The sequence below is a fragment of the Pseudomonas entomophila genome (assembly GCF_029478665.1).
Classification (GTDB): domain Bacteria; phylum Pseudomonadota; class Gammaproteobacteria; order Pseudomonadales; family Pseudomonadaceae; genus Aquipseudomonas; species Aquipseudomonas entomophila_F.
On the sequence record NZ_JARPQB010000003.1, the window covers coordinates 1 to 57,671 of the forward strand.

The 57,671-nt window shown below is 64.9% G+C and carries 45 protein-coding genes (1 of these 45 running past the window's edge); 23 read left to right on the forward strand and 22 right to left on the reverse strand.

The features are described from left to right. Window positions 1-240: 240 nt before the first annotated feature. From P5705_RS02175 to P5705_RS02200, 6 genes are all read left to right on the forward strand, one after another. The gene (locus P5705_RS02175; protein WP_277459373.1) at window positions 241-972 is read left to right on the forward strand and encodes a GntR family transcriptional regulator; all 732 of its coding nucleotides are present in this window, start codon (window positions 241-243) and stop codon (window positions 970-972) included. A gap of 11 nt (window positions 973-983) precedes the next feature. Beyond that, window positions 984-2,072: an N-acetylglucosamine-6-phosphate deacetylase gene (gene nagA, locus P5705_RS02180; protein WP_277459374.1), complete on the forward strand. Its 1,089-nt coding sequence runs from the start codon at window positions 984-986 to the stop codon at window positions 2,070-2,072. Then, on the forward strand, window positions 2,069-3,091 hold the full coding sequence (locus tag P5705_RS02185; RefSeq protein WP_277459375.1) for an SIS domain-containing protein: 1,023 nt from the start codon (window positions 2,069-2,071) through the stop codon (window positions 3,089-3,091). Before nagA ends, P5705_RS02185 begins: the two co-directional genes overlap by 4 nt. Before the next feature lie 18 nt (window positions 3,092-3,109). Further along, on the forward strand, window positions 3,110-5,650 hold the full coding sequence (ptsP, locus tag P5705_RS02190; RefSeq protein WP_277459376.1) for a phosphoenolpyruvate--protein phosphotransferase: 2,541 nt from the start codon (window positions 3,110-3,112) through the stop codon (window positions 5,648-5,650). 12 nt (window positions 5,651-5,662) lie between these two features. Then, window positions 5,663-7,327, forward strand: coding sequence for an N-acetylglucosamine-specific PTS transporter subunit IIBC (gene nagE, locus P5705_RS02195; RefSeq protein WP_277459377.1), 1,665 nt, complete (start codon window positions 5,663-5,665; stop codon window positions 7,325-7,327). 196 nt (window positions 7,328-7,523) lie between these two features. Then, on the forward strand, window positions 7,524-9,563 hold the full coding sequence (locus P5705_RS02200; RefSeq protein WP_277459378.1) for an HET-C-related protein: 2,040 nt from the start codon (window positions 7,524-7,526) through the stop codon (window positions 9,561-9,563). 241 nt (window positions 9,564-9,804) lie between these two features. Here the strand turns inward: P5705_RS02200 and P5705_RS02205 are convergent, their stop codons facing one another. Together P5705_RS02205 and purL are read right to left on the reverse strand one after the other, a co-directional pair. Further along, window positions 9,805-10,116 (reverse strand): NGG1p interacting factor NIF3, encoded by a 312-nt coding sequence (locus P5705_RS02205; protein ID WP_277459379.1) that lies wholly within the window; start codon window positions 10,114-10,116, stop codon window positions 9,805-9,807. Window positions 10,117-10,119: 3 nt separating this feature from the next. Continuing rightward, window positions 10,120-14,019 (reverse strand): phosphoribosylformylglycinamidine synthase, encoded by a 3,900-nt coding sequence (purL, locus tag P5705_RS02210; protein ID WP_277459380.1) that lies wholly within the window; start codon window positions 14,017-14,019, stop codon window positions 10,120-10,122. 267 nt (window positions 14,020-14,286) lie between these two features. On the opposite strand from purL, the gene mltF reads away from it, so the two are divergent. Then, window positions 14,287-15,744, forward strand: coding sequence for a membrane-bound lytic murein transglycosylase MltF (mltF, locus tag P5705_RS02215; protein WP_277459460.1), 1,458 nt, complete (start codon window positions 14,287-14,289; stop codon window positions 15,742-15,744). 94 nt (window positions 15,745-15,838) lie between these two features. Here the strand turns inward: mltF and tadA are convergent, their stop codons facing one another. Then, the gene (tadA, locus tag P5705_RS02220) at window positions 15,839-16,318 is read right to left on the reverse strand and encodes a tRNA adenosine(34) deaminase TadA (protein ID WP_277459381.1); all 480 of its coding nucleotides are present in this window, start codon (window positions 16,316-16,318) and stop codon (window positions 15,839-15,841) included. Next, entirely contained in the window at window positions 16,318-17,700 is a 1,383-nt protein-coding gene (locus P5705_RS02225; protein ID WP_277459382.1) for a multicopper oxidase family protein, read from the reverse strand. Before P5705_RS02225 ends, tadA begins: the two co-directional genes overlap by 1 nt. 294 nt (window positions 17,701-17,994) lie before the next feature. Here P5705_RS02225 and P5705_RS02230 point away from each other — a divergent pair, with 294 nt between their 5' ends. Beyond that, entirely contained in the window at window positions 17,995-18,468 is a 474-nt protein-coding gene (locus tag P5705_RS02230; protein ID WP_277459383.1) for an OsmC family protein, read from the forward strand. Between the two features lie 49 nt (window positions 18,469-18,517). Here P5705_RS02230 and guaA read toward each other — a convergent pair whose 3' ends face one another. The 4 genes from guaA to P5705_RS02250 form a co-directional block, all read right to left on the reverse strand. Then, window positions 18,518-20,095, reverse strand: a complete 1,578-nt coding sequence (gene guaA / locus P5705_RS02235; RefSeq protein WP_240065548.1) for a glutamine-hydrolyzing GMP synthase — start codon at window positions 20,093-20,095, stop codon at window positions 18,518-18,520. Window positions 20,096-20,170: 75 nt separating this feature from the next. Beyond that, entirely contained in the window at window positions 20,171-21,640 is a 1,470-nt protein-coding gene (guaB, locus tag P5705_RS02240; RefSeq protein ID WP_213658146.1) for an IMP dehydrogenase, read from the reverse strand. 86 nt (window positions 21,641-21,726) lie between these two features. Next, the gene (locus P5705_RS02245; protein WP_277459384.1) at window positions 21,727-22,284 is read right to left on the reverse strand and encodes a sugar ABC transporter ATPase; all 558 of its coding nucleotides are present in this window, start codon (window positions 22,282-22,284) and stop codon (window positions 21,727-21,729) included. A 50-nt stretch (window positions 22,285-22,334) separates the two neighbouring features. Beyond that, window positions 22,335-23,090, reverse strand: a complete 756-nt coding sequence (locus P5705_RS02250) for a sulfite exporter TauE/SafE family protein (protein WP_277459385.1) — start codon at window positions 23,088-23,090, stop codon at window positions 22,335-22,337. 97 nt (window positions 23,091-23,187) lie between these two features. Here P5705_RS02250 and P5705_RS02255 point away from each other — a divergent pair, with 97 nt between their 5' ends. The 10 genes from P5705_RS02255 (at window position 23,188) to P5705_RS02300 (ending at window position 35,073) form a co-directional block, all read left to right on the forward strand. Continuing rightward, a complete protein-coding gene (locus tag P5705_RS02255; RefSeq protein WP_277459386.1) occupies window positions 23,188-24,066 on the forward strand; it encodes a LysR family transcriptional regulator in 879 nt (292 codons plus the stop codon). Between the two features lie 103 nt (window positions 24,067-24,169). Then, window positions 24,170-25,549 (forward strand): exodeoxyribonuclease VII large subunit, encoded by a 1,380-nt coding sequence (xseA, locus tag P5705_RS02260; RefSeq protein ID WP_277459387.1) that lies wholly within the window; start codon window positions 24,170-24,172, stop codon window positions 25,547-25,549. Between the two features lie 3 nt (window positions 25,550-25,552). Continuing rightward, window positions 25,553-26,380 carry a M23 family metallopeptidase gene (locus P5705_RS02265; protein WP_277459388.1) on the forward strand — a complete coding sequence of 276 codons (828 nt, stop codon included), beginning with the start codon at window positions 25,553-25,555 and terminating at the stop codon, window positions 26,378-26,380. 406 nt (window positions 26,381-26,786) lie between these two features. Beyond that, entirely contained in the window at window positions 26,787-28,460 is a 1,674-nt protein-coding gene (leuA, locus tag P5705_RS02270; protein ID WP_277459389.1) for a 2-isopropylmalate synthase, read from the forward strand. A 30-nt stretch (window positions 28,461-28,490) separates the two neighbouring features. Then, a complete protein-coding gene (locus P5705_RS02275; protein WP_277459390.1) occupies window positions 28,491-29,894 on the forward strand; it encodes a DUF6384 family protein in 1,404 nt (467 codons plus the stop codon). 4 nt (window positions 29,895-29,898) lie between these two features. Beyond that, window positions 29,899-31,254, forward strand: coding sequence for a hypothetical protein (locus tag P5705_RS02280; protein ID WP_277459391.1), 1,356 nt, complete (start codon window positions 29,899-29,901; stop codon window positions 31,252-31,254). A 44-nt stretch (window positions 31,255-31,298) separates the two neighbouring features. Continuing rightward, window positions 31,299-32,441 carry a merozoite surface protein 3b gene (locus tag P5705_RS02285; protein ID WP_277459392.1) on the forward strand — a complete coding sequence of 381 codons (1,143 nt, stop codon included), beginning with the start codon at window positions 31,299-31,301 and terminating at the stop codon, window positions 32,439-32,441. Then, window positions 32,438-33,472, forward strand: coding sequence for a DUF6384 family protein (locus tag P5705_RS02290; RefSeq protein WP_277459393.1), 1,035 nt, complete (start codon window positions 32,438-32,440; stop codon window positions 33,470-33,472). Before P5705_RS02285 ends, P5705_RS02290 begins: the two co-directional genes overlap by 4 nt. 10 nt (window positions 33,473-33,482) lie before the next feature. After that, entirely contained in the window at window positions 33,483-33,833 is a 351-nt protein-coding gene (locus P5705_RS02295) for a DUF6384 family protein (RefSeq protein ID WP_277459394.1), read from the forward strand. A 22-nt stretch (window positions 33,834-33,855) separates the two neighbouring features. Then, the gene (locus P5705_RS02300) at window positions 33,856-35,073 is read left to right on the forward strand and encodes a hypothetical protein (protein ID WP_277459395.1); all 1,218 of its coding nucleotides are present in this window, start codon (window positions 33,856-33,858) and stop codon (window positions 35,071-35,073) included. A gap of 84 nt (window positions 35,074-35,157) precedes the next feature. On the opposite strand, the gene P5705_RS02305 is transcribed toward P5705_RS02300, so the two are convergent. Genes P5705_RS02305 through zwf form a run of 3 tightly spaced genes read right to left on the reverse strand, consistent with a single transcriptional unit; the run spans window position 35,158 to window position 38,019 of the window. Continuing rightward, window positions 35,158-35,832, reverse strand: a complete 675-nt coding sequence (locus tag P5705_RS02305) for a bifunctional 4-hydroxy-2-oxoglutarate aldolase/2-dehydro-3-deoxy-phosphogluconate aldolase (protein WP_011535458.1) — start codon at window positions 35,830-35,832, stop codon at window positions 35,158-35,160. A 17-nt stretch (window positions 35,833-35,849) separates the two neighbouring features. Continuing rightward, window positions 35,850-36,563, reverse strand: coding sequence for a 6-phosphogluconolactonase (gene pgl, locus P5705_RS02310; protein WP_277459396.1), 714 nt, complete (start codon window positions 36,561-36,563; stop codon window positions 35,850-35,852). After that, a complete protein-coding gene (gene zwf, locus P5705_RS02315; protein WP_277459397.1) occupies window positions 36,550-38,019 on the reverse strand; it encodes a glucose-6-phosphate dehydrogenase in 1,470 nt (489 codons plus the stop codon). Before zwf ends, pgl begins: the two co-directional genes overlap by 14 nt. A gap of 211 nt (window positions 38,020-38,230) precedes the next feature. Between zwf and hexR the strand changes: the two genes are divergently transcribed. Then, entirely contained in the window at window positions 38,231-39,094 is an 864-nt protein-coding gene (gene hexR / locus P5705_RS02320) for a DNA-binding transcriptional regulator HexR (RefSeq protein WP_181427842.1), read from the forward strand. On the opposite strand, the gene P5705_RS02325 is transcribed toward hexR, so the two are convergent. From P5705_RS02325 to edd, 11 genes are all read right to left on the reverse strand, one after another. After that, the gene (locus P5705_RS02325; RefSeq protein WP_277459398.1) at window positions 39,087-39,941 is read right to left on the reverse strand and encodes a D-hexose-6-phosphate mutarotase; all 855 of its coding nucleotides are present in this window, start codon (window positions 39,939-39,941) and stop codon (window positions 39,087-39,089) included. The two genes, hexR and P5705_RS02325, sit on opposite strands and share 8 nt — an antisense overlap. A 119-nt stretch (window positions 39,942-40,060) precedes the next feature. Continuing rightward, the gene (locus tag P5705_RS02330; RefSeq protein ID WP_277459399.1) at window positions 40,061-41,404 is read right to left on the reverse strand and encodes a carbohydrate porin; all 1,344 of its coding nucleotides are present in this window, start codon (window positions 41,402-41,404) and stop codon (window positions 40,061-40,063) included. A 171-nt stretch (window positions 41,405-41,575) separates the two neighbouring features. Then, complete coding sequence (locus P5705_RS02335) at window positions 41,576-42,724, reverse strand: ABC transporter ATP-binding protein (protein ID WP_277459400.1); 1,149 nt, start codon at window positions 42,722-42,724, stop codon at window positions 41,576-41,578. A 3-nt stretch (window positions 42,725-42,727) separates the two neighbouring features. Next, window positions 42,728-43,573, reverse strand: a complete 846-nt coding sequence (locus tag P5705_RS02340; protein ID WP_277459401.1) for a carbohydrate ABC transporter permease — start codon at window positions 43,571-43,573, stop codon at window positions 42,728-42,730. Then, the gene (locus tag P5705_RS02345) at window positions 43,566-44,474 is read right to left on the reverse strand and encodes a carbohydrate ABC transporter permease (protein WP_240065534.1); all 909 of its coding nucleotides are present in this window, start codon (window positions 44,472-44,474) and stop codon (window positions 43,566-43,568) included. Before P5705_RS02345 ends, P5705_RS02340 begins: the two co-directional genes overlap by 8 nt. Before the next feature lie 115 nt (window positions 44,475-44,589). Beyond that, the gene (locus tag P5705_RS02350) at window positions 44,590-45,876 is read right to left on the reverse strand and encodes an ABC transporter substrate-binding protein (RefSeq protein ID WP_277459402.1); all 1,287 of its coding nucleotides are present in this window, start codon (window positions 45,874-45,876) and stop codon (window positions 44,590-44,592) included. 115 nt (window positions 45,877-45,991) lie between these two features. Beyond that, window positions 45,992-47,209 carry an AGE family epimerase/isomerase gene (locus tag P5705_RS02355; RefSeq protein ID WP_277459403.1) on the reverse strand — a complete coding sequence of 406 codons (1,218 nt, stop codon included), beginning with the start codon at window positions 47,207-47,209 and terminating at the stop codon, window positions 45,992-45,994. A 200-nt stretch (window positions 47,210-47,409) separates the two neighbouring features. After that, window positions 47,410-48,864: an ATP-binding protein gene (locus tag P5705_RS02360; RefSeq protein ID WP_277459404.1), complete on the reverse strand. Its 1,455-nt coding sequence runs from the start codon at window positions 48,862-48,864 to the stop codon at window positions 47,410-47,412. Further along, entirely contained in the window at window positions 48,848-49,543 is a 696-nt protein-coding gene (locus P5705_RS02365) for a response regulator (protein ID WP_431196916.1), read from the reverse strand. The genes P5705_RS02360 and P5705_RS02365 overlap by 17 nt, the downstream gene beginning before the upstream one ends. 181 nt (window positions 49,544-49,724) lie before the next feature. Then, window positions 49,725-50,681: a glucokinase gene (locus P5705_RS02370; RefSeq protein ID WP_277459406.1), complete on the reverse strand. Its 957-nt coding sequence runs from the start codon at window positions 50,679-50,681 to the stop codon at window positions 49,725-49,727. Then, complete coding sequence (gene edd / locus P5705_RS02375; protein WP_277459407.1) at window positions 50,678-52,504, reverse strand: phosphogluconate dehydratase; 1,827 nt, start codon at window positions 52,502-52,504, stop codon at window positions 50,678-50,680. Before edd ends, P5705_RS02370 begins: the two co-directional genes overlap by 4 nt. Before the next feature lie 266 nt (window positions 52,505-52,770). Here edd and gap point away from each other — a divergent pair, with 266 nt between their 5' ends. From gap to P5705_RS02395, 4 genes are all read left to right on the forward strand, one after another. Continuing rightward, entirely contained in the window at window positions 52,771-53,772 is a 1,002-nt protein-coding gene (gene gap, locus P5705_RS02380; RefSeq protein WP_277459408.1) for a type I glyceraldehyde-3-phosphate dehydrogenase, read from the forward strand. Window positions 53,773-53,994: 222 nt separating this feature from the next. Then, entirely contained in the window at window positions 53,995-54,507 is a 513-nt protein-coding gene (locus P5705_RS02385; protein WP_277459409.1) for an RNA polymerase sigma factor, read from the forward strand. 93 nt (window positions 54,508-54,600) lie between these two features. Beyond that, window positions 54,601-55,563 carry a FecR family protein gene (locus tag P5705_RS02390; RefSeq protein ID WP_277459410.1) on the forward strand — a complete coding sequence of 321 codons (963 nt, stop codon included), beginning with the start codon at window positions 54,601-54,603 and terminating at the stop codon, window positions 55,561-55,563. Between the two features lie 125 nt (window positions 55,564-55,688). Beyond that, window positions 55,689-57,671 carry the 5' portion of a TonB-dependent receptor gene (locus P5705_RS02395; protein WP_277459411.1) on the forward strand. 606 nt of this gene lie beyond the right edge of the window, so the window shows 1,983 of its 2,589 coding nt (coding positions 1-1,983); its start codon is at window positions 55,689-55,691; its stop codon lies beyond the right edge, outside the window.

A 57,671-nucleotide genomic window follows, 5' to 3' on the forward strand; every position in this document is an offset into this window, starting at 1 on the left:
GCGCCGCCTGCGCGGCGCATCGCGGATGAATCCGCTCCTACCGGGCCATGGTTGCCTGCCTGACGCATGGCCCGAAACAAACCTGTGTAGGAGCGGATTCATCCGCGATGCGCCGCGCAGGCGGCGCCCGGTCTCATGGACGCCACCTCTGCGCCGACGTCCACCAGCAGACCAGTGGTATTGACCTGGTATTGAAGTGGTATTAACTTTCACCCCACAACAATACCGGACACCTCCGTCATGCGCCCTCTCACCGCCCTGCGCCCCGACGACAGCGCCGCCACCCCGCTCTACCTGCAGCTGGCGCGCAACCTCGAACAGGCCATCCACGCCGGCCAGTGGAGCGCCGACCAGGCCCTGCCCTCCGAGCGCACCCTCAGCGAAACCCTCGATATTTCCCGCGTCACCGCGCGCAAGGCCCTCGAAGTGCTGCTCGAACAAGGCCTGATCCGCCGCATCCAGGGCTCCGGCACCTTCATCACTCCGCGCCTGGAACAACCCCTGTCGCGCCTGTCGAGCTTCAGCGAGATGCTGCGCATGAAAGGCTTCGCGCCCAGCTCCCTGTGGCTGGAACGCAGCATCGGCAGCCCAAGCAGCGACGAACTGATCCGCCTGAGCCTGTCGCCCACCGACCAAGTCGCGCGCCTCAAGCGCCTGCGCAAGGCCGACGATATCGTCATGGCGGTGGAGGTCAGCACCTTGCCCGCCCGCTTGCTGGGCGACCCCCAGGCCATCGGCGACTCGCTTTACCAGCATCTCGACCGACTCGGCCGCCCGGTGGTCCGGGCCCTGCAGCACATCCGCGCGATCAACGCCAGCGACGAGCTGGCCGCCCAGGTCGGCATCGCGCCCGGTACCGCCATGTTGCTGATGACCCGTATCGGTTACCTCGACGACAACACCCCCATCGAGCTGACCGACACCTACTGCCGCAACGACTACTACGACTTCGTCGCCGAACTGCGGCGCTGACCGGAGCCCCCATGGACATTGCCAATATCCTCACCCCCGACGGCTGGGTGCGTGGCCACCTGCACCTGCGCGACGGGCGCATCCAGGCCATCGAAGGCACCCCGTGCGACCCGCGGGACAACGACCTGCCCTACCTGCTGCCCGGTTTCATCGACCTGCACGTACACGGCGGTGGCGGCAGCGACATCATGCAGGGCGGCGAGGCGTTCGCCACCATCGCCCGCACCCACCAGCGTTTCGGCACCACCTCGCTGCTGGCCACCACCATGACCGCCCCTCGCGAGGAACTGGCGAGCGTGCTGGCCGAGCTCGGCGAACACCTCACGCAACCCCGCCAGGGCGCGCGCATCCTGGGTGTGCACCTCGAAGGGCCGTACATCAACCCCGGCAAGCTCGGCGCGCAACCGAACTTCGCCCACCAGGCCCTGCTCGACGAGGTCGAACAGTACCTGGCGCTGGCGCCGATCAAGGTCATCACCATCGCGCCGGAAGTCGCCGGCCACCTGCCGCTGATCCAGGCGCTGAGCGCACGTGGCATCCGCCTGCAGCTCGGCCACACCCTGGGCAGCTACGAAGAGGGCGTCGCCGCCCTGGAGGCCGGGGCCAGCAGCTTCACCCACCTGTACAACGCCATGAGCCCGCTGCACCACCGCGAGCCGGGCATCGTCGGCGCCGCCCTGGCCCACGCCCGCTACGCCGAGCTGATCCCCGACCTGCTGCACGTGCACCCCGGCGCCATGAAAGTGGCCCTGCGCGCGATCCCGTGCCTGTACTGCGTGACCGACTCTACCGCCGCCGCCGGCATGCCCGACGGCGAATACCGCCTGGGCAGCCACACCGTGACCAAGTGCCTGGGCGGTGTACGCCTGCCCGACGGCACCCTGGCCGGCAGCACCCTGACCATGGACCAGGCCCTGCGCAACCTGGTGAAGATCGGCCTGCCCCTGAGCGAGGCCTCCGACCGTCTGTCGCGCTTCCCCGCCGATTACCTCGGCATCACCGACCGAGGCCGCCTGCAGCCGGGCACCTGGGCCGACGCGGTGCAACTCGACCGCCAACTGAACCTGACCGCCGTGATGATCGAAGGAGAACAAGCATGAGTTCAAGGATGCTCGAAGAGGCGCGCGCCTGCGCCAACGTAGTGGAACGCCAGCTGGGCGCGCTGGCCCCGCGCCTGGACACGCTGGCCGAACACCTGCGCCGGCTCGACCCGCACGTGGCGCTGACCGTGGCCCGGGGCAGCTCCGACCACGCCGCCAGTTACTTCGCCTACATCGCCATGCAGCAACTGGGGTTGCCGGTGGCCTCGCTGCCGATGTCGGTGGTCACCTTGCAGCAGGCGCCGCTACGTGTGCGTGGCCAGGTGGCACTGGGTTTCTCCCAGTCGGGGCAAAGCCCGGACCTGGTCGAGAGCCTGCGCCGCCTGGGCCAGCACGGGGCAACCACGGTAGCGCTGGTCAACGCCGAAGGCTCGCCGCTGGAACATGCCTGCCAGCACCACCTGCCGCTGGGCGCGGGGCCTGAACTGTCGGTTGCCGCGACCAAGAGCTTCGTCGCCACGCTCAGTGCCAGCGCACAGCTGGTTGCCCACTGGGGCCAGGACCAGGCCCTGCTGCAAGCCTGCCAAGCCCTGCCCGAGCAACTGCGCCAGGCCGCGAACCTGGACTGGAGCGCGGCCATCGACGGCCTGCAAGGCAGCGAGCGGCTGATGGTGATCGGCCGTGGCGCAGGCTTCGCCATCGCCCAGGAAGCCGCGCTCAAGTTCAAGGAAACCTCGGTGATCCAGGCCGAGGCCTTCAGCAGCGCCGAAGTGCGCCACGGGCCGATGGCCCTGATCGACGCCCACTACCCGCTATTGGTGTTCGCCCCCCGGGGTGTCGAACAGGCCGGGCTGCTGCAACTGGCCGCCGACATGCGCCGACGCGGCGCGCAGGTGTTGCTGGCAGCGCCGAACGACATCGCCGACCGCGACCTGACCCTGGGCTGCGCCGAACACCCCGCGCTCGACCCGCTGCTGGCGATCCAGAGCTTCTACATCATGGCCGCCGGGCTCGCCGAAGCCCGTGGCCTGGACCCCGACCAGCCGCGCCACCTGAGCAAAGTGACGTGTACGCAATGACGCCGCGAGGAACCGCGCATGTCCAACAATAACAAGATCACCCTCCATGCCCCGCTTGCCGGCCCGCAGGTGGCCCTGGACCAGGTCCCCGACCCGGTGTTCGCCAGTGGCACCCTCGGCGACGGCGTCGCCATCGACCCGCTCAACGACTGCCTGCACGCACCCTGCGCGGGTGAGGTGGTGCACCTGGCGCGCACCGGTCACGCCCTCACCCTGCGCGCCGCCAATGGCGCGGAGATCCTCCTGCACATCGGTGTGGACACCGTGCAACTGCTGGGGCGTGGCTTCGAGCCCCTGGTCGCGCTCGGCGCACGGGTCGAACAGGGCCAACCGCTGATCCGCTTCGACCTGGACCTGGTGGCCCAGCACTGCACCAGCCTGGTCACCGTGATGCTGGTCGGCAACGGCCAGGACTTCACACTGGAAGCGCTCGACACCCGCTCCAGCGAACTGGGCGCGCCACTGCTGGCGGTGAGCGGCAAGCCCCAGCTGGCAATGCTCGATACCGCAACCGCCAACGAACAGGCCAACGGCCGTGCCAAGGTGGCCCACCAGGGCGGCCTGCATGCGCGCCCCGCAGCGTTGCTGCGCCAGACCGCCCAGGGCTTCCGGAGCCGCGTGGAACTGCACTTCCAGGACCGCCACGCCAGCCTCGACAGCCTGGTCGCCGTCATGGGGCTGGGGGTCGGTGAAGGCGACGAGGTCGAAGTGCGCTGCACCGGCCCGGATGCCGCCGCCGCCTTGCAGGCCGTGCTCCAGGCGCTGCGCACACCCACGGCCGGCGAACGACACGCACCCGCGCCAATGATCGCCCACGCACCGGCCAGTACCGAGCCCGGTGTGCTGGCAGGCGTCACGGCGTCGCCCGGCCTGGCCCTCGGCCCGCTGGCGCGCCTGGATGGCATCAGCCTGCCAGCCGACAGCGGCAACAATGTCCCTGACGAACAACACCAGGCCTTGAAGGACGCGCTGGCCGAGGTGCGCACCGCCATCGACCGCGACTGGCGCCACCTGCCCCGTGGCCAGGAAGACGCCGCCGCCATTCTCGAGGCGCACCTGGCCCTGCTCGACGATCCGGCCTTGCTCGATGCCGCGCGCCAGCACATCGACGACGGCGTGGCCGCCAGCCATGCCTGGAGCCGCGCCATCGATGCCCAGTGCCAGGTCCTGCGCGGCCTCGGCAACCCGCTGCTGGCCGAGCGCGCCAACGACCTGCACGACCTGCAGCAACGCGTGCTGCGCGCCCTGCTCGGGGAAACCCGCGAGCTGCGCCTGCCCCCGTCGGCCGTTGTCGTCGCCCATGAGCTCACGCCATCGGACCTGCTGCTGCTGGCCCGCCACGATGTCGCCGGCCTGTGCATGGCCGCCGGCGGCGCCACTTCCCACGTCGCCATCCTGGCCCGCGCCCGCGGCCTGCCATGCCTGGTCGCGCTCGGCGAAACGCTGCTGGAGCTGGCACCCGGCACCACCCTGGTACTCGATGCCGACAACGGCCGTCTGGAAACCCGCGCCGATGCTCCACGCCTGGCCGAAGTGCGCCAGCACTGCCAGCAGCGCCGCGAACAGCGCCAGCGCCAGCAGGCCGCCGCCCACGACAGCGCGCGCACCCGTGATGGCCGCCTGATCGAAGTCGCCGCCAACGTTGCCAGCGCCGACGAAGCCGCCCAGGCCCTGGCCCTGGGCGCCGACGGCATCGGCCTGCTGCGCAGCGAATTCCTCTTCGTCGACCGCCACACCGCCCCCGACCAGACCGAACAGCACAGCGCTTATCAAGCCGTGCTCGACGCCATGGCCGAACGCCCGGTGATCATCCGCACCATCGATGTGGGCGGCGACAAGCAGCTCGACTACCTGCCACTGCCGATCGAGGCCAACCCGGTGCTCGGCTTGCGCGGCATACGCCTCGGCCAGGTACGCCCGGAACTGCTCGACGAGCAACTGCGCGCCCTGCTCCAGGTGAGCCCGCAACGGCGCTGCCGGATCATGCTGCCCATGGTCACCGAGGTCGACGAACTGGTCGCCATCCGCCAGCGCCTCGACCGACTTGCCACCGAACTGGGTGTGATCGAGCGCGCCGAGCTGGGGGTGATGATCGAAGTGCCGGCCGCGGCCCTGCTGGCCGAGCGCCTGGCCGAGCACGCCGACTTCTTCTCCATCGGCACCAACGACCTGTCGCAGTACACCCTGGCCATGGACCGCGACCATGCCGGCCTGGCAGCCCGTGTCGACGCCCTGCACCCGGCGCTGCTGCGCCTGATCGACCTGACTTGCCAGGGCGCGGCCAAACACGGTCGCTGGGTGGGCGTGTGCGGCGCATTGGCCTCCGACCCGCTGGCCACGCCCGTGCTGGTGGGGCTGGGCGTGGCCGAGTTGTCGGTCAGCGCCCCGCAGATCGGCGAGATCAAGGCCATCGTCCGCCAGCTCGACACCAAAGAATGCCGACGCTTCAGCCAGGGCCTGCTGGCCCTGGCCAGCGCCAGCGCGGTACGCCAGGCCTGCCGGGACTTCAGCACCCAGCCCCATGCCCAACACACGGCCCCCGTGGCCCTGCAACAATAATTGGAGCGCACCATGTACCAGCACTTCATCCAGGGCCTGCAACGGCTCGGCCGCGCCTTGATGCTGCCCATCGCCATCCTGCCCATCGCCGGCCTTCTGCTGCGCCTGGGCGACACTGACCTGCTCGACATCGCCCTGGTGCATGACGCGGGCCAGGCGATCTTCGCCAACCTGGCGCTGATCTTCGCCGTCGGCATCGCCGTGGGCTTTGCCCGTGACAACAACGGCACCGCCGGCCTTGCCGGCGCCATCGGCTACCTGGTGCTGGTGGCGACGCTGAAAGTGATCGATCCCAAGATCGACATGGGCATGCTGGCGGGTATTCTCTGCGGCTTGCTCGGTGGTGGCCTGTACAACCGCTTCAAGGATATCCAGCTGCCGGACTACCTGGCATTCTTTGGCGGCCGGCGCTTCGTGCCCATCGCCACCGGGGTGTCGGCGGTGTTCCTCGGGCTATTGTTCGGCTTGATCTGGCCGCCTATCCAGCACGGCATCAACAACCTCGGCCAGCTGATGCTGGAGAGCGGCAGCATCGGGGCGTTCTTCTTCGGCGTGCTCAACCGGCTGCTGATCATCACTGGCCTGCACCATATCCTCAACAACCTGGTGTGGTTCGTCTTCGGCAGCTTCCAGGCGGCCAGCGGGCAAGTAGTCACGGGCGACCTGGCGCGTTTCTTCGCCGGCGACCCGCATGCCGGGCAGTTCATGGCCGGTATGTTCCCGGTGATGATCTTCGGCCTGCCAGCCGCCTGCCTGGCCATGTACCGCCATGCCCTGCCGGCGCGGCGCAAGCTGATCGGCGGGGTGTTGCTGTCGATGGCGTTGACCTCGGCGCTGACCGGGGTGACCGAGCCGATCGAGTTCGCCTTCATGTTCCTTGCACCCCTGCTGTACCTGATCCATGCCGTGTTGACCGGTTTGTCCATGGCCCTCTGTGACCTGCTGGGCATCCGCCTGGGCTTCACCTTCTCCGGCGGCGCCATCGACATGGCCCTGGGCTGGGGCCGCTCCAGCAACGGCTGGCTGGTGTTCCCGCTGGGCCTGGCATACGCGCTGCTGTACTACTTCGTGTTCGACTTCTGCATCCGCCGCTTCGACCTGAAAACCCCGGGCCGCGAAGAACAGCCGGCCACGCAGCACGGCAGCAGCGCCGATGCCGCCCGAGGGCGCCGCTACATCGATGCCTTGGGCGGGGCGGCCAACCTGCAAGGTGTCGATGCCTGCACCACGCGCCTGCGCCTGGTGTTGGCCGACCGCGCCCTGGCCAACGACCAGGCCTTGAAAGCCCTTGGCGCCCTGGCCGTGGTACGCCCCGGCAGCGGGGGCAGCCTGCAGGTGGTGGTAGGGCCAATGGCTGATGCGCTGGCGGATGAGATTCGTGCCGAATTGCCGCTTGCCCCAAGTGCCAACCCACTCGGTGCGGACGTGCCGGCTCCCCTCCTGCAGACGGTAGACGCAGCACAATGGTTGCAAGCATTAGGCGGCCGGGAAAACCTGCTCAAAGCGCAGTGCGTGGCGCTAAGCCGGGTGCGCATTGAGCTCAAGGATCAGCAGCGCGTCGACGCCTCACGGTTGATGAGCCTGGGTTGCCTAGGCATCAGCCCACAGCCGAATGGCGTTTGGCATTTGCTGCTGGGCGCTCGGGCAGCGTCGCTGAGCCGGGCACTGGACAACTGACGGGTCATGCAGGGGCACAGCCGTCAGCGGTTTTGCCCCTCACACTGCGTGTAGGAAAACCCCGCAATAACTCGCAAGAAACAAGCGCTCCCGCAGAAGGACCAGGCTGAAACCACTGTAGGGTAGTTGTTCCATATTCGTATACCGCCCGCCGAACAGCACTGTGGCCCTCACAACCATTGATGAGGACGCCACCATGAGCGAACTGAACAGCACCTTTGCCCTGGACCAATTGACCGGAATTGCACGCACCACCGGCGAGCTGGAATTTGTACTGATGTTCATGCCGATCTTCGGCTATGAAGTCCCTGCGGCACTCTTCACCAAGTTTCGCGATGCCCTGCTCTCGGGCGAGGTTGAAAACCCGGAGCACCGCGTCGACGCCAACGCCGAGCGCATCGCCAGCTACGACAGCGACACCCGCACCATCAGTGTCGACATCAGCGCTATCGAGCAAGCCCTGGAAGACCAAACCACCGCCCCCCATCTGCTGATCGCGATGCTAGGCGCGTTCGGCCGTCACCTGCATGCCTTGTTCGCCTCCGAGCTCGATGCCCAGGAGCCAATGCCAGAGTTGCTCGAAGCCGAAGAAGTCGGCCATAACTACGCTGCGATGCTGGCCCTGTTCGACAGTAACACTGAGACAGGGACAGTCTTCGGCTATTACACCAACGCTGAAGAAACATCACCCCTGCTGCTGGATTTCAGCGCCGCACCGGACCTTGAGGACCTCCTGCCACAGGAGCCCGGCAGCCTGGTCATCCAACCTCGATTCGGCGCTGGCACAGGTAACGGTTCGGAACACTCCTTCGCCCACGAGTCCATCGAGCATATTCTCAAGGATGCCGGTTTCAGCGAACGTGAATGCAAGGCGATCTACTTCGGTAATTGGCTACGGGACCACTCGCAGATCGTCGACCCCAAGATCGTACGTCCGGCGGGCGCAAGCCAAGACCAGCCCTGGCAGTTGCCCAGGGAAATCCTCGCGCAGATCATTGATATCTTTGCCCACGAAGAATTCATCAGCCTGCAAGAAACCGATGAAGATCGCGAAGCCTACCGTGTGACCAAGGAGATGCTGGGCGTATACCGACCATCCGAACATATCGATAACCCCACCAACCTCGACGAAGCCGCTGTGGACCCGCGAACAATCGACGAAGACTTCGAAGCGTTGGTAAGGCCCGGCGATCCAAAAACCCAGGTAAACCCGTATACCTCGAAAAAACACCACATCGATTACGCCGAAAGCTACATGCGCCATAAACTGTTCGAGGCGGCAACCCAAGGCAAGACCCCTGCTGGCATGCGTTGCTTCGGTGAGGCCCTGCATGTGCTGGAGGACTACTTTGCCCACTCCAACTTCGTTGAACTCAGCCTGATCAAGCAAGGCCACGAGGTGTTGCCATGGACAACGCCGAATGACAAGTACCGTCATGGCTTGCCGGTTGTCACCGGACTTTTCAGCAGCCTGGATGTGATCGCCAGTGTCATCGAACCCCTTGGCAAGATACTGTTCTCCACGCAAGACCCGAAAGATAAACGGCAACCCGGTTACCGCGCGCGAACAGACAAGGCGTTACTGCTGGTACTGTCCGAGTTGGAGGATCGGCGCTGGTACTATGCACTGAACACCCTGCTGGCGATCCGTGACGGTATACGTAGCAACCCACTCGTCAGGTTCTGTTCGAGATTGCTATGGGCCATCGGCAAGCCAGACAGGCTGGTCAGCCAGATAATGAATGCCTACTTGCAGAAAGCACTGGTGCTCATTGGTGAACTGGTACATGACCACCAGACGGCACTCGGCGACCCCAACACCGAGCCCGGCGTCGATCCTACCCACACCCAGCTGGCCAAGGACCATGACGATCATCCCTTCCATGCGCTGGCGGCACGGCTTGCCCAGAGGGCGGTTTATGAGGTCGGGCTGAAGATGCGAGCGATCTGGGACAAGGATGAAACGGAGTCCATCGATTGGATCGAGCTGCAGGAGCTTGCTTCCAGTTTCCTCCTCCATCCCAATGACAGCGAATGGCAGGACGATATCGTTGCCGCCTGGAGCGCCACCAATGCTCAGGCTATCGAAGACGGTAAATCGGCCAGCTACTTCGAAAGGCACCGAAAGCAAGAGATGGAGCAGTCCAGTCAGAAGGTCAAAGCGCTGAGCGAAAATCCGAACTTCCAGCTGATCAAGCTCAATGAGAGCTTCCGCAATACGTTCCCTCTGTTCTGACAGTACTGTTGCCTGAACAATAAAAACCGTCAGTTAAGCCAATTGGGGTCGCTCCGCGACCCTTCGCGGGTAAACCCGCTCCTACAGGATCGCGCAAACGCTGAATCGAGCGCTGTACTTGTAGGAGCGGGTTTACCCGCGAAGGGCTGCAAAGCAGCCCCAATAAGTGCGATGAAGCGCTAACTGCCAGGCATTAGGCTAATAATGCCCACTTTCTTCGTGCAACTGACCCACCGAATCTTCAAATGCCCAACAACTGCCAGACCTCGTAGGCCGGTGTTTCATAGGGATGGCTGTGCTTGAGCGCGGCAATGACCTGAGCGATCAGCTCATCGGCCACCACCAGCTCCACCTTCCACTCCTCGACCACCTCGACCTGGCCGGCCTGCCCGAGGTACGGCTGGCTGCCGTGCAACGGGCGGAACTGGCCCTGGCCAAGGGTCTGCCAGGCGCAGTGGTCGTAGTCGCCGATGCGTCCGCCGCCGGCGGCGAACACAGCGGCCTTGACCACTTCGACATGGCTGTCGGGGACGAAGAAGGCGAGCTTGTACACCCCTTAGTTCACCCACACCCGCGCATTGCGGAACATGCGCATCAGGGCCGCGTCTTCCTGCCACTCGTCCGGGCGCCAGGAGTTCTGCACCGCGCGGAACATGCGCTCAGGGTGCGGCATCATGATGGTCACGCGGCCGTCGCGGCTGGTCAGGCCGGTGATGCCACGCGGCGAGCCGTTGGGGTTGGCTGGGTACTGTTCGGTGACCTTGCCGTGGTTGTCGACGTAGCGCAGGGCCACGCAACCGGACAGGTCGGCTTGCAGCAACGCTTCCTCGCTGGCGAACTCGGCATGGCCTTCGCCGTGGGCGATGGCGATCGGCATGCGCGAACCGGCCATGCCCTGCAGGAAGATCGAGTTGGACTTCTGTACCTCGACCATGGCCACGCGCGCCTCGAACTGCTCCGAGCGGTTGCGCACGAAGTGCGGCCAGTACTCGGTGCCCGGGATCAGCTCATGCAGGTTGGACATCATCTGGCAACCGTTGCACACGCCCAGGGCGAAGCTGTCGGTTCGCTCGAAGAAGGCCTGGAAGGTGTCGCGGGCACGGGCGTTGAACAGCGCCGACTTGGCCCAGCCTTCGCCGGCACCCAGCACGTCGCCGTAGGAGAAGCCGCCGCAGGCCACCAGGCCCTTGAACGCTTCGAAGTCGACACGGCCAGACAGGATATCGCTCATGTGCACATCGACCGCAGCAAAGCCTGCGCGGTCGAAGGCGGCAGCCATCTCGACCTGGCCGTTGACACCCTGCTCGCGCAGGATCGCCACTTGCGGGCGCACACCCTTCTTGATGTACGGCGCGGCAACGTCTTCGTTGACGTCGTAGCCGAGCTTGACCGACAGGCCTGGGTTGTCTTCTTCCAACAGCGCGTCGAATTCCTGGTCGGCGCAGTCGGCGTTGTCGCGCAGGCGCTGGACCTGGTAGCTGGTCTCGGCCCACTGGCGCTGCAGCAGGCGACGGTCGCCCTTGAACAGTTCTTCGCCTTCGAACTTGACCAGCACTTCACCGTTGTTGATCGGCTGGCCGATCACCGCGACGCAATCCTCGCCCAAGCCCGCGGCGCTGAACTGCGCCAGTACGTCTGGAGTGGCGTCCTGACGCACCTGGATCACCGCACCCAGCTCTTCGTTGAAGAGGATGGCAGCAATCTTTTCGCGCTTGCTGGTCAGGGTGTTCAGTTCCAGCTCCAGGCCGCAGTGGCCGGCAAAGGCCATTTCCAGCACGGTGGTCATCAGGCCGCCGTCGGAACGGTCGTGGTAGGCCAGCAGGTGGCCGTCGGCGTTCAGGCCCTGGATCACGGCGAAGAACGCCTTGAGGTCTTCGGCGTCGTCGACGTCCGGCGCCTGGGCCGCCAGCTTGCCGTGGGTCTGGGCGAGGATCGAGGCGCCCATACGGTTCTGGCCACGGCCCAGGTCGATCAGGATCAGGTCGGTTTCGCCTTTGTCCATGCGCAGCTGCGGGGTCAGGGTCTTGCGAATGTCGGTGACCGGGGCGAAGCCGGTGATGATCAGCGACATCGGCGAGGTGACGCTCTTCTCGACGCCCGCTTCACTCCACTTGGTTTTCATCGACATCGAGTCTTTACCGACCGGGATGGTGATGCCCAGCTCAGGGCACAGTTCCATGCCGACGGCCTTGACGGTGTCGTACAGGCGGGCGTCTTCACCCGGGTGACCGGCGGCGGACATCCAGTTGGCCGACAGCTTGATATCGGACAACTTGTCGATGCGCGAGGCGGCCAGGTTGGTCAGGGTTTCGCCGATCGCCATGCGCCCGGAGGCCGGCGCGTCGAGCAGGGCCAGCGGCGTGCGCTCGCCCATGGCCATGGCTTCACCGGTGTAGACGTCGAAGCTGGTGGCGGTGACGGCGCAGTCGGCCACCGGTACCTGCCACGGGCCGACCATCTGGTCGCGGGCCACGAGGCCGGTGATGGTGCGGTCGCCGATGGTGATCAGGAAACTCTTGCTGGCCACGGCCGGGTGACGCAGGACGCGCTCGACCGAGTCCTTGAGTTCCAGGGTGCTTGGGTCGAATTCATCGCCCAGTTCCGCTTCGCGGGTGACCGAACGGTGCATGCGCGGCGGCTTGCCCAGCAGCACGTCCAGTGGCATGTCCACCGGGGTGTTGTCGAAGTGGCTGTCGGTGACAGTCAGGTGCTTCTCTTCGGTGGCCTCGCCCACGACCGCGAACGGGCAGCGCTCGCGCTCGCAGATGGCCTGGAAGCGCTCGAAGTCTTCAGCGCTGACTGCGAGCACGTAGCGCTCCTGCGATTCGTTGCTCCAGATTTCGTGCGGGGCCATGCCCGGCTCGTCGTTGGGCACGTTGCGCAGTTCGAAGCGACCGCCACGGCCACCGTCGTTGACCAGCTCGGGGAAGGCGTTGGAGATACCACCGGCGCCGACGTCGTGGATGAAGGCGATCGGGTTCTTGTCGCCCAACTGCCAGCAGCGGTCGATGACCTCCTGGCAGCGGCGTTCCATTTCCGGGTTCTCGCGCTGTACCGAAGCGAAGTCCAGGTCGGCGGAGCTGGCGCCCGTGGCGACCGACGAGGCGGCGCCGCCACCCAGGCCGATCAGCATGGCCGGGCCGCCGAGCACGATCAGCTTCGCGCCGACGGTGATCTCGCCCTTCTGGACATGGTCTTCACGGATGTTGCCCATGCCACCGGCGAGCATGATCGGCTTGTGATAACCGCGAACTTCTTCACCGTGCGGGGTGTTGATGCCCTGCTCGAAGGTGCGGAAGTAGCCGGTCAGGGCCGGGCGGCCAAATTCGTTGTTGAACGCGGCGCCGCCCAGTGGGCCTTCGATCATGATGTCGAGGGCGTCGACGATGCGCTCGGGCTTGCCGTACGGCTTCTCCCAAGGCTGCTCGAAGCCGGGGATGCGCAGGTTCGAGACGGTGAAGCCGGTCAGGCCGGCCTTGGGCTTGGCGCCACGACCGGTGGCGCCTTCGTCGCGAATTTCGCCGCCGGAGCCGGTGGAGGCGCCGGAGAACGGGGCGATGGCGGTCGGGTGGTTGTGCGTCTCGACCTTCATCAGGATATGCACCGGCTCCTGCACCGCGCCGTACTGGCGGGTCTCAGGGTTCGGGAAGAAGCGCCCGGCAACGCTACCGACGATGACCGAGGCGTTGTCCTTGTACGCGGACAGCACGCCTTCGCTGTGCATCTGGTAGGTGTTCTTGATCATGCCGAACAGGCTCTTTTCCTGCGCCTGGCCGTCGATATCCCAGCTGGCGTTGAAGATCTTGTGGCGGCAGTGCTCGGAGTTGGCCTGGGCGAACATCATCAGTTCGATGTCGTTCGGGTTGCGCTTGAGGCCCTGGAAAGCGTTGACCAGATAGTCGATCTCGTCTTCGGCCAGGGCCAGGCCCAGGTCGATGTTGGCTTGCGCCAGGGCCGCGCGGCCACCGCCCAGGATGTCCACCGAGGTCATCGGTTTTGGCTGGGCGTGGCTGAACAGGTCGGCGGCGTCTTCCAGCTTGCCCAGCACGCGCTGGGTCATGCGGTCGTACAGCTCGGCGGCGATGACGTGAGCGTCGGTTTCACTGAGGCTGCCGGCGACGTAGTAGGCGATGCCGCGCTCCAGGCGCTGGATCGACTGCAGGCCGCAGTTGTGGGCGATGTCACTGGCCTTGCTCGCCCAGGGCGAGATGGTGCCCAGGCGCGGCACCACCAGGAACAGGCGGCCGGTCGGCTCCTGCACCGGCACGCTCGGCCCGTACTTGAGCAGACGGCCCAGCACCTGCTGCTGGTCGGCGGTCAGCTCGCCGTCAACGTCGGCGAAGTGGGCGAATTCGGCATACAAACCAGTAACAGCGGGGACTTTCTGGCTCAGTTGCTCGAGTAATTTACCGTGGCGAAAGGCAGAAAGGGCAGGAGCGCCGCGCAGGATCAACATCGTCGGGACAGCCTCAGAAAGGGGTGTGCTTAGAGGCCGTGCATTCTAGCCTAATTCTCAGGCTTTCGGCACCCGCTCTAGCCCAATGCTGCCGGGCGGTGGAACCGGACTTCGGGGTCAGAAAAATCCTCCTCTCCTGCGCCTCGATACCCTGCACGAGCCGGCTTGCCGGCGAACAGCGGCCACCAGAGCACATCGCCGCGCTACCAGACAACCCACATATTGTCGAGATATGGTGCAACCGGCCGTTTGCGTATACTGCACCTTATGTTCGCCCACACTGCTTTTCGCCAGCGTTGCGCCCGATGGCTCTTCGCAACCGGACTCTTCCTGATGCTCGGTGCCTGCGTTGAAAAACCCAGCACCCTCGAGCGCGTCAAGGAGGATGGCGTGCTGCGCGTGATAACCCGCAACAGCCCGGCCACCTACTTCCAGGACCGCAACGGCGAAACCGGTTTCGAATACGAACTGGTCAAACGCTTCGCCGACGACCTGGGCGTGAAGCTGCAGATCGAGACCGCCGACAACCTCGACGAACTGTTCGACCAGCTGGGCAAGCCCTCAGGCCCGGTGCTGGCGGCCGCAGGCCTGGTCAGCAGCGAGCGACGCGCCGCCCAAGCCAGGTTCTCCCACCCGTATCTGGAAGTCACGCCACAGGTTATCTACCGCAACGGCCGCTCCCGCCCCACCAATGCACAAGGCCTGGCGGGCAAGAAGATCATGGTGCTCAAGGGCAGCAGCCACGCCGACCAGCTCGCCGAACTGAAAAAACAGTACCCCGGGCTGCAATACGAAGAATCCGACGCCGTCGAAGTGGTCGACCTGCTGCGCATGGTCGACGAAGGCCAGATCGACCTGACCCTGGTCGACTCCAACGAGCTGGCGATGAACCAGGTCTACTTCCCCAACGTGCGGGTGGCCTTCGACCTCGGTGACACCCGCGACCAGCGCTGGGCAGTGGCGGCCGGCGACGACAACAGCCTGCTCAACGAGATCAACGAGTTTCTCGACAAGTCGCAGAAGAACGGCACCCTGCAGCGCCTGAAGGACCGCTACTACGGGCATGTCGACGTGCTTGGCTACGTCGGCGCCTATACCTTCGCCCAGCACCTTCAGCAGCGCCTGCCCAAGTACGAGAAACACTTCAAGGCCACGTCGAAGGTAGAACAGGTCGACTGGCGCCTGCTGGCCGCCATCGGCTACCAGGAATCGATGTGGCAGCCGGAGGTCACCTCCAAGACCGGCGTGCGCGGCCTGATGATGCTGACTCAACGCACCGCGCAAGCCATGGGCGTGTCGAACCGGCTCGACCCCAAGCAGAGCATCCAGGGCGGCGCCAAGTATTTCATGGTGGTAAAAGAGCAGCTCGATGACAGCATCAAGGAGCCGGACCGCACCTGGTTCGCCCTGGCCGCCTACAACGTCGGCAGCGGCCACCTGGAAGACGCCCGCACCCTGGCCAAGCGCGAAGGCCTGAACCCGAACAAGTGGCTGGACGTGAAGAAAATGCTGCCACGGCTGTCGCAGAAGCAGTGGTACAGCAAAACGAAGTACGGCTACGCCCGTGGTGGCGAGCCGGTGCATTTCGTGGCCAACATCCGCCGCTACTACGACATCCTCACCTGGGTGACGCAACCGCAGCTCGAGGGCCAGGTGGCCGAGGGCAACCTGCACGTGCCGGGTGTCAACAAGGACAAGCCGGCGGAGCAGTCGCCGCAGATGTAACTGCGTCGATGCCTTGTAGGAGCGGCTTCAGCCGCGATCATCCGTAAGACACCGCGTTGCCTGCATCGCGGCTGAAGCCGCTCCTACAGAGGCGCTACCCCTTTGCCCGGCGTGCCTTGAAGAACTCGCTCAGGATTGCCCCGCACTCCTGCGCCAGCACCCCGCCCTCGAACATCACCCGATGGTTGAGAAACCCCTGGCTGAAGAACTGCCCCTGGCTCTGCACGATCCCCGCCTTGGGCTCCAGCGCCCCGTACACCACCCGCGCCACCCGCGAATGGACGATCAGCCCCGCGCACATGCTGCACGGCTCCAGCGTCACATACAGGGTGCTGCCCGGCAGCCGGTAGTTGCTGGCGGACTTGGCCGCGGCGCGAATCGCCACCATTTCGGCGTGTGCGCTGGGGTCACTGTCGATGATCGGCCGGTTGAAACCCTGGCCGATCACCTGGCCATGCTGCACCAGCACCGCCCCCACCGGCACCTCGCCCAGGGCCGCGCCTTGCGCCGCCAGTTCGAGGGCCAGGCCCATGAATTCCTGGTCGCGGCTGCGATCGATGATCTGCGGTCGCATCACACTACCGTGATCGCGGCCATCAGGCCGGTTTCCATGTGGTCGATGACATGGCAGTGGAACATCCAGGTGCCTGGGTTATCCGCCACCAGCGCCACCTGGGCGCGCTCGTTCTTGCCCAGCAGGTAGGTGTCGGTGAACCAGGGCTCGACGATCTTGCGTCGATTCGAGGCGATCACCTTGAAACTCATGCCATGCAAGTGGATCGGGTGCTGGTACTGGGTCATGTTCTTCAGTTCGAAGATGTAGCTCTTGCCCTTCTGCAGCGTGGCGATCGGCCGGTCGGCACAGGTCTTGTCGGTGATGTCCCAGGCCTGACCGTTTATCTGCCACAGGCTCGGCGGCTTGCCATTCTCGGTATTGACCGAGACCTTGCCGACCCATTCGAAGTTGAAGTTGAGCTTCTCGGCGTTCTCAAGGTCCGGCTCGGCCACCGGGTTGGCCGGCAAGGCCTCCGGCCAATCGCCCGGTGCCTCGCTGCTGGCCACCGAACGCAGGGTACCCAGGCGCACGAAACCATCGCGCAGGGAGATTTCTTCGCCCGCCTGAGGGATGCGGATGGCCAGGCAGATGCGCATGCCCGGGCCAAGCCAGTACTCGTCCTCCAACGGGCGCGGCGTGACCGGGTTGCCGTCGAGGGCGTAGATCATCGCCTCGCAGTTGCCCTTGAGGTTGAGCCGGTAGGTCCAGGTGTTGTCCAGGTTCAGCAGGCGCACCCGCACCACTTGCCCCGCCGGTAATTCGGTGACCGAGTCGGCCTGGCCGTTGATGGTGATCAGCCGCCCGGCCGTACCATTGCGCGCGGCCTCGCGAGGTACGCTGAAGGGCATCCAGGCGCCCTGCTCGTCCACATGCCAGTTCTTCAGGCTCAGGGTGCGTTCGTGCCTGAAGCCGGTCGGCTCGCGCTCCTCGACGATCAGCGGGCCGACCAGGCCGCGGCCCAGCTCCTCGGAGCTGCTGACGTGCGGGTGGTACCAATAGCTGCCGGCATCCGGCACCTTGAACTTGTAGTCGAAGTACTCGCCCGGCTTGACCGGCAACTGCGAGACGTACGGCACACCGTCCATTTCCAGTGGCAGGCGGATGCCATGCCAGTGGATGGTGGTTTCCACCGGCAGGTGGTTGATGAAGCGCACCCGCAGCCAGGTTCCCTGCCGCACACGCAACTCGGTACCCGGCGCCGACGGGCCGAAGGCCCAGGCCTCGGTCTTGAAGCCCGGCACCAGCTCGACATCCAGCGGCGCGGCGATCAGTTCGTAGTCGTGCCCGGCGTTGTCGTCCTCGACCTTGCCCAGCCAGTAGCGTGCCGCGCCTCCGGCGCCCAGGCCTACCACCACGAGGCCGGTCAGGCCCTTGAGCATTTGTCGACGGGAAAAGGACATCGGTGCGGGTACCTCGTTTCTGCGCGATCAGCCTGCCGGCAGGGCCGGCGATGAAGGGCGAATACGATACACCTGCATTTGCGAAATATTAAGTGAAGTCTTGTCGCAGGATTGTCATTGCCGGAGCCGTGTGGCGCTAAACCTGTAGGAGCCGGCTTTGCCGGCGAACACCGGCAAAGCCGGTGCCCAAGAACGCGGTCTTGGCTTCAAGCGGTGTTGCAGTTCGCCCATGGAACAGGGAAAGTCCGAATGCGGGCAAGTTCGCGCCTTCCCAGACAATCGAGCGGGGGATACATGAAGGAACATCAGTACGCCGTCACCGTGAACTGGACCGGAAACACCGGCTCCGGCACTGCCAGCTACACCACCTACCAACGCGACTTCGATGTCCAGGCACCGGGCAAGCCGACACTTTCCGGCTCGGCCGACCCCGCGTTTCGGGGCGATCCTGCCCGCTGGAACCCCGAAGACATGCTGCTGGCCTCCCTGTCGGCCTGCCACAAGCTCTGGTACCTGCACCTGTGCGCGGTGAACGGCGTGCAGGTCCTGGCGTACGTCGACCACCCCGAGGGGCGCATGGTCGAGGGAGATGCCGAGCACAAGGGGCGCTTCACCGATGCCCTGCTGCGCCCGCAGGTCGTCGTGAGCTCGGATTCGGATACGCAACTGGCCCTGCGCCTGCATGACGATGCCCACCACGAATGCTTCATCGCCAACTCGGTGAACTTCCCGGTCCGCTGCGAGGCAGTGATCCAGCGCAAGGCCTGAGCCCTCCTGGATACGACAAGGGCGCCTTGCGGCGCCCTTGTGGCTCAACTCATTCCCACTCGATAGTGGCTGGCGGCTTGCTCGACACGTCGTAAGTGACGCGGGAGATGCCGTCGATTTCGTTGATGATACGACCGCTGACAGTCTCCAGCAGCTCGTACGGCAGGTGCGCCCAGCGCGCGGTCATGAAGTCCACGGTCTCGACGGCACGCAGGGCCACGACCCAGGCGTAGCGACGGCCGTCGCCGACGACGCCGACCGACTTGACCGGCTGGAACACCACGAATGCCTGGCTGGTCTTGTGGTACCAGTCGGCCTTGCGCAGCTCTTCGATGAAGATGTGGTCGGCGCGACGCAGGATGTCGGCGTACTCTTTCTTCACTTCACCGAGGATGCGCACGCCCAGGCCCGGGCCCGGGAACGGGTGGCGGTAGACCATGTCGTACGGCAGGCCCAGCTCCAGGCCGATCTTGCGCACTTCGTCCTTGAACAGTTCACGCAGCGGCTCGACCAGCTTGAGGTTCATCTCCTCCGGCAGGCCACCGACGTTGTGGTGCGACTTGATCACGTGGGCCTTGCCGCTCTTGGCGCCGGCCGACTCGATCACGTCGGGGTAGATGGTGCCCTGGGCGAGGAACTGGATGTTGTCCAGTTTGCTGGCTTCGGCGTCGAACACGTCGATGAAGGTACGGCCGATGATCTTGCGCTTCTTCTCCGGGTCGGCTTCGCCTTCCAGGTTGTCGAGGAACTGCTTTTCAGCGTCGGCGCGGATCACCTTGACGCCCATGTTCTCCTTGAACATGGCCATCACCTGGTCGCCTTCGTGCAAGCGCAGCAGGCCGTTGTCGACAAACACGCAGGTCAGCTGGTCGCCGATGGCGCGGTGCAGCAGCGCGGCAACCACGGACGAGTCGACACCGCCGGACAGGCCCAGCAGAACGTTGGCCGAACCGACTTGCTCACGCACCTGGGCGATGGCGTCTTCGACGATGTTCGATGGTGTCCACAGGGCTTCACAGCCGCAGATGTCCTGGACGAAGCGCGACAGGATGCGACCACCTTGCTTGGTGTGGGTCACTTCCGGGTGGAACTGCACGCCGTAGTAGCCCAGGGCGTCGTCGTACATGCCGGCGATCGGGCAGCTCGGGGTGCTGGCCAGCACGCTGAAGTTGCCCGGCATCTGGGTGACCTTGTCGCCGTGGCTCATCCACACGTCCAGGCCCAGCACGCCGTCATCGTCGACGTGGTCTTCGATGCCGTCGAGCAGGCGGCTCTTGCCGACCACGTCGACGCGGGCATAACCGAACTCGCGCAGGTCGGAACCTTCGACCTTGCCGCCCATCTGCTCGGCCATGGTCTGCATGCCGTAGCAGATGCCCAGCACCGGGACCTTCAGGTCGAACACCGCTTGCGGGGCGCGTGGGCTGTTGGCTTCGTGGACCGACTCGGGGCCACCGGCCAGGATGATGCCGCGCGGGTTGAATTCGCGGATCGCTTCATCGTCCATGTCGAACGGGTGCAGCTCGCAGTACACACCGATTTCGCGCACGCGGCGGGCGATCAGCTGGGTGTACTGGGAACCGAAATCGAGGATCAGGATGCGGTGAGCGTGAATGTCGAGGGCCATGACTCAATCTCGTCAGTGGAAATCGGAAACGACACGGGGCTGTCATGACAGCCCCGCTTGCTATTGCTTGAAGCCTCAGCCTACGCGGTAGTTAGGGGCTTCTTTGGTGATCTGCACGTCGTGCACGTGGGACTCGGCCATGCCGGCACCGGTGATGCGCACGAACTCCGGCTTGGTGCGCATCTCTTCGATGGTCGCGCTGCCGGTGTAGCCCATGGACGAACGCAGGCCGCCCATCAGCTGGTGGATGATCGCGGCCAGGGCGCCTTTGTAAGGGACGCGGCCTTCGATGCCTTCCGGGACCAGCTTCTCGGCGCCGGCCGAGGAGTCCTGGAAGTAGCGGTCGGAGGAGCCTTGCGCCTGTGCCATGGCACCCAGCGAGCCCATGCCGCGGTAAGCTTTGTACGAACGGCCCTGGAACAGCTCGACTTCACCCGGCGCTTCTTCGGTACCGGCGAACATCGAGCCCATCATCACGCACGAGGCGCCAGCGACGATGGCCTTGGACAGGTCACCCGAGAAACGGATGCCGCCATCGGCGATCAGTGGCACGCCAGTGCCTTCCAGTGCGGCGGCGACGTTGGCGATGGCGCTGATCTGCGGCACGCCGACACCGGCGACGATGCGGGTGGTGCAGATCGAGCCTGGGCCGATACCGACCTTGACCGCGTCGGCGCCGGCTTCAGCCAGGGCCTTGGCAGCGGCGCCAGTGGCGATGTTGCCGCCGATCACCTGCACTTGCGGGTAGTTCTCCTTGACCCAGCGAACGCGGTCGATCACGCCTTTGGAGTGACCGTGGGCGGTATCGACGACAACCACGTCAACGCCGGCCGCGACCAGCGCCGCAACGCGCTCGCCAGTGTCCTTGCCGGTGCCGACCGCGGCGCCGACGCGCAGGCGGCCCTGGTCGTCCTTGCTGGCCAGCGGGTAGGCCTTGGCCTTCTCGATGTCCTTGACGGTCATCATGCCCTTGAGGGCGAACTTGTCGTCGACGATCAGGACTTTTTCCAGGCGGTGCTTGTGCAGCAGCTCGCGGACTTCGTTCTTGTCGGCGCCTTCACGGACGGTGACCAGACGCTCTTTGGGGGTCATCACGTCGCGGACCTTGGCGTCCAGGCGGGTTTCGAAACGCACGTCACGGGAGGTGACGATGCCGACCAGGTCGCCGTTCTCCAGCACCGGAACACCGGAGATGTTGTTCAGGCGGGTGAGGTCGAACAGGTCGCGCACGGTGGCGTCGGCCTCGATGGTGATCGGGTCCTTGACCACGCCAGCCTCGAACTTCTTGACCTTGCGCACTTCGCCGGCCTGCTGTTCGATGGTCATGTTCTTGTGGATGATGCCGATGCCGCCTTCCTGGGCCATGGCAATGGCCAGGCGCGCTTCGGTGACGGTATCCATGGCGGCGGAAACCAGGGGAATGTTCAGCTCGATGCCACGAGTCAAACGTGTCTTGAGACTGACTTCATTGGGCAGTACCTCGGAGTAGCCGGGTACAAGGAGGATATCGTCGAAGGTCAGGGCTTCTTGGCTGATACGCAGCATCGCGGGGGCTCCCGGGAGGGAAAAATGGAAGCGCGCCATTATACCCATCCATGGCGCGCCGCTCAATGCAAAATAAGGGCCTTCGGTCAGGCCTGTGGCACTTTTACCTGCACCACGGCCACCGGCTGGTCGAGCCAGTCGGCGAAGCTGTCGAGGAAGGCCTGGGTGAAACCCGCCTCGCCCCAGTTGTTGAAGATGAACCCGAGGTTGGAAAAGGCACATGGCTGCAGGTAAAGAAAGCCATTGATGTCGTCTTCGAAGCCGCACAGCGGGCAGGTGAAGTTGTCGCTCACCCCCGGCATCCACTCCTCCAGGCTCTCGAACAGCGGCTCACCGACTTCGCGCCGGCATTCCGGGCAGCCGGCCTCTTCGAGAAAGCCCTCGGTGGGGGTATAGATGCAGCGCTTGAGCATCACCTCCAGGCCGTTGACCTGCTCACCGAGCGGCAGCTTCTGCGGATGCAACGCCACCTTGCGCGCGCCTTCGGCCAGGGCATGGCCCATGCGGTTGCCGGTGCGCCCGCACGTGGTCAACTGCTCCTCGACGATCTTCTCGCGTACCAGCCAGCGCAGGATGGCCCGGGCACGGGCTTCGTGGACCGGCACGGTAGACAGCTTGGGGACGATGATGCTTTGGGTGTTCATGAACGAAACGAGCCTGCGGACAGCGATAATCGCGCAATTCTACCGCCTGCTCAGGCGCTCAGGTAGCGAGCGATCAACGCCAGGCCGCTGGCCAGCACCAGCCAGGTGATCAGCCGCACGAAGGCTTCGCGGGACAGTTTCAGGGTCAGCCGGCGCCCCAGCCAGGTACCTGCGAACATCACCGGTAACAGGCAGGCGGCCAGAAGCAGCAGGCTGGCATCGGCATACACCCCGGCGATCATGAACAGCGACAGGCGCACCACCGTGCTGCAACTGATCAGCGCGACTTGGGTCGCCCGCACCTGCTCCTTCGCCTCCAACCGGGCGCTCAGGTAGATCGCATACAAAAAGCCACCACTGCCGAACATGGCGCCGAACAGCCCACCCACCGTGCCCATGGGCACCGCCCAGGCGCCCGACAGACTCGCCGGCCGCACCTTCACCGCCAGGCCGTAGACCGCATAGGCGGTGACGAAGAGCCCCATCAGCAACAGCAGAACATCCGATTTCAAGTGCAGCAGGAACACCACGCCCAACGCGCAGCCCACGGCCATGAAGGGCAACAGACGCAGCAACTCGCCGTGCACCACATCCCGCCGGGACGGCAGCAGATTGCCTAAGGAGGCGACGAAATCCAGCAGGACCAGTAGCGGAACGATCCGCGACAACGGCATGAAGTGAATCAGCACAGGGCCGGCGACCAGCGCAGTGCCGAAGCCGGCAATGCCGAAGACGATATAGGCCACGGCCACGCCAAGCAGGATCGGCAGCCAGTCGAGGCCGGAGAACGACAGTTGGGCAAGCATCGCAACGACTCCTGGGAAGACACCTGCAGGTTAGCCAGTCGTCAGCCATGCCGACTAATATGCCTTTGCGCCACAAGCCATCTTAAAAAGGCATGACATGACTTCGATCCGCCAACTGCGCTACTTCGTCGAAATCGCCGAGAGCGGCAGCTTCAGTGCCGCCGCCGAGCGGCTGTACATCGCCCAATCGGCCCTCAGCCGGCAGATCAAGGAGCTTGAACAGCAGTTGGCAACGCCCCTGTTCGAGCGCACTGCCCGCCAGCCACGGCTGACCGCTGCCGGGCTGGCATTTCTCGACCGGGCGCGGCGCCTGCTGGCCGACCTGGACAAGGCCGAGCGCCTGGCTCGTGAAGTCGGCCAAGGCTTGCGCGGCAGCCTGCGCCTGAACCACTCCAGTACCGTGCCGTTGACCGGGCAACTGCTTGAGCGGCTCGGCGGTTACCTGGGCGACAACCCCGGCGTTTCCCTGGAAATCGCCCAGCAATCTTCGGAAGCGCAACTGGAAGATATCGCCGAGGGGCGCCTGGAGATCGGCCTGTTGCGCCTGCCCGTGCTGCGCCAGCATGAGGGCGTGGTGTTGCACGCTTTGTTCGATGAGCCGTTGCTGCTGGCGGTGGCCGCCCAACATTCATTGGCATCCGAAACCAGCGTGAGGTTGGAGCAACTGCGTGAAGAGCGCTTCATCTCCATTCCTCATCGGCAACGGGGCGGCCTGAGCTATCTGTCGGCGTCGCTGTGCATGAGCGCAGGGTTCTTCCCCCGGGCCGCGCAGGTGGTGTCACGCAAGACCACGCAGTTGCAGCTGATTCAGGCGGGGTTCGGGGTGGCGTTGCTGCCGGCGAGCATGCGCGAGATCGCGCCGGCGTCGGTGTGCTTCGTACCACTGGTCGAAGCTTGTCAGAGCACCGTGGCGCTGGCCTGCCGGCGGGATGCCGGGGACCTGGTGCGACAGTTCGTGATGGCGATGCGCAACTGAATGCCCTTTCGCCAGCAAGGCTGGCTCCTACGGCGGACAAGGGCGCGCACTCCGTGACTGGCTAACACAGACAACCCCGTCCATGTCCTTTATGATGCCCGCCATGATCAAAGACCCCTTCGAACGACTTGGCCTGGACCGCGAGGTCCTCACCGTCAGCCAGCTCAACGGCCGCGCCCGCGTGCTGCTGGAGGATGTGTTCCGCAGTGTCTGGGTGGAAGGCGAGATATCCAACCTCGCCCGCCCGGCCTCCGGGCACATGTACTTCACCCTCAAGGACAGCGGCGCGCAGATCCGTTGCGCGCTGTTCCGGCAGAACGCCCTGCGCGTGCGCCAGGCCCTGCGCGACGGCCTGGCGGTGCGGGTGCGTGGCAAGGTCTCGCTGTTCGAAGGCCGCGGCGACTACCAACTGATCCTCGACACCGTCGAGCCCGCCGGCGATGGCGCCCTGCGCCTGGCCTTCGAAGCATTGAAGGAAAAACTCGGCGCCGAGGGGTTGTTCAGCACCGAGCGCAAGCGGCCGCTACCCGCGCACCCGCAGCGCATCGGCATCATCACCTCGCCCACCGGCGCGGTGATCCGCGACATCATCAGTGTGTTCCGCCGCCGCGCGCCGCAGGTCGAACTTAATCTGATCCCCACCGCCGTGCAGGGTCGCGAGGCCATCAGCCAGATCGTCCGTGCCCTGCAGATGGCCGACCGGCAAGGCTTCGACGCACTGATCCTGGCCCGTGGCGGCGGCTCGCTGGAGGACCTCTGGTGCTTCAACGAAGAAGCCGTGGCCCGCGCCGTGGCCGCCTGCGCCACGCCGATCGTCAGCGCCGTGGGCCATGAGACCGATGTGTCGATCAGCGATTTCGTCGCCGATGTGCGCGCCCCCACGCCGTCCGCCGCCGCCGAACTGCTCGCTCCCGACAGCAGCGGCCTGCAGCAGCGCCTCGACAGCCTGCAGCGGCGGCTGCTGCTGCGCATGCAGAGCCGCCTGGCTCACGACCGCTTGCGTGTCGAGGGCCTGGCCCGGCGCCTGCGCCACCCCGGCGAACGTCTGCGCCAGCAGGCCCAGCGCCTGGACGACCTGGACATGCGCCTGCGCCGTGCCTTCGCGCTCAACATGAACCAGCGCCACGAGCGCCTCGGCCGCCTGGACACACGCCTGGCCGCGCAACACCCCGGGCGCAGCCTGAAACTGCTGAAGCAGCGCCTGGACAGCCTCGCCGAACGCCTGCCCAAGGCCATGCGCGACGTGCTCAAGGACCGCCGCCAGCGCTTCCAGGCGCAGCTGCAGACCTTGCAGGTAGTCAGCCCACTGGCCACCCTCGCCCGCGGCTACAGCATCCTGCTCGACGAACACGGCCAGGCCATCCGCAGCGCCGCCCAGACTCACAACGGCCAGCGCCTGACCGCCCGCCTCAATGAAGGCGAGCTCAAGGTGCGGGTCGAGGACAACCACCAGACCCCGGTCACCCTCTCGCTACTGGACTGACACATGCCCCGCCTGTTCGCGCCCCTGCTCGCCCTCGCCCTGCTGCTGCCGCTCACCACGGCCCAGGCCAGCTACATCACCCGCACCCTCGACAAGCCGGTGCCCGGCGGTGTGGCCGTGGTCAACCTGGGGCCATCCGCCAGCGCGCCGAGCGCGCGCTTCGACGGCAAGCCGGTGCTGGTGGTCAGGGAACAGGACAACTGGCTGGCCATCGTCGGCATCCCGCTGACCCAGAAGCCGGGCGCCGCCGTGCTGACCCAGGACGGGCGCAACATACCCTTCAGCGTGGGCAGCAAGAAGTATCCCGAGCAGCACATCACCCTGAAGAACAAACGCCAGGTCAACCCTGAGCCCCAGGACCTCAAGCGCATCGACCGCGAGCTGGCCGAGCAGATCAAGGCCTATCGCAGCTTCAGCCCGGCCGTGCCCAGCAACCTGGTCCTCGACAAGCCGGTCAACGGCCCGCTCTCGAGCAAGTTCGGCGTGCGCCGGTTCTTCAATGGCGAGGAGCGCAACCCCCATGCCGGCCTGGATTTCGCCGTGCCCGCAGGCACGCCGATCAAGACCCCGGCCAACGGCAAGGTGATCCTGGTAGGTGACTACTTCTTCAATGGCAACACCGTGTTCGTCGACCATGGCCAGGGGTTCATCAGCATGTTCTGCCACATGTCGAAGATCGATGTGAAACCGGGGCAGGTGCTGCGCCGGGGCGAGGTGGTCGGGCGCGTGGGCTCGACCGGGCGAGCGACCGGGCCGCACATGCACTGGAACGTCAGCCTGAACGATGCGCGAGTCGATCCGGCGATTTTCATTGGCGCGTTCCAACCCTGAAGCCGAGTCGTGCCTTACGCGGGCAAGCCCGCTTCCACAGGCATTTGAAGGCAGCGCTGCCCCTGTGGGAGCGGGTTTACCCGCAAAGAAGACAGCACAGGCCAATTGGTTTGCGCGTTCAAATAATCCAGCGCAATACAGAAAGCACAAAGCCAACAAAGCAGCCATAAAATCTCGCCTTTTATGCTTTTTTAAGCATTCCTCTCAATTTTCTCGCAATGCTTGCCATCCCCCAACCCACTGGTTAGGGTTGAGCACATGAACATCTTCAGCACCCTGCTCCGACAACACCGCAGCCTCTGCCTGGTCAGCGCCCGACTACCAGGGTGAATCGCGTCGCCTCGCCTTTTTCTCTTGTTTACGTTTGGCAGGCCCGATCACGGCCGCACATAAAAGGATTGCTTCCATGACCATGCTCAAAGACCCATCGAAGAAATACCGCGCGTTCCCGACCATCGACCTGCCCGACCGTACCTGGCCGTCGAAGACCATCACCCAGGCACCGATCTGGTGCAGCTCCGACCTGCGTGATGGCAACCAGTCGCTGATCGAGCCGATGGACGCGGAGAAGAAGCTGCGGTTCTGGAAGACCCTGGTGCAGGTGGGCGTGAAGGAAATCGAAGCCTCGTTCCCGTCGGCCTCGCAGACCGACTTCGACTTCGTGCGCTCGCTTATCGAAGACGGCCACATCCCGGACGACACCACCATCCAGGTGCTCACCCAGGCCCGTGAAGACCTGATCGCCCGTACCTTCGAGTCCCTGCGCGGCGCCAAGAAGGCCATCGTCCACCTGTACAACGCCACGTGCCCGTCGTTCCGCCGCATCGTCTTCAACCAGGACAAGCAGGGCGTGAAGGACATCGCGGTCAACGCCGCCAAGCTGTTCGTCAAGTACGCCGCCCAGCAGCCGGAAACGCAGTGGACCTTCCAGTACTCGCCGGAGACCTTCAGCGCCACTGAGCTGGAGTTCGCCAAAGAGGTGTGCGACGCGGTGATCGAGGTGTGGAACCCAACGCCTGAACACAAGGTCATCCTCAACCTGCCGGCCACCGTCGAAGTCGCCACCCCCAATGTCTACGCCGACCAGATCGAATGGTTCTGCCGCAACGTCAACCGCCGCGACAGCGTGATCATCAGCCTGCACACCCACAACGACCGTGGCACCGGCATCGCCGCCACCGAGCTGGGCCTGATGGCCGGCGCCGACCGCGCCGAAGGCTGCCTGTTCGGCAACGGCGAGCGCACCGGCAACGTCGACCTGGTCACACTCGCCCTGAACCTCTACACCCAGGGCATCGACCCGCAGTTGGACTTCTCCGACATCGATGGCGTGCGCAAGGTCGTCGAGGAGTGCAACCAGTTGCCAGTTCACCCACGCCACCCCTACGTCGGCGACCTGGTCCACACCGCCTTCTCCGGCTCGCACCAGGACGCCATCCGCAAGGGCTTCGCCAAGCAGCAGGAAGGCGAACTGTGGGAAGTACCGTACCTGCCGATCGACCCGGCCGACATCGGCCGCAGCTACGAGGCGGTGATCCGCGTCAACAGCCAGTCGGGCAAGGGCGGCATCACCTACCTGCTTGAGCAGGAGTACGGCATCAGCCTGCCACGCCGCATGCAGATCGAGTTCAGCCAGGTGGTGCAGGGCGAGACCGACCGTCTCGGCCTGGAAATGACCGCCGAGCAGATCTACAAGCTGTTGCAGAAGGAATACCTGCAAGCCAACGCACCGTACGCGTTGGTCAGCCACCGCCTGCAGGAAGAGAACGGCAGCAGCCACGTGCAGGTGGAAGTCTCCGGTGAAGGCGAGACCACCCTGCACTGGCATGGCAAGGGCAACGGCGCCCTGGAAGCGCTGGTGGCCGGCTTGCCGGTCAATGTGGAGATCATGGACTACAACGAGCACGCCATCGGTGCCGGCACCAATGCCAAGGCGGCGGCCTACATCGAACTGCGTGTGGCCGGTGGCCGTCCGGTGCATGGGGTGGGGATCGACGAGAACATCACCACCGCCAGCTTCAAGGCCTTGTTCAGCGCGCTGAACCGGTCGTTGAGCCAGCAGCAGGCCAAAGCGGCCTGATGCGCTGATCGACCCGAAGAGCCCGCAGAGATGCGGGCTTTTTTGTGCGCGCTGGACGGGATCAACAGGCTGCAGAGAGCGAGCCATCATTTGGCCGTTATTCATGGGTATACTGCACGACCCCTCTCCCACTCATGCAAGGAGCACCATGAGCTATTGCCTGGCGCGCGCACCGCGCCACCGCCCCCTGGAATGCAATCGATGAGCATCCCATTGAGTGAACGGATCGGTGCCATGGGGCTGGTTGACCAACTGCGTCATCGCGAAATGGCCATCCAGGAGCACCTTGACTTACCTCGGCGCCGCGCCGAAGTGGCCGAAGGCATTCGTACTTACTACCAGAGCCATGGCATCGCCTTCGACGAAGCAACGGTCGAGGAAGGCGTACACCAGTTCTTCGCACGACGCCTCGAGTTCCAAGCGCCTGCCCTGGGCTTCACGCAGCGCCTGCTGGCTCGTCTGGCCATGGCCTACCGACCGCTTCTCAAAGGCGTGGCTTACAGTGTGCTTTTGATTGCACTGGGCCTGGGCACACGCTTTCTGGTGGAGAGTGGATTAAACATTCGGGCGGGCCTGAGCGCCGATCAACTGGCCATCGACGTCCAACTGCTGCAGATGGATCTAGCCAAGCAGCGCCAGCGTCTGGAGCAATCCAAGGCTCGCCAGGCACGCCAACCGGTTCCAGTGGTGGCGGACCTGCTCGTCAAGATCGAGCGTGTGCTGCCCAGCCCCAGCCAATCATTGAATGTCGCGCGACCCGATCCGATCACCCGCGACAACCGCGCCACCTTGAATGCTCGAATCGAACAAGCGTACTTCGTGTTGGCCGGCGCGCAAAACAACCTGGCAAAGGCCAGAAAACGACTCAACCGCGTGGAGCACCTCTACATCAGCCTCGACCGGCAGCAGCAACTGCACAATCGCCTGAATGCCATGCCGCTGCCCAAGACCGATCATGAGCAACTGGCCGACTGGCTCAACCTTGCCGGTGAAGACATCGCCAAGCTGCAACTGGAAAAGGCCGACTCCACCCTCGACGCAGTGAAGGACTACCTGATTTACGCCGCAGAACCCCTGACCATCGAGCTGGTCGATCGCCCCGGCATCAAGTCGGGCGTGGAGCGCTGTTACGAAAATTCCGGCTGCAATCCGAACAGCACGCGAGGCAAAAGCTGGTACCTGATCGTCGAACCCTTCGACGCTGCCGGCAAGCAGACATGGGTGCCGGTGACCAGCGTGGAGACCGGCAAGACCCGCTGGGCCGATCGTTTTGGTGTGCGCGTCAGCTACGACGAGTACCTGCGTGTCCGGCAGGACAAGCTAGAAGATGGCCATATCAGCCAACGCCTGATTGGCAGAAAACCGGTGAACAGCCTGAGCATGCACTTCAGCCAGAGCACCAATGCCACCCCTGACATGATTCTGGAATGGTGATGCCATGAAACCGATCGCCCTTGTCAATGCGCTCGAACACAACTCGCGCCAGGCCGAACAGACCAGGCGTGAAGCCGAGCAGACGCTGTATGCCCAGCTCGACCAGGAAGCCCGACTGGAAGACCAGATCACCTCGAAGCTGGGCCAGATCGCCACCCTGCAGCTGAATATCGACCCCGAGCAGGACCTGCAGACACGGCTGTTGTTCGAGCAGCGGGAGTACGCCCGAGCGAACCTGATCCAGGCAATCGAACGAGTCGAGCAACTGATAGCAGCCCGACTGGACAAACGTCAGCAGGTGCGCAGTGATCTCGACCAGCTCGATGCCAAGGCACAGCGCCTGCTCGACGAGGACCCCGCTTTCGCCCAACTGCTGGAACAACTGAATGCAAACCGGCAAGCCGAACAGCAGTCCGATGCTGGCTACGAGGAAATCCGCAACGAGTGCGCCAACAAGCTGGAGGGCTACAAGAGCAACCCGCTCTACCGTTTTCTCAAGGCCTGTGGCTATGGCACCGAGCAATACCGACCTTACCCCCTCCAGCGAGCGTTGGACGACTACCTGGCACGCAAGGTCGACTTTCACGCCAACTACGCCAACGAACAGACCTTGCTGGCCATGTACACGCGCAACGAGACCCAGCGCCAGACCCTCACCCAGACGCGGCAACAATTGCAAGCGCAGCACCAGCAACATCTGGAAAAAGCCCGTGAAGCAGCTGGCATGCAGGCCTTGCTGGCCGAGGAACAAGCGCTGGAAGTGCTGTTGAACGAGGCCAAGGCCCACGCCAGTTCACTGCATGCTCAACTGGCCGAATTCAATCAGCAGCGCGATCCCCACCTGTTGCAGATTCGCCAGAGCATCACCGACAGGCTCAGGGCACGCCCCTTGGCCGAGTTGATCATCGAGGCAGCCAGGACACCGAACCCGGATGACGACGTGCTGGTAAGCGACCTGCAGTTGCTGCACGCGCGACTACGGGAGATTCAGCAGCCCCTGAAAGGCCTGCGCGATGAGAGCGACAAACAGCGCCAACGCTATGACCGGGCCAAGACCCTGGAGTACGCGCTGCGCGATGCCCATTACAGCGATCCAAGCCATGAATACCAGCTGCAGCAGCCCATCGAACAAATACTCGACGACTACATGCGCGGCCAGCTGGAACAGTCCGAAGTGCAGCGCTTGTTCGATGAAGGTCGGCAGTTCGTGTCATCACAACGCCGGGATGACAGCAGGAGCACCAGCCGGGGCAACGACTCGAGCAACTCCCATGGCACCTCTGGCAGTTTCGGTGGAGGCGGTTTCAGCACCTCCAGCAGTTCCGGCGGTGGTGGTTTCCGCACCACCGACAGTTTCTGAATCGCGTAACTCAATTGCAGATTTCCACTCAGGCAAGGATCACCATGAGCCAATACCTCGAACGCGCCCTAGACGGCCTGCGCAAACTCGGCATCACCTTCGGTCAAGCGCCCCAGCCAGCGCCCGTACTGACCCTGCTGGACAAGGTCGCGCACTACGACAACCAGCGTGTCACCGGCATCGCCGCGGTACTGCAGCAGGCGTCGCTGTTCAACCAGACGGTACGCGAGCAGATCGCCGGGATGGATATCTCTCACCGCTACATGGAGATCACCGACAGCTTCACGTCGATTCGTGAAGATGCCGCCGCCATGGCCACATGGATGGACGATGGTCGCCTGGATACCCTCGAACGCCTCAAGATGGCATGGATGCGCATGCTACGAGGCTCGATTCCGAGCCGTTTCGAGGACATCCGCAAGCACTACCTCGAGGTGTGCGAGGCCGCCAGCGACCAGATCACCCGCGAAAACCTGATCCTGGAAGCGTACATGGACTTCCGCCTGGCCATGAAGACTGCCGAGGTCGACGCCCAGCAAGTACTGGCCATCGCAGGGCAGTCCCTGCAGGAGTGCACCGGAGCCCTGGACACCGCCAACGCTACCGTGGCTGCAGCCGCAAGCGAAGCGCCCGCCCGCGTCGCAGCACTGGAGCTGGCGCGTGACGAAGCGGTACGAGCCCTGCAGAACGAAGACAAAAGCTACCAGATCGTCAAGGATATCGCTGACGACCTACGGGTCGGCTACAACACCGCCGAGATGGTGTTCGCCCGCATCAGCCAGGTGCATGTAGTCAAAGAGCGTCAGTACCAGCGCATGGTGTCGTTCTTCGCCACCAACGAAGTCGTGCTCACCAGCCTTGCGGTTTCGTTCACCGCCAACCAAGGCATGGCCGAAGCCACCCATACCCTCAACGCCACAACCGACGGCATCAGCAAGGGCCTCGAAGCGCTGGGCGAGATCGGCAACCAGCAGCTTGGTGCCGCAGTCAAGGCCAGCTATGGTTCGACCATTCGCGTCGACTCGGTGCGCGCCCTGGCCCAGGCCACCCTGGACTTCCAGAACGACATGCAGGGCCTGACCGAAACCTACCGTGCCGAGTCGAGCAAGGCCGCTCTGGAAATCTCCACCGCAGTCGAAGACGCCAAGCGCGCCTTCGCCGCCTTGCTGACCAAGGCCACGCAATGAGCGACGGCACGCTCAGCGAACAGATGGGGGCCATGGCCCTCGTCGACGAGCTGCGCCTGCAGCAGCGCCAGGTGCAGGAGCACCTGGACCTGCCGCGGCGCCGCGCGGAAATCGCCGAACGTATTCGTGGCTACTACCAGCGCCAAGGTATCGCTTGCGACGACAGCCTGATCGAAAAGGGGGTACGCGAGTTCTTCGCCCGCCGCCTGGTATTCGAGGCGCCACAGCTGCCCTGGTCCCGCAGGCTAATGGCCGGGGTGCTCCTGCGCCGCCGCCTGCTGGCCTGGGGAGGGCTGGCTTGGGTGGCCCTGCTGGGCGGTGCCCTGTTGGCGGCGAACCCGCGCCAACCCGTGGCGCTCTCCCGACCGGCCGAGGCCAGCGTCCCAGCCGACAAGGGCCTGGGGGTGCCGGCGCCCCTCTGGACAACGGAAGCGGACCGAGCGGCGCACCAGGCACGCCTGAGCCAATACACTCAGCTGATGGCCCGACTGGAAGCCATGCCGCTGCCGGAAGACGTGCGCGCCAAGCTGCTGCCGTTCGCCCGCTCCACCGGCGCGCTGGTGGCCGACCACGGGCCGGCCAAAGCTATTCAAGCCTTGCGCGAGCTGCAGGTGTACACCGACTACACCGAAGCGCAGCTGCAACTGCGCATCCCCGACGGCGCCGGACAGATATCCGGTTACGAACGCTGCCGCAAGACTTCGCCGTGCCAGCCAGGCAGCGAGGATGGCAAGGCATGGTTCCTGGCGTTCCAGGCACACGACCCGCAGGGCAAGCTGGTCACGATGCCGCTCGCCAACGGCCACACCGGAGCAATCGCACTCGCCGACACCCTCGGTGTGCAGGTCACCCACGCGCAGTACCTGAAAGCTCAGCAGGCCAAGCAGACCAAGGGCCGCATCGACAACCCGGTCATCGGCCGCAAGGATGCCTACAACCTGAGCCGGCACTTCGATGATCGCGTCTTCGCCGGCAGCAGCTTCGACAATCCGGCCGACACCAGCCAACCTAATGTCTCCGCCAGCTTCTGATGACCCGCCGATGACCATCTCACTTTCCGAACAAATGGGGGCCATGGCCCTGGTCAACGAGTTGCGCCACCAGGAACTCGCACTGCAAGAGCACCTGGACCTGCCGAAGCAGCGCAGCGAAGTGAGCGAACGCATACGCAACTATTACCAGCGCAACGGCATCCGTCATGAACAGACGCATATCGACCAGGGCGTACGGGCATTCTTCGCCCAACGCCTGGTCTTCGATGCCCCGCCGCTGAGCAGGTGGGAGCGCTTGCTGGTGCGCCTGGCCCTGTCGCCCTCGCTGCTGATCCCGCCAACTGCGGCCTTGCTGGCTGTCGGCGCCCTGAGCTGGGCACTGCTTGCTGGTTGGATTTGACCAAGCCATGACACCCGATACCTTGCTCATCGCGATTGACAGCTACACCCGAAGCACACTGCTGGCGCTGCGTGAAGCCGAAGAAGACTTGCGTGAGACCATTGCCCGCGAGGTCAGGCTTGAGTGCCTGATGGCTGAGAAACTCAGTGAACTTGCCAGTTTCCAACTGGAACACGGCCCAGAGCTTGATCCTGAAACCCGACAACTGCTGGCCGAGCGCGAAAGCGCACAAACCGAGCTGCGCGACCACATCGATCGCCTGCAGCGTCTGATCGAGGCACGCCTGGAGACTCAGCGCCATCTGCAAACACGCATCGGCACACTTGAAACCCAGGCACGTACCCAGCTTGAGAAAGACCCGGCATACCTGAGCCTGACCGCGCACATTCGCCGAGCGCTGGACAACGAGCCGCAAGCCGAACTGGCTTATGCGGATATCCGAGACGAGTGCAGGGCAAAGCTGATAGCGTACTGGAACAACCCCATCTTCCGCGCCCTGGTACTAAGGGACTATGCAACCGAGCGCTACAGACCACGCTTACTGCGTACCTGGCTCGATGACTTCCTCGCCCGCAAGGTGAATTTCCAGGTGAACCTGGCCAACGAGCGGATGCTCCAGGCAATGCTCGACCGCAATGAAGCGCAAAGGGAACAGCGCATGCGCGACAGGGAGCGAATGGGGCGTGAACACCAGGCGTATCTGGACGAGGCGTACCATCGGCTGGGCTTGCCGGCGCTCTGGGCACAGGACGACGCCCTCGATCACGAACTGTTCGAGGCGAAGGCCGAAATCGATGCCTGGCACCTGCAACTGAGCACCTTCAGCCAAGGGCTGGACCGCAACCTGCAACGTATTCGCGAGCAGCTCACTGCGAAACTCAAGACCCGCCCGCTTGCGCAACTCATGCAGCATGCCGCCGCTACACCGAATGAGACCGATGATGCGTTGGTGAGTGAGCTGCTGGGCTTGCACCCACGCCTGCGTGCACAGCAGGAGGCCCACGCCAGGCTGCTGCAGGTGCGTGACCGAGCGAGCCTCGACCATGAGCGCGCCCTGGCACTGGATCGTGCCTTGCGCAACGATTTTTTCCAGGATCGCAACAGCCGCTACATTGTCCCTCGCCCGATCAGGCAGGTCATCGAAGCCTACCAGCGAGGCGACATGGACCTGTGGGCGATCAGGACCCTGCTTACCAGCGCACGGACCCTGATCGACCCCGACAGCCCTGGCAACGGCTGAACAATTGTCGGCTTAAATGTCTCAGGCAAAAAAAGGGGCGCCGACCAAGCGCCCCACAAGCCGTGTAGCACACAACGAAATCTGTCAGTCCAGCAACGCCATCGCCTCGGCGCTGCACGCTTCGATCCGCGCCCAGTCGCCGTTCTTTATCCAGCTGCTGTCGAGCATCCAAGTCCCCCCCACGCACATCACGTTGGGCAGCGCCATGTAATTACGCACGTTGGCCGGGTTCACCCCGCCGGTCGGGCAGAAGCGAATGTCGCCGAACGGGCCGGCGAACGCCTTGATCGCCGCCACGCCACCACTGATTTCGGCCGGGAACAGCTTGAAGCGACGGTAACCAAGGGCGTAGCCCATCATGATCTCGGACGGCGTGCTGATGCCGGGCAGCAGCGGAATATCGCTTTCCACACCGGCCTCGAGGATGTCCTGGGTGATGCCCGGGGTGACGACGAACTGCGCGCCCGCCGCCTCGACCGCAGCAAACATGCCGCGATCGAGCACGGTACCGGCGCCGACACACAGCTCCGGGCGCTGCTCGCGCAGTACCTGGATGGCCTTCAGGCCATGCTGCGAGCGCAGGGTCACTTCCAGGGTGCGGATGCCGCCAGCGGCCAGGGCGTCGGCCAGGGGCAGGATGTCCTCCTCACGGGCGATGGTGATCACCGGCAGGATGCGCGCCTGGTCGCAGATCGCGTCGATCCGCGCGGCTTTGTCGGCCATCGAGAGCAAAGGCTGTGGGCGTTCAAGGGTGGTCATGACAGTAGATCCTTGGCTCATGGGCACCAGTAGATGTCCAGGGGGTCGTGAAGAAAGGCGCGAATCGGCATTTCGGTGGGGTCTTCGGCCGCCAAGGCGGCACGCAGGGTGGCAAGCTTGCCCTCGCCTTGCACGGACAGGGCGGTGAACCCGGCACTGGCCAACAGCGCGCGGGTCATGCTCAGGCGCTGGTGCGGCACGCTGGGCGCCAGCATGGCCAGGCAGCGACGCTCACCGACCTTGGCCAGGCCCTGGCGCAGGTTGGGGCTGGCCGGGAACAACGACGCCGTGTGGCCATCGTCACCCATGCCCAGTACCAGCACATCGATAGGCGGCAGGTCGACCAGCAACTGGTCAGTGTGCTCGGCGGCAGCCTCCAGGGTCGCGGCCGGCTGGTACAGGCCCACGAAGCGCGCCTTGGCCGCCGCGCCCTTGAACAGATGGCGCGCCAGCAGGCCGGCGTTGCTGTCCTGGTGTTCCACCGGTACCCAGCGCTCATCGGCCAGGCTCACGGTCACTTTCGACCAGTCCAGCACCTCGCCGGCCAGCTTCTCGAGAAACGGCACGGGGCTGCGGCCACCGGACAGCACCACGCAGGCCTGGCCTTTGCTGGCGATGGCCTGGCGCAAGCGCTCGGCCACATCATGGGCCAGGGTCGCCGCCAGGGTTTTCGCATCAGCCAGCTGATGCGCCTTCACCGTCGCCGGCAGTTGCAGTTCAGATATCGCCATACCAGGCCCTCCCATCGCGTGTGATCAGTGCAATCGAACTCATCGGCCCCCAGGAACCCGCCGCGTAGGGCTTGGGCGCATCACCGCTGGCTTTCCAGCCGGCGATCAGCTGGTCGCACCACTTCCAGGCGTATTCGATCTCATCCTTGCGCACGAACAAGTTCTGGTTACCGCGCATCACCTCCAGCAGCAGGCGCTCGTAGGCGTCGGGAATCCGCGCGCTGCGCCAGGTGTCGGAGAAATTCAGTTGCAGCGGGCCGCTGCGCAGTTGCATGCCCTTGTCCAGGCCCTGCTCCTTGGTCATCACCCGCAACGAGATGCCTTCATCCGGTTGCAGGCGGATGATCAGCTTGTTGCCGATCTGCAGGCGCTGCTCCGGGGCGAAGATGTAGTGCGGGGTTTCCTTGAAGTGGATGACGATCTGCGACAGCTTCTGCGGCATGCGCTTGCCGGTGCGCAGGTAGAACGGCACGCCCGACCAGCGCCAGTTGCGGATGTCGGCGCGCAGGGCGACGAAGGTCTCGGTGTCGCTCTGGGCGTTGGCGTTGTCTTCTTCCAGGTAGCCCGGCACCGGCTTGCCGTCGCTGTAGCCGGCGATGTACTGGCCGCGCACCACGCGGGTGCTCAGCCCCTCGCCGGTGATCGGCGCCAGCGCCTTGAGCACCTTGACCTTCTCGTCACGGATGCTGTCGGCCGACAGGTCGCTGGGCGGGTCCATGGCGATCAGGCAGAGCAGTTGCAGCAGGTGGTTCTGGATCATGTCGCGCAGTTGGCCGGCCTTGTCGAAGTAGCCCCAACGGCCTTCGATGCCGACCTTCTCGGCGACGGTGATCTCCACGTGGGAGATGGAATTCTGGTTCCACTGGGTTTCGAACAGGCTGTTGGCGAAACGCAGGGCGATCAGGTTCTGGACCGTCTCTTTACCGAGGTAGTGGTCGATACGGTAGACACGGTTCTCCGGGAAGAAGCGCGCCACCGCGTCGTTGACCCGGCGCGACGATTCCAGGTCGTGACCGATGGGTTTTTCCAGCACCACCCGGGTGCGCCCGGCAAGGCCGGCCTTGTCGAGGTTTTCGCAGATGGCGCCATAGACCGCTGCCGCCGTGGCGAAGTAGGCGATCAACGGCAGCTCGGCTGGCGCCTGCTCGGCCAGGGCCTGGTAGCCCTCGGGCTGGACGAAATCCAGATGCTGGTAGGTCAGGCGCCCGAGAAAGCGTTCAAGCGCAACAGCGTCGATTTCCGCCGCGGGCACGTGGCGGCGCAAATGCGCCTCGATGGTGCCCAGGTGCTCCAGCGCGGTGCCCGGCTCGCGGGCCAAGGCCAGCAGGCGGGTGTCCGGGTGCAGGAGGTCGGCGCAGTCGAGCTGGTAGAGCGCGGGAAACAGCTTGCGCAATGCCAGGTCGCCGAGGGCGCCGAAGAGGGCAAAGGTGCAAGGTTCGACACTGATCGCAGCCATGATGTTGGTTCTTTTATAAAGTTGAGCTAGGAATACCGCTTTCAACCCTGCTTTTCAAGGGCTAATGTAGTAAAAACCACAACATTAAACACATCCTTTACAGACAAGTGGTGTGACAACCCCACCGCCAGTAGGATACACAACACTGCAAAAAGCCTGCTGTCGCGCCAGCCGGCTGTCTCTGAGCCCCCAAGGACACACCATGGACCGCGTGCGAAACCTCCTGGAACAGATCCAGGGCCGCCTGGACGAGCTGAACAAGGCTGAACGCAAAGTCGCCGAAGTCATCCTGCTCAACCCGCAACAAGCCACCCGCTTCAGCATCGCCGCCCTGGCCCAGGCGGCCAAGGTCAGCGAACCGACGGTCAACCGCTTCTGCCGCTCGTTCGGTGTCAGCGGCTACCCGGAGCTCAAGCTGCAACTGGCCCAGAGCCTGGCCAGCGGCGCCGCCTACGTCAGCCGGGCGGTGGAGGCCGACGACGACCCGGCCGCCTACACCCAGAAAATCTTCGGCAGCGCCATCGCCTCGCTGGACAGCGCCTGCCAGGCGCTCGACCCGCAGCAGGTCAGCCGCGCCGTGGACATGATGATCCAGGCCCGGCAGATCCATTTCTTCGGCCTGGGGGCCTCCGCCCCGGTGGCCCTCGATGCGCAACACAAGTTCTTCCGCTTCAACCTCGCCGTGTCGGCCCACGCCGACGTGCTGATGCAACGCATGCTGGCCTCGGTGGCGCACACCGGTGACCTGTTCGTGATCATCTCCTACACCGGGCGCACCCGCGAACTGGTCGAGGTAGCGCGCCTGGCCCGGGAAAACGGCGCCTCGGTGCTGGGCCTGACCGCCGCCGGCTCGCCGCTGGCCCAGGCCTGCAGCCTGAGCCTGCACATCCCGCTGCCGGAGGACACCGACATCTATATGCCGATGACCTCGCGGATCATCCAGCTCACCGTGCTCGACGTACTCGCCACCGGCATGACCCTGCGCCGCGGCGTGGACTTCCAGCCGCACCTGCGCAAGATCAAGGAAAGCCTCAACGCCAGCCGCTACCCGATCGAGGACGACGACCTCAGCTGAGCCGGTGTGCCTGCAACCGCAGGTGCGCGCGCTCGCCCGGCGCCAGGCTCAGGCCCTCGCCACTGCCGCTGGTGGCCTCGACGCAGACGAAGCCTTGGCATTCGCGCCCGCTCACGCCCATCAGCGGGCGGCTGCCCGGGTGCCAGACCACGGTGTCGTCACTGTCGCCGGTGTCGATGCACAGCTCGCGCTGCCAGGCCGGGTCCTGCAACTGCACCTTGGGCGTGCCCGGGTAGACCTTTTGGCAACCGCCCTTGAGCTTCAGCGCGCCATCTTCACGGCAGGCCTGGCGATTGAGGCGGTCGTAGCCTTCGATATCCTCAAGTCCGGACAGCGCTACCTTCGACACGTCGCTGATACGCCAATAGGCCAGCAGCGCATGGCTCAGTTGGCAGGGTTCGCTGTCCTGGTGTTCGGTGCTGAGGCTCAGTTCCATGCTTGCGCCCAGTCGGGCATGCAGGTCGACCTGCCAGTCGCACAAGTCCAGGCGCCACTTGAGCGTCACACCCTCTTCGTCCTCGCGGCTGTCCACCAGCTTCCAATCCAGCAACCGCGCCCAGCCATGGGCCGGCCACAAGTCTTCGCTGGGGTGGCGGCCATACCAGGGCCAGCACACCGGCACGCCACCACGGATGGCGCCGACCTGCGGCCACTGCTCGGCACACCACAGCCAGGGCTTTTCGCCAGCTGGCTGGAAATGCAGCAACTGCGCGCCCTGGCGGCTGAACACCGCCTGGCAGCGCGGATGGTCGATGATCAGTACATCGCGCTGCTGGTAACGCTCCCACTCGAAGGTCGGCCTGGGCCGTTGCGACGTGAAGAAGCGATGTAGCGGATGTTCAGGCATGGTTCCAAGCTCTTTTGTTGTTCGAGATAGCGCTGTCTCGACCTGTACCCGCTAACCACTGCAGTCCAGTGGTTAGCGGAGGGTCGAAAATGGATGGCGTAAATTTACAACAATTTTTCTCAGAATGACGACTGAATCTTCAACCCCGCGACCAGCGCGTTGTCCACCTCGTCGACACCGCCCGGGCTCTTGATGTACTGCAGGTTGGGCCGCACGGTCAGCCAATTGGTGACGTGGAAGCCGTAGTAGAGCTCGGCGTTGTACTCGGTGCGCTGCAACGGCACGAAGCCTGGGTTGTCGTAGTCGTTGATGCCGGATTGGGCGTTGAGCAGCTCGGCGCGTTTCTTCACGTCGTCGTTGACGTGGATGCGGGCGATACCGAAGCCGATATCGTCCTTGGGCCGGGCGTCGAAAGCGCCTTTGTAGACCAGGCCGACCTGCTGGTAGTTGTCGACCACGTTGGTGGCCTTGTCATGCACGGTGAAGTTGGCGAACAGGCTCAAGCCACGGTTGATGTCGCCAGCGTGGGCGGTCACCTGCTGCTGCGCCACCACCCACCAGCCATGCTTGCTGGAGTGCGACTTGAACGCCGCGCCCGTCAGCGCCTGCGGGTTGCCGTTGATGTCGTCGTACACATCGTCGGCCTTGGCGGTGCTGTAGTAGTAGCCCAGGCGGTACTCGCCCGGCAGGCCGTTGACCTTCGGCGACCAGACCGCCTCCACCGGCAGGATCGCGCCCTTGGTACCGCTGCCGCTGAGCTTGAAGCCGTTGCCGATTTCCAGGTTCGAAGGGTTCTGCTCGTAGGCACCGACCTGGACGAAGAATTCCGGCGTGATGTTGTACTTCACCCGCAGCGCCCACTGGCTGACCGGCCAGTTGTACCAGATGCCGCCCACCCAGTTGCCCACCTGCGAGCCGCAGAAGGCCAGGTTCTGGAAGTCGCAGGGGAAGCTGTTGAAGTCCTCGCCTTCGCCGAAGCGGCCGAATTTCACGTCCAGCGCGCCATCGAAATATTTCTGCTTGATCCACATCTGGGTCAGGCGCCAGGTCTGGCCACGGCCCCAGACTTCCTGCACCGAACTGAACTGCCCGGCGCGCGGGTCGCTGATGCGGTCGTTGGACAGGTTGCGGCCGCTACGCTCGGTGATCGCCAGTTTGAACTCGGTATCCTTCCAGCCGAAGATCTTCTCCAGGTCCAGGTGCGCCCCCAGGGCGAACTGGTCGCTGTAGCGCGCGGTCTTGTCGTCGTTGTAGCCGCCATGCAGGTTGCCGGCCACCTCGCCGACGTAGTCGAGGGTGAAGTCGTAGCCCTTCTCCAACAGCTCGGTGCGGGTGCCGCCCCAGTCGCCGGTCATCCATTTCGATTCCGACGAGAAAGCCTCGGCGGCCTGGGCCCCGCTGCTGCCGACCACGGCCAGCAGCGCCAGCGAACCCAGGGTCCTGATGCGATTGCGATGTTCCATCCCTTTGCGTCCTCTTTTCTTGTTATTAACAGAACGGTTTAACGGCGTTCGTCTGTAGGAGCGGCCTTGTGCCGCGAAAGGGCGGCGAAGCGGCCCCAGGCCTTGGCAGTTTTCAGCATTGCTGGGGCTGCCGTGCAGCCCTTTCGCGGCTCAAGGCCGCTCCTACAGGGTTTAACGGCCTTTGAAACGCGTCACGTTGTCCTTTACGGCCGTGGCAGCAAGATCCAGGCGTTCGCCACTGGCGGCGTCGAACAGCAGCACCCGCGCCGGGTCGAACTGCAGGTTGAGGCTGTCGCCGACCCGGCACGCCACATCCGGCGCCAGGCGGCAGCACACCTTGGTCTGGTTGAGGGTGACGAACACCAGCAGGTCCGGGCCGGTGGGTTCGGTGACCTGCACCTCGGCGCGGATGCCCGGCAGGCCATTGCCCTGCTCCGCCCCCAGCGCGATCTGCTCCGGGCGCACGCCGAGGATGATCTCGCGCCCTTCCAGCGCGTCGGCCACCACGCCCAGCGGCAGTTCGCAGCGCGCCTGGCCGCTGTCGAGCAGCGCCAGCACGCGGCCTTCCTGCTTCGTCAGGCGCACCGGGATGAAATTCATCGGCGGCGAACCAATGAAGCTGGCGACGAACAGATTGGCCGGGTCGTTGTAGATCTGTTGCGGCGTACCGAATTGCTGGATGATGCCGTCCTTCATCACCGCCACCTTGTCACCCAGGGTCATGGCCTCGATCTGGTCGTGGGTGACGTACACCGTGGTGGTCTTGAGGCGCTGGTGCATCAGCTTGATCTCGGTGCGCATCTCCACCCGCAGCTTGGCGTCAAGGTTCGACAGCGGCTCGTCGAACAGGTAGATCTTCGGCCGCCGCGCCAGCGCCCGACCCATGGCCACGCGCTGTTGCTGGCCGCCGGACAGCTGGCCGGGCTTGCGTTCGAGCAGGTGCTCGATCTGCAGCAGCTTGGCGACCCGCGCCACCTCCTCGTCGATGGCTGCCTGGGGCAGCTTGCGGATCTTCAGGCCGAAGGCGATGTTGTCGCGCACGTTCATGGTCGGGTACAGCGCATAGGACTGGAACACCATGGCGATGTCGCGGTCCTTCGGGCTCATGCCACTGACGTCCTCGTCGTCGATGAGGATCGCCCCGCCACTGATGCTCTCGAGGCCGGCGATGCAGTTCATCAGCGTCGACTTGCCGCAGCCCGAGGGGCCGACCAGGATCAGGAACTCACCGTCCTTGATCGCCAGCTGGATATCCTTGAGCGTGTCGGGCAGGCCCGCGCCGTAGGTCTTGTTCACGTTACGCAGTTCGAGTGTTGCCATGACTTACCCCTTGACCGCGCCGGCGGTCAGCCCGCGCACGAAATACTTGCCCGCCACCACATAGACCAGCAGCGTCGGCAACCCGGCGATCATCGCCGCGGCCATGTCTACGTTGTATTCCTTGGCCCCGGTGCTGGTGTTGACCAGGTTGTTCAGAGCCACGGTGATCGGTTGCGAGTCGCCACTGGAGAACACCACGCCGAACAGGAAGTCGTTCCAGATCTGGGTGAACTGCCAGATCAGGCAGACCATGATGATCGGCGTCGACATCGGCAGGATGATCCGCCCGAAGATGGTGAAGAACCCGGCGCCGTCCAGACGCGCGGCCTTGACCAGCGCCTCGGGGATGCTCACGTAGTAGTTGCGGAAGAACAGCGTGGTGAAGGCCAGGCCGTACACCACGTGCACCAGCACCAGGCCACCGGTGGTGCTGGCCAGGCCCAGCTTGCCGAGGGTGAACGAGGCCGGCAGCAGCACCGTCTGGAACGGCAGGAAGCAACCAAACAACAACAGCCCGAAGAACAGCTGCGAGCCACGAAAGCGCCACATCGACAGCACGTAGCCGTTGAGCGCGCCGATGGCGGTGGAGATCAGCACGGCCGGCACGGTGATCAGGATCGAGTTGACGAAATAACCGCTGACCGTGGCCCAGGCCTTGGCCCAGCCGATGCCGCTGAACACCGTCGGCCAGCTCAGCAGGTTGCCGGTGCTGATGTCTTCGGGGGTCTTGAAGCTGGTCAAAAGCATCACCACCAGCGGCACCAGGTACAGCAGCACGGCCAGCAGCAGCACGCCGTGGATGGCGATGCGGCTGAGGCTCAGCGCAGGTTTGTCGGTAAGGCTAGTCATGACGCTTGCCCCGCAATTCCGAGTACAGGTAGGGAACGATGATCGCCAGCACCGCGCCGAGCATCAGGATGGCGCTGGCCGAACCCATGCCCATCTGCCCGCGGCTGAAGGTGAACGCGTACATGAACATCGCCGGCAGGTCCGAGGAGTAGCCCGGCCCGCCTGCGGTCATGGCCGCGACCAGGTCGAAGCTCTTGATGGCTATGTGCGCCAGGATCATCAGCGAACTGAAGAACACCGGGCGCAGGCTGGGCAGCACCACCGTCCAGTAGATGCGCGGCAGGCTGGCGCCATCGAGCTGGGCGGCGCGGATGATCGACGGGTCGACCCCGCGCAGGCCGGCCAGGAACATCGCCATGATGAAGCCCGAGGCTTGCCATACCGCGGCGATTACCAGGCAGTAGACGACCCGGTCGGGGTCGATCAGCCAGTCCAGGCGGAACCCTTCCCAACCCCAGTCGCGCAGCAGCTTGTCCAGGCCCATGCCGGGGTTGAGCAGCCATTTCCAGGCGGTGCCGGTGACGATCATCGACAGGGCCATGGGGTACAGGTAGATCGTGCGGATGAAGCCTTCGCGACGGATACGCTGGTCGAGCAGCACGGCCAGGAACACGCCGATGGCCAGGGTGACGCCGATGAACAGGCCACCGAACAGCAACAGGTTCTTGCTCGCCACCCACCAGCGGTCGTTGTCGAACAGCCGTGCGTACTGCGCCAGCCCCGCCCATTTGTAGGTGGGCAGGAAGGTGGAGGTGGTGAACGAGAGGACGAAGGTCCACAGGATGTAGCCGTAGAAGCCCACCAGGACGATGAACATGCTGGGGGCCAGCACCAGTTTGGGTAGCCAGCGTTGGAGCGCGTCCAGGGGTGAAGCCCGCAAGCGGGCGGTTGCAGTGGTCATGGTTCAGATCCCGTTTCGAAAACGACACATAGCCCTGTAGGAGCGGCTTTAGCCGCGATCACCCGCGAAGCGGGTGACGGACACCGCGTTGCCTGCATCGCGGCTGAAGCCGCTCCTACTGAGCCGCCTTCACCGCCGCGTAGAGCTTCTTCGCCGCATCGGCCGGATCAGCCTTCGGATCGTTGATGTAGTTGGTCACCACATCGAAGAACGCCCCCTGCACGGCCAAGGTGGTGGCCATGTTGTGCGCCATGCTCGGCTGCAGCCCACCGGACTTGGCGTCCGCCAGGAAGTCCTTGGCCGAAGCCTGGGCACAGGCGTCGAAACCATGCTTGTTCATGTCGGCGAGCATGTCGTTGCGCACCGGGATCGAGCCCTTGTTGGTGCTGAACACCTTCTGGAAGTCCTCGCCCAGCACCTTGCGCGCAATGTCCTGCTGCCCGGCCGCGGTGCCCTCGTTGTTCTGCTTGAACACCACCAGCGAGTCGATGTTGTAGAGGAACGCCTGGTCGGTGCCGGGGAAGGCCACGCACTGGTAGTCCTTGCCGGCGGTTTTTTTCGCCAGGGTCCATTCGCTCTTGGCCCAGTCGCCCATGATCTGCATGCCGGCCTTGCCGTTGATGACCTTGGCGGCTTCAAGGTTCCAGTCCTGGCCCTTGCCGTCGGCATCCATGTAGGTGGCGACCTTCTTCAGTTCGGTGAGCGCCTTGACCATCTCGGGGCCGGTGAGGGCGCCCTTGTCGAGATCGACCAGGGCTTTCTTGTAGCCATCGACACCCATCACCGAGAGCACCACGCTCTCGAACACGGTGCTGTCCTGCCACGGCTGGCCACCGTGGGCGAGCGCAATGAAGCCTGCGGCCTTGAGCTTGTCGCCGGCGGCATAGAACTCATCGAGGGTGGTCGGCGCCTTGTCGATGCCGGCCTTCTTGAACACCTCGGGGTTGATCCACAGCCAGTTGATGCGGTGGATGTTCACCGGCACGGCCACATAGTCGCCGTCGTACTTCACGGTGTCGGCGACTTTCTTGTCGAGCAGGCTGTCCCACTTCTCTGCCTCGGCCACGTCCTTCAGGACATCGGGATCCAGCAGCCCGGTGGCGGCCCAGTCCTGGATGTCCGGCCCTTTGATCTGGGCAACGGCAGGTGGATTGCCGGCCACGGCGCGGCTCTTGAGCACGGTCATCGCGGTAGCGCCGCCGCCACCGGCCACGGCACCGTCCTTCCAGGTGAAGCCATCTTTCTCGACCTGGGCCTTGAGTACGTCGACGGCGGCCTTCTCACCGCCAGAGGTCCACCAATGGACGACCTCCACGTTGCCTTTGGAATCGGCGGCATGGGCACTGAGGGAGCAGAGGGAGGCGAGGGAAACGGCGGCGGCGAGACGAAGCGTCGAATGCATGGGAATACCTTTCTTGTTGTTATGCGTGGCAAGACTGTCGCTTGCTTTGCATGGAGTGTAAGGACCTCGCGCACCGCGCCAGGTAACGAACGGATGCGCGATTGTCATCATCTGGTTACAAAGCCAGGGCGGTGGCCAGGCTTGGCGCCAGCGGCAGGCGCGGCAGCAGCAGGGCCTGATAGGCATGGTAGAGATCCGGCTTGCCGCCCCAGATGCGTGCACTGGGACGGTTGGCCGGGTCGAGTTCGTGGTGCCAACCGCCATGGGCACGATCAATGAAGTGTTCGCCGATGAAGTCCCAGAAGCAGCGATACCAGCGTTCGTACTGCGCCTCGCCCGTGCGTCGCAGCAAGGCGGCGGCGGTGGCGCAAGCCTCGGCATGCACCCAGTGCAGGCGCTCGCGCACCACCGGGCGATTGCACCAGTCCAGGGTGTAGACCAGGCCCGGCGCGCCATCGACCTGCCAGGCATGGCGGCAGGCACTGCCGAACAGGCCCTTGGCGGCGCTCACCAGCCCCTTCGGCACAGGCAGGTCGGCCTGCTGGCGGGCGGCTTCCAGGTGCAGGAGCAGACGGGCCCACTCGAAGGCGTGGCCGGGCGTGGTGCCATAGGGGCGGAAGCCATCGGCGGGGTTGTCGCAGTTGTAATCCGGCAGGGCCTGCCAGTGCCGGTCGAAATGCTCGATGACGCGCAGGCCATCTGTCGCCGGCTGGCTGAGGATGAGCCGGTCGACGATCCTCTGGGCGCGCTCCAGCCACAACCTGTTGCCGGTCACGTCGGCCAGGGCGAGAAACGCCTCGACGCCATGCATGTTGCTGTTGGCGCCGCGGTAGGCCTCCGGCTGTTGCCAGTCGCGGGCATAGGTTTCACCCAGGGCGCCCTCCTCCTCGCGCCAGAAACGCTGCTCGATGATTTCGATTGCAGCGTCCAGCAGCGCCTGGGCGTCGCTGACACCGGCCACCACCGCCGAACTGGCGGCCAGGGCGACGAAGGCATGCAGGTAGGCGGCCTTGTCGCTGCCGCGCTGACCTTGCGGATGGGAGAACCAGCCGCCGAAGTCGGCGTCGCGCAATGGCCCTTGCAGCGCGGCAACCCCGTGCTCGACCAGCCCCAGGCAGCCTGGCACACCCTGGATATGCGCCAGGGCGAAGCTGTGGGTCATGCGCGCGGTGTTCAGGGTTTCGGCGATGGCGCAACGGGGCAGGCGCCCCTCGTCGTCTAGGTTGCCAAAACCCTCGGGCAGGCGCGAGGCCTTGGCGAAGTCGAGCAGGCGCAGGGCTTCTGTCGCGAGCCAGGCGTGGTGGACCGGGGAATCGAGCCAGCTGTGGGTCATGGGACATGCCTTCCTTGTTGTTGTCAGCGGATTCTAGCCAGCCGTCCTGGCTGGCATGTCACGAAGGCCCGCAGGTTTGTCACCGGATGGTGACCTGCAGGAGCGGCTTCAGCCGCGATCAGCCGCGAAGCGGGTGCAAGGTACCGCGGTGCCTGCATCGCGGCTGAAGCCGCTCCTACAGGGAATCGTGTCAACCTTCCTCAATCGGCGGTACGGGGCAGGTACAAGGTTACCCGCAACCCACCGTCGCGCAGGTTCAGCAGGCTCACCTCCCCGCCATGGCTATGGGCGATGTTGCGCGCGATCCCCAACCCCAGCCCATACCCCTGCTGCTGCCCGGCCAGGCGAAAATGCGGCTCGAACACCTGTTCCAGGCGCTGCTCCGGTACCCCCGGCCCCTGGTCGTCGACTTGCAGCACGAAGCTCTCGGCGCTGTCGAGAATCCGCAGGTGCGCCCGCTCGCCATACTTGATGGCATTGTCGATCAGGTTGCCGATACACCGACGCAAGGCCAGCGACTTGCCCGGATAAGGTGACAAGGCTCTGCCCTCGACGGTAATGCGGCCATCGCCTACGTAAGGCTCGGCAAGAATTTCCAGCACCTGGTTTAGGTCGATCGGTTCGATGTTCTCGTGGATATCGGTGTCTTTCACGCATTGCAGCGCGCCTTTGACCAGCAACTCCAGTTCATCGAGGTCACGGCTGAACTTGGCCTGCACCTGTTCGTCCTCAAGCAGTTCGACCCGCAGGCGCAAGCGCGTGATCGGCGTGCGCAGGTCATGGGACACGGCGCTGAACAATTGGGCGCGCTCGGTCAGGTAACGGCTGATGCGCTCGCGCATGCTATTGAACGCCCGCCCAACCTCGACCACCTCGCTGCCGCCGCCCTCGGCCACCGGTGCCACGTCCGCACCCAGGGACATTTCCCGCGCGGCCCGTGCCAGGCGCTTGAGCGGCCGGCTCTGCCAATGCACCAGCAAACCGATGAACAACAGCAGCATGGCGGTGGTGAGGGCGATGAAACCGATCTGCTGACGCGGCAGACGCTCGGCTTCAAGACTGGTGTAGGGCTCAGGCAGCAGCGAGGCGATGTACAACCACTCGCCTTCATCCAGGCGGATCTGGGTCACCAGCACCGGCGGATTGAGCGGTTCGAGGGTCAACGAGTAATGCGCCCATGAGCGCGGCAGCTCATCGAGCTTCAGCCCGCTGTTGAAGATGCGCAAATCGTCCGGGCTGACGAATGCGACGGAGATTTCCATCTGCTGCCCAAGGCGCTCGTGCAGCACCTGCTGGAAAACGTCGATCACCGCCTGCTTGCGCGAGGTGACTGGCAACAGCGGCATCTCCAGCGGCTTGACGTTGAGCGAGACGAAGAAGCGCGTGCCGCCCATGCTGCGCAACTGATCGAGGACCATGGGCCGGTAGCCCACCGGCAGCGAGCGGAAGTAGCTGACACTGGCGCTCATCGAATGGGCCAGGCTGCTGGCGCTGGCACGCAGGCCCTGCAACTGGCTGGCGCGCAGCTGCGCCACCCAGATCAGGCTCGACAGCCCCTGGGCCAGCAGCACCACCAGTAGCGTGAGCAGCAGCATGCGCCCCAGCAACGAGTGCGGCAGCAGGCGCCAACGCCGCTCGCTAGGCCGGGCAGACATGGGCCGCCAGCAGGTAGCCGCTGCCACGCACGGTGCGGATCAATCGCGGGGGTTTCTCGGTGTCGCGCAGCCGTTGGCGCAAGCGGCTGACGGCCATGTCGACGATACGGTCCAGGGGCATCGGCTCACGGCCGCGGGTGGCGTTGCCGATGGTGTCGCGGTCGAGGATCTGCTGCGGATGGTCAAGGAACAGCTTGAGCAGGGCGAAGTCGGCGCCGGACAGGATCACCTCTTCGCCGTCGCGGTGGAAAAGACGGTGGCTGACCATGTCCAGGCGCCAGTCGTCGAAGGCCAGCACGGCGCTGGCCGGCGTCGCCTGGCCGAATTCGGCGCGGCGTAGCAGGGCCTTGATCCGTGCCTGCAGTTCCCGCGGGCTGAAGGGTTTGCCGAGGTAGTCGTCGGCGCCCAGCTCCAGACCGATGACCCGGTCGGCTTCGTCGGAGCTGGCAGTGAGCATGATGATCGGCACCCGTGACAGGCGCGGGTGCTGGCGAACCCAGCGGCACAGGCTGAAGCCGTCCTCGTCGGGCAGCATCACATCGAGGATCACCAGGTCGCAGGGGCTGGTCTCGAGCGCGCGGCGGAAGCCCTGGCCGTCAGCTTCGGCGTGCACCTGGAAGCCGGAGCGGGCGAGGTAGGTCTGCAGCAGTTCACGGATGTCCTGGTCGTCGTCGACCATCAGGATCGATTTACCGGCAGTGGTCACAATGGTCCTTCCTCTGTTCAATCGCAGATCTTGCTGTCTGCTGTTGGGGCTGCTTTGCAGCCCTTTCGCGGCACAAGGCCGCTCCTACAGGGGCACGCGCTCGACTGTAGGAGCGGCCTTGTGCCGCGAAAGGGTCGCGAAGCGGCCCCAGCGATCAATGATCCAGCGCTTGCTGCAGAGCCACCCCGGCCCCCAGCAACCCGGAAAACTCCGCCGTCACCAGCCACACCGGCACCCCGGCGAAATACCCGCTCATGCAGCCCTTGTCGGCAAAACTCGCGGCAAAGCCACTGCGCAGGAACAACTCGGCGAAACGGGGAATCACTCCGCCAACGATATAGACACCTCCCCGGGCACCGAGGGTGAGCACATTGTTGCCCGCTACCCGCCCGAGGAACCGGCAGAACTGCTCGATCACCGCCAACGCCCGCGGCTCGCCGGCCAGGGCTGCGTCGGTGATCTGCGCCGGAGTCTTGTGCGCCGGCGTGGCGCCATCGAGCGCGCAGATGGCCTGGTACAAACGCACCAGCCCACCGCCACTGAGCACGGTCTCGGCACTGACATGGCCGATCTGCCGGTGAATCTCCTGGTGGATCGCCGCCTCGCGGGCATTGCCCACCGGCAGGTCGACATGTCCGCCCTCCCCCGGCAGCGCCAGCCAGTGCTCGCCCAGGCGCAGCAGGCTGCCCACGCCCAGGCCAGTGCCGGGCCCGATCACCAACGCCGGGCGCGACGGATCGGCGTGGCCGGCACAGACCTCGCGGAACTCGCCGTCGCGCAGGCGGGTCATGCCCAGGGCCATGGCGGAGAAATCGTTGATCAGCAGCAGGCGCTCGACCTGCAACGTCTGGCAGAAGGCGCTGCGGCTCAGCCGCCAATGGTTGTTGGTGAAGCGGAATTCGTCGCCATCCACCGGCCCGGCCACCGCCAGGCACACCGCCGCCAGGCCGCCCCGGGCAATCCCCTGGTCGGCCAGGTAGGCCTCGATGGCCTGCTCAGGGCTGGTGTAGTCGGCGGTGGCCAGCACCTGGACCGCCTGCAGCTCGTTGTCGCGCCACAAGGCGAAACGTGCGTTGGTGCCACCGATATCGCCGACCAGCAAGGCCTTCATTTGAGATTCTCCAGGGCCGAAGTGAAGGCGCTCGCGCCCTGTTCGGCGGAACTGAACGCCACGCGCATGAAGCCGAACAGCTCGCGCCCGCAGCCCAGGTCGTTACCCTTGGGCGGTTCGGGCAGGTCACGGCTGGCCAGCTCCTCGGCCGACACCATGATCCGCAGCGTACCTTCGACACCATCGACCCGCACGATATCACCATCGCGCACCCGCGCCAGCGGGCCACCATCGAAGGCCTCCGGGCACACGTGAATGGCTGCCGGGATCTTGCCCGAGGCACCGGACATGCGCCCGTCGGTAACCAGCGCCACCTTGTAGCCTCGGTCCTGCAGCACACCGAGGAACGGCGTGAGCTTGTGCAGCTCGGGCATGCCGTTGCAACGCGGCCCCTGGAAGCGCACCACGGCGACGAAATCACGCTCCAGCTCGCCGGCCTTGAACGCATCGGCCAGGGACTGCTGGTCATGGAACACCCGCGCCGGGGCCTCCACCACCTGATGCTCGCGCGCCACGGCGGACACCTTCATCACGCCACGGCCCAGGTTGCCTTCCATCACCCGCAGGCCGCCCTCGGGCGAAAACGGCCGCGCCACCGGGCGCAGGATGCTCTCGTCCAGGCTGTCCTTCGGCCCCTCGCGCCAGACCAGCTGGCCGTCCTCGAGGAACGGCTCCCGGGTGTAGCGGCGCAGGCCATGGCCGGCCACGGTGTTGACGTCCTCGTGCAGCAGGCCCGCGTCGAGCAGTTCGCGAATGAGGAATGCCATGCCGCCCGAAGCCTGGAAATGGTTGATGTCGGCCTTGCCGTTCGGATAGACGTGGGACAGGGTCGGCACCACCTCGGAGAGATCCGCCATGTCCTGCCAGGTCAGCTGGATGCCGGCGGCCTGGGCGATGGCCGGGATATGCAGGGTGTGGTTGGTCGAGCCGCCAGTGGCGTGCAGGGCGACGATCGAGTTGACCAGCGCCTTCTCATCGACGATCTCGCCGATCGGCATGAAGTTGCCGCTGGCCTTGGTCATGCGCGTGACCTGCCGCGCGGCCTCGGCGGTGAGGGCCTCGCGCAGCGGCGTGTAGGGGTTGACGAAAGAGGCTCCGGGCAGGTGCAGGCCCATCACTTCCATCACCAGCTGGTTGGTGTTGGCGGTGCCGTAGAAGGTGCAGGTGCCCGGGCCGTGGTAGCTCTTCATTTCCGACTCGAGCAGTTGCTCGCGGGTGGCCTTGCCCTCGGCGTAGCGCTGGCGCACGTCGGCCTTCTCCTTGTTGGAGATCCCCGAGACCATCGGCCCGCCCGGTACGAAAACGGTGGGCAAATGGCCAAAGCGCAGCGCGCCCATCATCAGGCCGGGGACGATCTTGTCGCAGATGCCCAGCATCAGCGCGGCGTCGAACATGTTGTGCGACAAGGCGATGGCGGTGGACATGGCGATCACCTCGCGGCTGGCGATAGCCAGTTCCATGCCCGGCTCACCCTGGGTGACGCCATCGCACATGGCCGGCACGCCACCGGCGAACTGGCCGACCGAGCCGATGTCGCGCAGGGCCTGCTTGATCTGTTCGGGGAAGTGTTGATACGGCTGGTGCGCCGAGAGCATGTCGTTGTACGCCGAGACGATGGCCACGTTGGCGGCGTTCATCAGGCGCAGGGTCTGCTTGTCCTCACCGCCGCAAGCGGCCACGCCATGGGCGAAGTTGGCGCACTGCAGGCTGGCGCGCACGGGTCCGTCACTGGCCGCGCCGCGGATCAGCTCAAGGTAGCGTTCACGGGTGCGGCGGCTGCGGGCGATCAGCCGTTCGGTGACCTCAAGGATGCGCGGGTGCATGTACTGGACTCCAGGCTAACGGTAAGGGCGGTCTCACCGGGTATTTTCCCTCCAAACGATTGCGACCTAGGCTCTAGAGAGAGATGCCTGGCGTGTTCGAAGAGGGGCTGACCCGACCGCTCGTTGTATGTTTAAACAAAATACTGCCAGCAAAAAGGCTTGTTTTCTATCACTCGATGAATAATCTTGTAATTCCAACAACAAAACCGTTTCAGTGAAGCTACTCTTTGTGCCACAGGCTTCACCTGACTGCCAGAGGTAACGCCATGACCCTTCGCATCGCCATCAACGGCTTCGGTCGCATCGGACGCAACATCCTGCGTGCACTCTACACGCACGGCTACCGTCAGGACCTGCAGGTCGTCGCCATCAACGACCTGGGCGACAGCGCGATGAATGCCCACCTGCTCAAGTTCGACAGCGTCCACGGCACCTTCGACGCCACGGTCGAGTCCGACCACGAAAGCCTCACCGTCAACGGCGACCGCATCGCCGTCAGCGCCATCCGCAACCCCGCCGAGCTGCCCTGGAAAGCCCTGGCCATCGATGTGGTGTTCGAATGCACCGGGCTGTTCACCGAGCGCGCCAAGGCTGCCGCGCACCTGGCCGCAGGGGCCACCAAGGTAATCGTCAGCGCGCCGGCCAAGGGTGCCGACGCCACCGTGGTGTACGGGGTCAACCACGACGTGCTGCGCGCCTCGCACCAGGTCATCTCCAACGCCTCCTGCACCACCAACTGCCTGGCGCCGATCGCCCAGGTGCTGCACCGCGAGTTCGGCATCGAGCAGGGGCTGATGACCACCATCCACGCCTACACCAACGACCAGGTACTCACCGACGTCTACCACAGCGACCCGTACCGCGCGCGCTCGGCCACCCAGTCGATGATCCCGAGCAAGACCGGCGCCGCCGAGGCCGTAGGCCTGGTGCTGCCGGAGCTGGCCGGCAAGTTGACGGGGATGGCGGTGCGGGTACCGGTGATCAACGTGTCGCTGGTCGACCTCACCGTCAACCTCAAGCGCGAGGTGACGGCGGAAGAAGTGAACCAGGTGTTCCTCGAAGCCAGCCGCCACTCCCGCGTGCTGGGCTACAACGCCCTGCCGCTGGTGTCGTGCGACTTCAACCACAACCCGTTGTCGTCGATCTTCGACGCCAACCACACCCGCGCCAATGGCCGCATGCTCAAGGTGCTGGCCTGGTACGACAATGAGTGGGGCTTCTCCAACCGCATGCTGGACAACTGCCTGGCGTTGTTCAACGCGAAGTAACCCTCGCTCCCAAGGCAGGCGCTGTACCTGTAGGAGCGGCTTCAGCCGCGATCACCCGCAAGGCGGGTGTCAGACACCGCGATGCCCGCATCGCGGCTAAAGCCGCTCCTGCAGCGCCCGGTGCGACATTCCCGGTCTTTACCCGTTCATGACATTTTCCCACTTGACCTGAAGCATGGATGATAAGCATTATCATTCACCCCAGAGCGGTCAGGTTTCCCCGTGAGTCAGTCCCGGTTCAACTCAGTCTTCCTCAACCAGCGCCTCACCCTGCTGCGCACCCTGCAGCGCATGGTGGGCAACCCCAGCACCGCCGAGGATCTGCTGCAGGAAACCTACCTGCGGGTCACCCGAGCGTTGGGCGAACGCCCCATCGAGCACCTGGAACCCTTTGTCTTCCAGACCGCCCGCAACCTCGCCCTGGACCATCTGCGCGCCCGTCGGGTACAGGCCCGCACGCTGATCGACGATGTCCCCGAGCAGGTCCTGCACAACGTCGCCGCCCCTGCGGGCAGCAGCGAAGATGCCGCCCACGCCGAACAGTTGCTCAAACACCTGAGCGTCAGCCTCGGCCAGTTGACCGAGCGCCAGCAGCGCATCTTCATCCTCAGCCGCCTGCACGGCGCCAGCTACCTGGAGATCGCCGAGCAACTGGACGTCTCGGCCAGCACGGTGCAGAAGGAACTGAAACTGATCATGGCCATCTGCATGGGCGTGGCCGACCGGCACCAGTGACAGCACCGCTCGCCAGGCCACCCGCGCAAAGCCCTTGCCATGCATCGGGTCTGCACTGATCATGCGCAAAAAAGCCCGCCGCAAGGACCCTCCGTGACCGACCAGCCCTCTCCTCGCCCGACCGCCGCCGCGCCTGACGCCCGCGCCCGTGCCCGCGCAGAGGCGATGGACTGGCTGATCCGCCTGCAGTGCGCCGACGAAAGCGACACCCAGGCCTTCGAGCACTGGCTCGGCGCCGAGCCGGAAAACGCCGAGGCCTATGTGGAGGCCGAGGCGCTGTGGAACGGTGCGCCGCTGCGCCAGGCCGCTGGCCAGTTGCACCAGCAGCGTCGGCGCAAGTTCGGCGGGCGCCTGCGCCGCCACTGGAAGCCCCTGGCCACCGCCGCCATGCTGTTGGTCGGGCTGTTCACCTTCGGCAACCTGCCGGTGCGCCTGCAGGCCGACCACCTGACCGTGGTCGGTGAACGCCAGCGCCTGCAACTGGACGATGGCGCCAAGGTCCTGCTCAACACCAATTCAGCCTTCGCCAGTGATGTGCGCGACGGGCGCCAGGTGGCCCGCCTGCTACAGGGCGAGGCGTACTTCCAGGTGTCCGACGGCGGCCAACCCGCACTGGAAGTGCAGGCCGGCCCGTTGCGCGCCAGTGTGCGCGACACCGACTTCGCCGTGCGTTATCTCGACGGCCAGGCTCAGGTGCGCGTGCAACGCGGCGATGTCGACTTGCAGGCAGCCAGCGACCAGCGCATCCGCCTCAGTGCCGGCGACAGCATCAGCGTTGGCCCCGACGGCTTCGGCCAGCGCCAGCGCCCGGACCTGCGCAAGGAACTGGCCTGGATCGAGGGCCGCCTGGTGTTCGAGAACTGCCCGCTGAGCCAGGTGCTCGCCGAGGTGCGCCGTTACTACCCCGGCTGGATCATCAACCACAACGAGCGCCTCGAGCAGGTCGCCGTCACCGGCAACTACCGCCTCGACCAACCCCTGGAAACCCTGCGCGCCCTCGCCCATATCACCTCGGCACAGCTGCACGAATACCCCGCGCTGGTGATTCTCAACTGACCTGAAAGTTTTTTTACGCGATCGCCTTCCCTCGCCCGTCTCGTTATAGCCAATACGATTGATTCTCGTTCGAAAACGAGAACAGCCACTGCCTATAACCCTTCGCGCGACAGGGAGCGCTTTCGATGTCCACTGGTCAAACCCGCCCGTCCTCCATTTCCCGCCGTCGGGGGCAACTGTCGCTGCTGACCCTGGCCCTGCTTGCCAGCGGCGCCATCAGCCTGCCGACGCTGGCCGCCGAACCGGCCCAAGCGAGCAGCCCGCGCATGGGCGACTACCGTTTCGCCATCGACCAACAGCCACTGGTGTCGGCCGTCAACGCGTTCAGCCAGGTAACCGGCTGGCAGGTCGGGTTCAGCGCCGACCTGGCCGAGGGCGTGGCGTCGCCGGGCGTGCAGGGCTCGCTGGCGCCGGAGGCGGCGTTGCAGCGCCTGCTGCGCGGCACCGGTTTGAGCTACCGCAAGATCGGCAACGGCAATGTAGTGCTCGAACGCCAGGCGGCAGGCAATGCCATCGCCCTGCAACAGGTGACGGTCAGCGCCACGCGCAGTGCCCAGGACGTCAGCCAGGTGCCGAGCACCGTCAGCGTACAGACCCGCGAACAGCTGGACCGGCAGAACGTCAACGACATCAAGCAACTGGTGCGCTACGAACCGGGCGTCTCGGTCGGCGGCGTCGGCCAGCGCAGCGGCCTTAACGGCTACAACATCCGCGGTATCGATGGTGAGCGCATCCTCACCCAGGTCGATGGCGTGTCGATCCCCGACAGTTTCTTCTACGGCCCCTACGCCCAGACCCAGCGCAACTACGTCGACCCGGAGATCATCAAGCGCGTGGAGATCCTCCGTGGCCCGGCCTCGGTGCTGTACGGCAGCAACGCCATCGGTGGCGCGGTGAGCTACTTCACCCTCGACCCCGACGACATCATCAAGCCTGGCAAGGATGTCGGCGCGCGCCTGAAGACCGGCTACAGCTCCGCCGACGAAAGCTGGCTGACCTCCGCCACCGTCGCCGGTCGCCAGGGCGATTTCGACGGGTTGCTGCACCTGAGCCAGCGCAATGGCCACGAGACCGAATCCTACGGCGAACACGGGGGCACCGGCCTGGACCGCAGCGAGGCCAACCCCGAGGACGTGCGCACCACCAACGTGCTGGCCAAGCTCGGCTGGAACTACGCCGACGACGCGCGCCTGGGCTTCACCTACGAGCACTACAAGGATGACCGTGACCAGAACATCCTCAGCGCCGTGGGTGGCCCGTTCATTCCGGGCCGTGGCGCCTCGAACATGTACCGCATGCGCCAGGGCAACGACACCGTCACCCGCGAGCGCTTCGGCATCAACCACGAATTCGGTCTCGACAGCCTGGTCGCCGACCACGTGAAGTGGAGCCTGAACTACCAGATCGCCAAGACCGACCAGCGCACCGACGAGCTGTACTTCGCCAACGGCCGCCAGGTGTTCCGCGACCGCCAGACCACCTACAAGGACCGCCAGTGGGTCTTCGACGGCCAACTCGACAAGGCCTTCAGCATTGGCGCCACCGAGCACCTGCTGACCTACGGCACGACCCTCAAGCATGAGAAGGTCACCGGTTCGCGCAGTGGCACCGGCACCTGCCTCAACGTGGGTGGCTCCTGCCGGGCCATCGGCCAGAACAGCCCGAGCGATGGCCAGGTGCTGGTCAGCGACTTCCCGGACCCGACCGTGAACACCTACAGCCTGTTTGCCCAGGACGAAATCCGCTGGAACAACTGGACCTTCCTGCCGGGTGCGCGCTACGACTACACCCGCATGGAACCGAAGATGACCGCCGAGTTCCTGCGCGGTATCCAGGGCACCGGCGCGGCGCCAGGCAGCATCGACGATTCGGACAAGAAGTGGCACCGCGTCTCGCCCAAGTTCGGCGTCACCTATGCCTTCAACGACAACTACACCTGGTACGGCCAGTACGCCGAAGGCTTCCGCACCCCGACCGCCAAGGCCATGTATGGGCGCTTCGACAACCCGACCCTGGGCTATAGCGTCGAGCCCAACCCGAACCTGGAACCGGAGAAGAGCAAGAGCTACGAGACCGGCCTGCGCGGCAACTTCGAGGCCGGTAACTTC

Coding starts and splice junctions, on each gene's coding strand:
- P5705_RS02280 (WP_277459391.1), top strand. CDS start 29,899: ATGAAACCGATCGCCCTTGTCAATGCGCTCGAACACAACTCGCGCCAG.
- P5705_RS02350 (WP_277459402.1), bottom strand. CDS start 45,876: ATGCATTCGACGCTTCGTCTCGCCGCCGCCGTTTCCCTCGCCTCCCTC.
- P5705_RS02335 (WP_277459400.1), bottom strand. CDS start 42,724: ATGGCAACACTCGAACTGCGTAACGTGAACAAGACCTACGGCGCGGGC.
- P5705_RS02255 (WP_277459386.1), top strand. CDS start 23,188: ATGACTTCGATCCGCCAACTGCGCTACTTCGTCGAAATCGCCGAGAGC.
- P5705_RS02245 (WP_277459384.1), bottom strand. CDS start 22,284: ATGAACACCCAAAGCATCATCGTCCCCAAGCTGTCTACCGTGCCGGTC.
- P5705_RS02365 (WP_431196916.1), bottom strand. CDS start 49,543: ATGGTCGACGACGACCAGGACATCCGTGAACTGCTGCAGACCTACCTC.
- P5705_RS02370 (WP_277459406.1), bottom strand. CDS start 50,681: ATGAAGGCCTTGCTGGTCGGCGATATCGGTGGCACCAACGCACGTTTC.
- nagA (WP_277459374.1), top strand. CDS start 984: ATGGACATTGCCAATATCCTCACCCCCGACGGCTGGGTGCGTGGCCAC.
- P5705_RS02175 (WP_277459373.1), top strand. CDS start 241: ATGCGCCCTCTCACCGCCCTGCGCCCCGACGACAGCGCCGCCACCCCG.
- P5705_RS02355 (WP_277459403.1), bottom strand. CDS start 47,209: ATGACCCACAGCTGGCTCGATTCCCCGGTCCACCACGCCTGGCTCGCG.
- P5705_RS02340 (WP_277459401.1), bottom strand. CDS start 43,573: ATGACTAGCCTTACCGACAAACCTGCGCTGAGCCTCAGCCGCATCGCC.
- gap (WP_277459408.1), top strand. CDS start 52,771: ATGACCCTTCGCATCGCCATCAACGGCTTCGGTCGCATCGGACGCAAC.
- zwf (WP_277459397.1), bottom strand. CDS start 38,019: ATGGCTGCGATCAGTGTCGAACCTTGCACCTTTGCCCTCTTCGGCGCC.
- P5705_RS02305 (WP_011535458.1), bottom strand. CDS start 35,832: ATGACCACCCTTGAACGCCCACAGCCTTTGCTCTCGATGGCCGACAAA.
- xseA (WP_277459387.1), top strand. CDS start 24,170: ATGATCAAAGACCCCTTCGAACGACTTGGCCTGGACCGCGAGGTCCTC.
- tadA (WP_277459381.1), bottom strand. CDS start 16,318: ATGCGACCGCAGATCATCGATCGCAGCCGCGACCAGGAATTCATGGGC.
- P5705_RS02345 (WP_240065534.1), bottom strand. CDS start 44,474: ATGACCACTGCAACCGCCCGCTTGCGGGCTTCACCCCTGGACGCGCTC.
- P5705_RS02250 (WP_277459385.1), bottom strand. CDS start 23,090: ATGCTTGCCCAACTGTCGTTCTCCGGCCTCGACTGGCTGCCGATCCTG.
- P5705_RS02290 (WP_277459393.1), top strand. CDS start 32,438: ATGAGCGACGGCACGCTCAGCGAACAGATGGGGGCCATGGCCCTCGTC.
- P5705_RS02325 (WP_277459398.1), bottom strand. CDS start 39,941: ATGCCTGAACATCCGCTACATCGCTTCTTCACGTCGCAACGGCCCAGG.
- nagE (WP_277459377.1), top strand. CDS start 5,663: ATGTACCAGCACTTCATCCAGGGCCTGCAACGGCTCGGCCGCGCCTTG.
- ptsP (WP_277459376.1), top strand. CDS start 3,110: ATGTCCAACAATAACAAGATCACCCTCCATGCCCCGCTTGCCGGCCCG.
- P5705_RS02225 (WP_277459382.1), bottom strand. CDS start 17,700: ATGTCCTTTTCCCGTCGACAAATGCTCAAGGGCCTGACCGGCCTCGTG.
- P5705_RS02200 (WP_277459378.1), top strand. CDS start 7,524: ATGAGCGAACTGAACAGCACCTTTGCCCTGGACCAATTGACCGGAATT.
- P5705_RS02230 (WP_277459383.1), top strand. CDS start 17,995: ATGAAGGAACATCAGTACGCCGTCACCGTGAACTGGACCGGAAACACC.
- P5705_RS02265 (WP_277459388.1), top strand. CDS start 25,553: ATGCCCCGCCTGTTCGCGCCCCTGCTCGCCCTCGCCCTGCTGCTGCCG.
- leuA (WP_277459389.1), top strand. CDS start 26,787: ATGACCATGCTCAAAGACCCATCGAAGAAATACCGCGCGTTCCCGACC.
- P5705_RS02360 (WP_277459404.1), bottom strand. CDS start 48,864: ATGTCTGCCCGGCCTAGCGAGCGGCGTTGGCGCCTGCTGCCGCACTCG.
- guaA (WP_240065548.1), bottom strand. CDS start 20,095: ATGGCCCTCGACATTCACGCTCACCGCATCCTGATCCTCGATTTCGGT.
- pgl (WP_277459396.1), bottom strand. CDS start 36,563: ATGGCGATATCTGAACTGCAACTGCCGGCGACGGTGAAGGCGCATCAG.
- guaB (WP_213658146.1), bottom strand. CDS start 21,640: ATGCTGCGTATCAGCCAAGAAGCCCTGACCTTCGACGATATCCTCCTT.
- mltF (WP_277459460.1), top strand. CDS start 14,287: ATGTTCGCCCACACTGCTTTTCGCCAGCGTTGCGCCCGATGGCTCTTC.
- purL (WP_277459380.1), bottom strand. CDS start 14,019: ATGTTGATCCTGCGCGGCGCTCCTGCCCTTTCTGCCTTTCGCCACGGT.
- P5705_RS02330 (WP_277459399.1), bottom strand. CDS start 41,404: ATGGAACATCGCAATCGCATCAGGACCCTGGGTTCGCTGGCGCTGCTG.
- P5705_RS02275 (WP_277459390.1), top strand. CDS start 28,491: ATGCGGGCTTTTTTGTGCGCGCTGGACGGGATCAACAGGCTGCAGAGA.
- edd (WP_277459407.1), bottom strand. CDS start 52,504: ATGCACCCGCGCATCCTTGAGGTCACCGAACGGCTGATCGCCCGCAGC.
- P5705_RS02295 (WP_277459394.1), top strand. CDS start 33,483: ATGACCATCTCACTTTCCGAACAAATGGGGGCCATGGCCCTGGTCAAC.
- P5705_RS02185 (WP_277459375.1), top strand. CDS start 2,069: ATGAGTTCAAGGATGCTCGAAGAGGCGCGCGCCTGCGCCAACGTAGTG.
- P5705_RS02285 (WP_277459392.1), top strand. CDS start 31,299: ATGAGCCAATACCTCGAACGCGCCCTAGACGGCCTGCGCAAACTCGGC.